Source organism: Shewanella sp. SM21, assembly GCF_025654335.1.
Classification (GTDB): Bacteria; Pseudomonadota; Gammaproteobacteria; order Enterobacterales; family Shewanellaceae; genus Shewanella; species Shewanella oncorhynchi.
The window spans coordinates 1-57671 of the sequence record NZ_JAKKRL010000020.1; the positions used below are offsets into that span (position 1 = coordinate 1).

A 57671-nucleotide genomic window follows, 5' to 3' on the forward strand; every position below is an offset into this window, starting at 1 on the left:
CCGTAGGGCGTATGCGGTATTAGCAGTCGTTTCCAACTGTTATCCCCCTCGACTGGGCAGATCCCTAGGCATTACTCACCCGTCCGCCGCTCGCCACCTCAGGAGTAAACTCCCTTGTGCTGCCGCTCGACTTGCATGTGTTAGGCCTGCCGCCAGCGTTCAATCTGAGCCATGATCAAACTCTTCAATTAAAGTTTTGTTGCTTCCGTCTTACGACTTCAGCGGCTCAATGAATTCTGATTTTTTGTTTCTCGCACTCCCTATAAAAGAAGGGCTGAAACAAACTGTACATATTACTATGAACACTCATTGTTACATTGATTTAAATTTTTGACTGCCAACCCGAAGGCTAAGCAGTTTCGATTAACTCAACACCTGTGAGTGTCCACACAGATTTCTTGTTTTATCTTGTTAAAGAGCAACTCAACCTCATAAGAGAACTTGAGTACCACACTGAGCGCCGAACGCTTCCAGTTGGCTAGGGCTGCGTATTCTACGCATTTCCCGTTTCGCGTCAAGGAGTTTTTTCAACTTCTTGACGCGCTTGAATTAAGTGCTTAAAAGCGCCTCAATTCAACCTAATTCGTCAGCTGGCTTTCGCTGTCTGCCGTGTCAGTGGATGCGCATTATAGGGAGATTGAGAAAGTCCGCAACCCCTATTTTTAAGATAATTGTCATTTTCTCACTGTTCGTTGGATATTTGACCTGACCCGCTAGTTTTTAACCTTTATAATGCTAAAAACCACTCAATTAGGGACTTTTCTATGTCAGGGCCACTCAGAACTTACCAAGGTATTCATCCTCAATTAGGCAATAACGTATATGTAGATGAAGCTTCGGTGCTTGTTGGCGATATTGCGTTAGATACTGATGCCAGTATTTGGCCTATGGTGGCGGCGCGTGGTGATGTTAACCATATTCGTATTGGTAAACGCTCGAACGTACAAGACGGTAGCATATTGCATGTAACGCGTAAGTCAGCTGCTCGTCCCGATGGTCATCCACTGATTATTGGTGATGATGTGACTATTGGTCACAAGGCTATGCTTCACGGTTGCAAAGTCGGTAACCGAGTATTAGTAGGCATGGGTGCGATTATTCTCGACGGTGCGATTTTAGAAGATGATGTGATCTTAGGTGCGGGTTCTTTAGTGCCACCGGGCAAGGTATTACAGAGTGGCTATTTATATGTAGGCAGCCCAGTTAAGCAGGCTCGCCCATTAACGCCTGCCGAAATTGCCTTTTTGCCAGAATCTGCCGACAACTATGTTAGACTGAAAAACGAATACTTAGTTGAGTTGCAAAACATCTAGTCACTTGTCGTTAGTCGCTTAGTGTCACTATAGCTATATAATAAAGGCGGTAGAGACTCATTGAGTCTCTACCGCCTTTTGCTATTCGCTGATTCAGAAAACTATCTAAGTTCGATAAGTTTAGCCTAAGTGTACTGCCCCAAACTCATCAAACTCTTCAGCTTCAATTAAGTCTTCCGCCATTTCTTCGGCATCAAATCTCACCGCATCAAACAATGCCAGCATAGCAGCGGCTTCATTGGCACTCGGCTGTTCAGAGAAATCATTCAGCTCGGCTAACTTATTCACACTGATATAGCACTTAATGTTCATCCCCTGTGACTGCGCGATAAAGCAGACTCGCTTGTGGGCGTCGTCCCAATATTGCAGTTCGGGAAAAAGAATACTTTGATTCATGCTTCCTACTTAGGCTCGGCCATTAGTTTATCCCTCAAAAGATTTAATACCACTTGAGTGTCGGGCTCAATACCTCGCCATAGGGTAAAACTCTTAGCCGCTTGTCCGACTAACATGCCGAGCCCATCAATAACCTTAGCTGCACCTTGAGATAGCGCCCATTGGTTAAACGCGGTGACCGAGGCGCCATACATCATGTCATAACAAACAGTTTGGGTGGTGATGATATGCGCAGGCAAAGTTGGCAACTCGCCCGCAAGACTCGCCGAAGTTGAATTGATGATGACATCGAACTCGCCCACAAGCTCATTCATTTCTACGGCGGTGACTCTATTTGCGAAAGCACCGTTATCCACCGAAGTAAAGATATCGACCAGAAGCTGTGCCTTAGTGTGAGTGCGATTACTGATGATCAGCTGCGCAATTCCCGCATTTAATAACGGCAGAATACAACCGCGCGCCGCACCACCAGCACCAATAAGTAACACGCGCTTATCTTGCAGGCTGCCTAAGTTAGCGATGAGATCAGCCACCAGCCCTAAACCATCGGTGTTATCACCGCGAATAGTGCCATCGGCCAATAAACTTAAGGTGTTTACCGCGCCAGCAAGCTTGGCCTCTGGGCTGAGACTGTCACACAGCGCAAAAGCTTGCTCCTTAAAAGGCACTGTCACATTCGCGCCCTTGCCGCCCGCATTGAAAAACGCCGTCAGTGAGGCTTCAAAACCATCGACCGGAGCAAGAATGGCTTCATAGATTAATAACTCTTGGGTGGGCGCGGCAAATTGTCCATGAATGAACGGCGATTTACTGTGGCTAATTGGATTGCCAAACACTGCGTATCTGTCTGTCATAGCGATATTAAATTTTAGGTTCAATGGCTTTGCAGTCTACCGCGCTTTTGAGCCTAGGCAAGACGAATTATGTTCAACTAAATTTCACGTTGGGTTTCACGCTATAATGCGCCATCGGCTCAATACTCTCTATTTTAGTGAACGACTATTCCAATGAACTGGCTTAAAAAGATTTTTAGCAAACACACTCCACCGCAGGATGATCGCGATCCGAGCCAATCTAACGCCTATGACTTAATCGGCGGCGAAAAGGTGATCCGCGCTATCACTAAATGTTTTTATCAGAAGATGGCAAGTTCGGCAGAAACGACAACACTGCTTGCCATTCATAGGGCGCCCATTGCGGAGTCTGAGCAGAAGCTATTCGAATTTTTAAGTGGCTGGCTCGGCGGACCACAGCTCTACCAGCAAAAATATGGTCATCCCGCATTGCGAGCACGACACATGCATGTCGATATTGATGAGGCGATGCGCGATCAATGGCTGTTTTGTATGAAGTTTGCGATTGAAGAGAACATTAAAAAGCCAGAGCATCGAGCCGCCATTTTTGAGGCGATTTCAACTCTGGCCGATCATATGCGTAATCAATAAAGTGGATGCTCTATCCACTTTATAAGATTACTGGCTAAACCCAGTCGCGGGGTTTGAGGTAATTATCGTACAAATCTGCCTCTGGGCTTCCCGCCTCTGGTGTATAAGCATATTGCCAACGCACTAATGGCGGCATCGACATTAAGATAGACTCGGTACGTCCACCTGTCTGTAGGCCAAACAAAGTGCCTCTGTCGTAGACTAAGTTGAACTCAACATAACGACCACGACGATAGAGTTGGAACTCGCGCTCACGCTCACCAAATTTAGTCTCTTTACGACGCTCGACAATCGGCGCATAGGCCGTTAAGAAGCCATTACCTACAGCTTGCATAAAGCTAAAGCTTTGCTCGAATCCTTCTTGATTCAAGTCATCGAAAAACAATCCACCCACGCCGCGGGTTTCATTACGATGCGGTAGGAAGAAATACTCATCGCACCATTTCTTATACTTGGGATAAACCTCATCCCCGAAAGGCGCGCAAATATCCTTAGAAGTCTGGTGCCACTCGCGCACATCTTCCTCGAAAGGATAATAAGGCGTTAAATCAAAGCCACCGCCAAACCACCACACGGGATCGGCGCCCTCTTTTTGAGCAATAAAGAAACGCACATTGGCATGAGTCGTTGGGATATAAGGATTATTAGGATGAATAACTAAAGAAACGCCCATAGCTTCAAAACTACGACCCGCTAACTCAGGGCGATGCGCCGTAGCCGACGCAGGCATAGCTGCGCCAGTCACATGGGAAAAGTTAACCCCTGCTTGCTCGAACACAGCACCTTGGGTTAATACTCGGCTAGTACCACCACCACCTTCGGCGCGAGTCCATGAATCGGCGGCGAACGTGGCTTGGCCATCCAGCGCCTGTAAACCAGCACAAATTCGGTTTTGTAGATCGATTAAAAACGCTTTTACCACTGCAACATCAGGCACACTCATCTTGTTATCCTTATTATTGGTTTGCTCATTGTCCATTTCGTAAAATCTTGCCGCTTCGCGCATCGATAATGGTCGAGGGCTGACGTTGTTCGCCGAGTTCACCTAATACGAGTGCATCAATTTTACCTGTAAAATCTGCGAGAATTTCATCGGCAGTTAATGCTGGATCTTCACCCGCAAGGTTAGCGCTAGTCGACACTAAAGGTTTATTGAGCGCGCGGCACAGGGCTTGCACCCCAGTATGGGCTGATACTCGCACTGCAATAGAGTCAAATTCACCACAGAGGTATTTTGAAACCTGCGCTTTGATTGGCATTACAAAGGTAAAAGGCCCCGGCCACTTGGAAAATGCAAACTCGAGCTGCTCAGCCGTTAATTGCGATTCATCAACATAAGCTAAAAGCTGCTGAAAATCACTGGCGACTAAGATCAGTCCTTTTTGCCATGGGCGCTGTTTTACCGCCAATAACTTTTGGATAGCGGTGTCATTATCTGGGTCGCAACCTAGGCCATAAACCGCCTCGGTTGGATAAGCGATAACACCACCGTTAAGCACAATATCTTTTATGTCAGATGGGTGCAGCTGCAACATCTTAGGATCACCTTTTGAGTATTGTCGATTTCAACAATCAAATTATTGGATAAATTCGAATACTGACCGCCCCATCAGCGGTCAGCCGAGGATTATACGCAAGCCACTTTCATCGGCCAAATATTAAGATGCAGGTCACACAATAAACTAAAGTGGTCTTTTGTATTTACAGCTTTTTTGCGGGCATTCTAAACGCATCCCAGCCGCACCTTTACGCTCGACTAAGATCCCAAAACCACAACTCGGGCAAGCTTCAGCAACCGGAGGATAATTCACAATAAACTTACACTTAGGGTAAGCACTGCAGGCATAAAAACTCTTTCCGAAGCGACTCGTTCTGTGCTCAAGCTTACCCGCTTTGCATTCAGGGCAAGGAATTTCAGGCTTATCACTCGCTTGATCCTGTTTTTCAATATGCGTGCAGCTAGGATATTGAGTACACCCAATAAAGATCCCAAAGCGCCCTGACTTTACTGCCAGTTCGTGACCGCATTCAGGGCATACAGAACCTTCAATCACTTGAGTTTCAATAGATTCGTGCTGCACTAAGGGTCGAGTGTAATTACAGCTAGGGTAATTATTACAGCCAATAAAACCGCCGTGCTTACTGTGTTTAACCGATAACTCGCTGCCACATTCGGGACAAAGTTCGTATTCTTTTTCCAGTGCGTGTTCGTGGGCACTAAATAATTGTTCATCAATCTTAGACATAATCATTCACCACCTGTCGTAGCGCATTAGGATATCAAGCGCAGTGCCATCAAGGAATTTATGGCATCAAAAAAGGAGGTCTTAGCCTCCTTTCTCTCATAATTCATCTTTCACAACAATTAAGAATGCAGTCGGCCTTCGGGCTGTTCGAAGATTAAATCTTCCATTTGCTCATAAGCGGACTCATGGCCAGGAGCATTAAACAGTACCATTAAGATAACCCATTTGAGATCTTCTAAAATCAGGGTTGGTTCATCCAACTCCATAACTCTATCGATCACCATTTCACGGGTTTCGACATTCAGCACTTTAACTTGCTCTAAAAACAACAAGAAACCGCGGGATTCTACATCCAGCTTGTCCATTTCGTCCTTCGTATAGATACGAAACGAATGCTGATCGTGATTACAAAGATAAGGTTTATCCCCTTCTTGTAATTCAGCTAAGCGCTCTAACCAAGTTAACGCTTTTAAAATCTCGGATTGATGAAATCCGGCACGAGTGAGTTCCTTGGTTAACTCGTCTTCATCAACTAGTAGTTCAACTTCACTGTGAACATAGTTTTCAAATAGATACATGAGGATATCAAACATGGCTAGCTCCTCTTTACTCTGACGTAACCACCGGGTACTGCTATTACCCAACCTTGCAACTCAAGTTCAAGCATTTGTTCTAACACCAGATCTATCGTTTTTCCACTATGTTCAACGACTGCATCAATTGATGTAGTTTCATAACCTACACTAGCTAACAGAGACGAAAATGGCAAATTACAAATCTCGCCTTGCTGTATATGGTGGCATAACTTCAATTCTTCAAGGTGGAAAGCGGTTAAACTTGCCAACTCTTCCACTATATCGGCAGCGGTTTCCACAAGCTTTGCTCCATCACGTAATAAATCATGACAGCCTTGATGGTAACCACCTAAGATTGAGCCCGGAACGGCAAACACCTCACGCCCTTGTTCCATCGCCAACCTAGCAGTGATTAAAGAGCCGCTTTTGCGACAGGCTTCAACCACAAGTGTCCCTAAAGATAGACCGCTAATAATGCGATTTCGTTTCGGAAAATTACCCGCAAAGGGACCAGTATCGGGCCAAAACTCGCTAAGTATACAGCCTTGCTGCTGAATATCATGATAAAGCTGTCGATGTTTTCGTGGATAAATGATCTCTATGCCCGTTCCTAGTACGGCAATAGTGCGCCCTTGATGGTCAACACAGGCTTTATGGGCCGCCCCATCAATCCCCATCGCCATACCACTACAGATACCAAATCCCATTGAGGACATCTCAGCAGCCAGTTGATAAGCGACCTGCAATCCGCCAGGAGAAGCATTACGACTGCCAACAATCGCAAGATAAGGAAGGGCTAACGCCTCTAAGCAACCTTTAACGAACAGGACGGCGGGCGGATCTGAGAGTTGTTTTAATAATGGGGGATAAAGCGGATCAGAGAAACAAAGCAGATGATGATCGGCGGCTTGCTGTTGCCATTCGAGGGCGACATCCACTTTTTGATAATCAATAACAAGGCTATAGAGCAGATGATCAGATAGAGGTAGCGCTTGTCTCTCATGCTCTAACCTTTGTCTGAGGTCGTCCACTTCCATGTGCGTTAATAATTGTTGGATCCGAGCGGGTCCTAGCCCAGATACAGCACAAACAACTAACCAATCGACCAAATTTTCAGAGATTATAGACCTCTTAAGGCTAAAGATTCTGGGGCGATTAACTTATCGTCGACACGAACAGGCCGCTCGGTGGAGACAATCAAACCTAAGCTCGCCTTATCAAACACTTTAAACACTAACAACTTACCATGATAAACATCCGGCATCTTAACTGCACGATCCGAAGAGACTGACGCCATTAGGTTATCATAGGCAGTACGTTCAATTGCAGGAACCGGCATACCATCATTGTTGATAACAATAACCTCACCATCACGGTAAATAGAAAATACCACCCCAGGCTCGACGCCATCCTGAGTACCTTTATCTAAGTACACGACATTCAACTTACCCGCTTCACGCAAATTTGATTCTGTCGCTAACACTAAAGCCGGTATCTTTAATTCCGCAGGTTTAGGAGTAAAGTAAGCTGACATCAAGGAATCACTTTCCATCGGCAATACTCTGAAGCCCGCTTTGGTTTCGCGAAAGCTCGTTAGCAACTTAATTTTTGAAACCTTACCAGACTCAATCACTTGCCCAGTAGACGACAAAATGGCTTCTTGTCCTAACGCTTCGCCTGACTCTTTATTGAAAAACTCGCGACCACGTTCGTAAATACCATATTTTTGGTTTATTGGCAGTTCAGCATCAATATAAATCACATCCCCCACAATATGGTGACGCGATGGACTTTCACCTGCCAGCACCATAGGTTGCTCAGTAAGCCAGTGAGTCTCAACGACCCGATTCTGCACTAAATATTGTTCAATCAAGGCTAAATCAACGGCTGGAATAGCATTACTCTTAGCAATGACACGTCCCTCGGGACTCTTTCTTACATGGGGTTTAGCACTATCGACAGTGGCACCATTACGCACAAGGCGGGGCTGACCATCAATAAATACTAGAGTGAGTTGATCGCCAGGGTAAATAAGGTGGGGGTTAGCAATCTGTGGGTTTACATCCCAAAGACTCGGCCATTTCCATGGGTCATTCAGAAACGCGGCGGAGATATCCCAAAGAGTATCGCCCTTTTTCACTACATATGACTCAGGATGCCCCGCCTTAAGCGTCAGGGTATCTGCGGCAACAAGCGTGCAATTGAATGTCATTAACGCGAGTAAAATTAACCGTTTCATGGGTATTTCCATGTTGTTTAACTCTTAGTTTGAGCTTTTACTGTTATTGGTAGGCACTAAAGATTAAAATTAACTCATTAGCATCAGTCAGTATAACTAACTGGCAGAGATTTGACAGACTTGTTAAGAGTTTATGTATGACACTATTAAAAGTATTACAATTCCCTGACGAAAGATTACGAACACAAGCCACACCCATCACAGAGTTTAATGCCGAGCTGCAGACTCAAATTGATGATATGTTCGAAACCATGTACCAAGAAAAAGGTATCGGTCTGGCCGCGACCCAAGTTGATTACCATAAACAACTTATTGTCATGGACTTACAGGATGAAGTCGAACGACCAAAAGTGTTTATCAACCCTGAAATTATCGCCAGTAGCGGTGACTTCTGCAATGAAGAAGGTTGCCTGTCGGTTCCGGGGATTTACGCCAAAGTCGATCGCGCCGAATTTGTCACGGTAAAAGCCTTAGACAGGCACGGTAACGAATTTATAGTTGAGGCCGATGAGCTATTTGCCATTTGTATTCAACACGAGATGGATCACCTCAAAGGCAAATTGTTTGTCGATTATTTGTCGCCGCTAAAACGTCAGCGGATCAAACAAAAACTTGAAAAAGCGGCCCGATTGGACGCCAAAGAAGCATAGGATCAGATTTGAAACCACTCAACATCATCTTTGCCGGAACACCGGATTTTGCCGCTCGCCACTTACAAGCACTGTTGAACTCACACCACAATGTGATTGGCGTTTACACTCAGCCCGATAGACCCGCTGGCCGCGGCAAGAAACTGACCGCCAGCCCAGTAAAAGAACTCGCTATCGCCAATAGTATTCCAGTGTTTCAACCCGGCTCATTACGTAAAGAACCCGCGCAACAAGAACTTGCCGCACTCAACGCCGATATCATGGTGGTCGTCGCCTACGGCCTGATCTTGCCAAAAGTCGTATTAGATACACCGCGTTTAGGTTGTATTAACGTTCATGGTTCTATTTTGCCACGCTGGCGCGGTGCCGCACCGATCCAACGCGCACTTTGGGCCGGCGACAAAGAAACTGGCGTAACCGTTATGCAGATGGATGTGGGTTTAGATACTGGTGACATGCTGCTTAAAACCTATCTGCCAATCGAAGATAACGACACGTCAGCCAGCCTTTATGAGAAACTGGCAGAACAAGGTCCCGTTGCCCTATTGCAAGCACTTGAAGGTTTGGAAAATGGCACCTTAGCCGCTGAAAAACAAGATGAAGCCTTAGCGAACTACGCAGAAAAACTCAGCAAAGAAGAAGCCAGACTCGACTGGAATAAATCCGCTAAACAGTTATGGCAAGAAGTCCGCGCCTTTAATCCTTGGCCTGTGAGTTACTTTGAGCACCAAGGTAACACTATTAAAGTGTGGCAAACCCAAGTCAGCGAAACCACCAGCACAGCTGCTCCAGGCACTATTATCAGCGCCAGCAAAAAAGGCATAGACGTTGCCACCGCTGATGGTGTGTTAACCCTGCGGAGTATGCAGCTTCCGGGGAAAAAACCACTCAATGTTGCCGATATTCTCAATGCTCGAAGTGAATGGTTTAGCCCGAATACTCGCCTCGCAAACGAGGCACAATAATCATGAACTTGCGCGCGCTTGCTGCGAAAGCCATCTTCGAAGTATTAGAAAAAGGCGTGTCACTGTCAGTGGCATTGCCAGATCAACAAAAGCATCTTGCCAGCGGCAAAGATAAAGCCCTACTTGCCGAGATCTGCTACGGCGTGATGCGCACTCTGCCGCAAATAGAAAAACGCATCAGTCAATGCCTAGAGAAACCACTTAAAGGCAAACAAAGGATTATCCACCAGCTACTGATCGTAGGTTGCTATCAACTGTACTTCACTCGTATTCCAAGCCACGCCGCAATTTCAGAAACTGCCGAAGCCTGTCGCCAATTAAAATTTGAAGGCATGGTCAAAGTGGTTAATGGTGTACTGCGCAATATTCAGCGCCAGCTATCGCCGCTAAGCACAGAATCAGATACCTTAAGCTATAACACACCCGCTTGGTTAATTAAGCGCTTAAAAGAAGCCTATCCCGAGCAGTGGCAAGACATCATTCAACAAAGCCATGAACGCCCGCCCATGTGGCTGCGTAACAATCGCTTATCCCAGAGCCGTGCCGAATACCTTGCTGCCCTAGCCGAAATCGACATTGAAGCGAGCGAAGGCAGCAGTGCCGATGCCATTCTCCTAGCGCATCCAAAGGATGTCGCCACTCTGCCACGCTTTCATGAAGGTGCTGCATCAGTGCAAGATGGCGCGGCACAATGGGCGGCGACCTTACTTGCCCCGCAAGCGAATGAATTAATACTCGATGCCTGCGCGGCACCCGGTGGCAAAAGTTGTCACTTACTCGAACTTGAGCCGAGTATCAAATTAGTCGCTGTTGATTTTGATGCTAAACGCCTTGAACGTGTGCAACAGAACCTTGACCGCTTATCATTAAAAGCGGAGCTTATCCATGGTGATGCGGCCAACATAGACTCATGGTGGCAAGGCGGACAATTTGATCGTATCTTACTGGACGCGCCATGCTCGGCCACGGGAGTGATCCGCCGCCATCCCGATATTAAATGGTTACGCAAAAACCATGACATCGAAGAACTGGCTGAACTACAACAGCAAATTCTCGATCATTGCTGGAAGTGGCTCAAACCCGGTGGCACGCTTCTTTATGCTACTTGCTCGATTTTACCGCAGGAAAACCGCGACCAGATCAGTGCGTTTTTAGAGAGAACGGCAGATGCTAAGCTAGACACACTCTCCCAGCAAAATTCGCCACAGGATATAGGTTGGCAAATCACGCCAGGACAAGACAATATGGATGGGTTCTATTACGCCCGTTTATTAAAAGCGACCGATTAGGAAATAAGCAAGGCCATGAAAATTATCATATTAGGTGCGGGTCAAGTCGGGGGAACCTTGGCCGAGAATTTGGTAGGTGAGAATAATGACATCACCATAGTCGATCATGACAAATCCAGACTACGCGCCCTGCAAGATAAATATGACCTTCGCGTTGTGGCGGGCCATGCAGCCCACCCTGATGTGCTCAGAGAAGCGGGCGCAGAAGATGCCGACATGCTGATCGCGGTAACCAATAGCGATGAATGCAACATGGCCGCCTGTCAGATTGCTTACACCCTTTTCGGCACGCCAACAAAAATTGCCCGTATTCGTTCAGAACCTTATCTGGCGATGCGCGATAAACTCTTTATCGACAGTGAAACCAAAAATAGCGACGGTCGCCCCCGCGGCGGCTTCGTGATCGATGAATTAATCGCCCCTGAACAGTTAGTGACCGCTTACATCCAGCGACTCGTAGAATATCCAGGCGCATTGCAAGTACTTGAATTTGCTGAAGGCCGGTTGAGCCTAGTGGCTGTTCGAGCCTATTACGGCGGCCCTCTGGTGGGGAATGCATTAGCGGCACTTCGCGAACACATGCCCAATATTGATACCCGGGTCGCGGCGATCTTCCGCCAAGGCCGCGCTATTATGCCTCGCGGAACGACCATTATCGAAGCCGATGATGAAGTCTTCTTCGTTGCAGACAGTCGCCATATTCGCGCTGTCATGAGCGAAATGCAAAAGCTCGATAACTCCTACCGCAACATTATGATCGCCGGTGGCGGTAACATAGGCCTAGGCTTAGCAAAACGCCTTGAGCGCACCCACTCGGTCAAACTGATTGAGCATAAATTAGAACGTGCAGAAGCCTTATCGGAGCAGCTGGAAAATACCACAGTGTTCTGCGGTGATGCCTCAGATCAAGAATTACTGCTCGAAGAACACATAGACCAAACCGACGTATTTATTGCGGTCACCAATGACGACGAAGCCAATATTATGTCCGCCCTGCTAGCAAAACGTATGGGCGCGAAAAAGGTCATGGTGCTTATTCAACGCGAAGCCTATGTGGATATAGTGCAAGAAGCCAACATCGATATTGCTATCTCACCACAACAAGCGACGATTTCGGCACTATTAACTCATATTCGTCAGGGTGATATCTGTAACGTTTACTCTCTACGTCGTGGGGCGGCCGAGGCAATTGAAGCCATTGCCCACGGAGATGCCAGTACTTCTAAAGTCGTTGGCAAAGCCATTGGTGATATTAAGTTGCCACCGGGGACAACGATTGGTGCCATTGTCCGCAATGATGAAGTGCTGATGGCCCACGACAAAACCGTGATAGAGCAAGGGGATCACGTGATCTTGTTCTTAGTGAATAAAAAGTTTGTCGGCGAAGTCGAGAAGCTTTTCCAACCAAGTGCTTTCTTCTTCTAAGAACCTTAGTAAGCCAACTTATGCTGAACTTTAGACCGCTATTGTTTATTTTAGGGCTGTTTTTGTCCATGCTGACAGCTTTCATGCTGATCCCACTGCTCCTCGCCGCATACAAAGGTGAGGAAACTGTGGGCTCTTTTATGGTGTCGGCATTAGTCACAGGCATTAGCTCAAGCCTGTGTTTACACAATGGCCAAAGCAAAAGCATTAACCTCAATATCCGCGATATGTTCCTGCTAACCAGCCTAACGTGGTTGATCGTAAGCCTATTCGCGGCCATGCCATTTACCCTTTATCACGGTATTGGTTATACCGACGCCTTCTTTGAAACCATGTCCGGCATCACGACCACAGGTTCTACTGTACTCTCAGGGTTGGATACTATGGATCACAGTATCTTAATCTGGCGCTCTTTATTGCAATGGCTAGGTGGGATTGGTTTTATCGTAATGGCGGTGGCGATTCTACCCTTCTTAAACGTCGGCGGGATGCGGCTATTCCGCACTGAATCATCCGATTGGAGCGATAAAGCAGTACCTCGCACCCAAAGTATGGCTAAGTATTTATTTTTTATATATATTTTACTAACGAGTATCTGCTGTGTTGCCTATCATCTGGCGGGAATGACTTGGTTTCAGGCCATCAATCATGCAATGACCACCCTCTCGACTGGTGGCTACTCGACCTCAGATAGCTCAATGGCGGCGTTCTCCAACTCTGCACACTGGGTTGGGATTTTCTTTATGGCAGCAGGTGGTTTGCCACTTCTCATGTTTGTACAAACCATACAGCAAAGGGATCTACGGATTTGGAACGATGCTCAGGTCAAAGGCTTCTTATTTTTCCTCACCTTTGTATCTTGTTCTATTGGCTTCTGGCTGTGGCAAACCCGCGACATTGAGCTTCTAGATGCACTGCGTTTATCCAGCTTTAACGTGGTATCGGTAGTCACCACTACAGGTTATGGCTTAACGGACTACGGTGCTTGGGGCGCCTTTGCCAATATCGCCTTCCTGTTTTTAATGTTTGTCGGTAGTTGCTCTGGCTCCACTTCGGGCGGGATTAAGATCTTCCGTTTTCAAATTGCTGGGGCCATTATGCGCGAGCAATTGAAACAGCAATGTCATCCAAACGGTATCTTTAGGGAACGTTACAACAACCGCATCATCAGTGATGATATCGTGCGCTCTCTGATCACTTTCGTACTGCTGTTTGTGATGGTGATTGTAGGCTTGTCAGTGATTTTAGTGCTCACGGGTCTCGATCCTATGACCAGTTTCACGGGCGCGATTACGGCAGTCACTAACGTTGGCCCTGGTTTAGGCCCGATTATTGGCCCTGTAGGTAACTTCTCAACGCTACCCGATGTCGCTAAATGGGCGTTGTCACTCGGCATGCTCCTCGGTCGTTTAGAAATCTTAACCGTGGCGGTGTTGTTCCACCCGAGTTTCTGGAAGTACTAATTCAGTAGAGATTGAATACTAAAAAGGCGCTTAACTTGTTAAGCGCCTTTTTTATTAAGCAGTTGCAGTAACGTCAGCTAATTCCAACAGATGATCAGCATAGACTTTCACATCTGCCCAGTCGGTATAATCGATAACTGACTTAGGATCAGTTGGGCCTTTAGTCATCTTCATAATCAACTGAATCGCCAATCTGTCATACCAAGGCCATGAAGGATAATCCACTTTGCCCGCAATAATTTTAAGATCAGCAGGCGTCCATGGAGATAACGCAATGAACTTTTGCAGATATTTATTATTTGCAGGGATACGTTTTTCAGGATTTCTCGCCACAACATTGACGCAGAAAAAACTGTTTGGCAATGCGCCCAGAGCCTGTGCATGCTGCTCAATAAATTGAAATACGCTCTTATCATAGGTGCCATAAAGCACGCAGGCACCTAAGGCAACGACATCATAATCAGGCCAATTAATACAAGTCGCAGCAGCACTGTTGATATCGATGAGGTCAACCTTAGCGTCACGAAATCTTAATTGCTCGGCAATTGCACTGGCAATCTTGGCCGTATGGCCACCACGGGTAAAATAAAGTACGAGGACGCGTGTCATAGGCAATTTCCGATCCACTGAGTAATACCACCATTGTGGCAAGGTTACGTTAAATAAACCTCTGATAGGATCACAAATCAGTCGTATCTCATATTCTGAGATGCAAAAATTGAGATCTGCATTGCCGAGCAGTATGATTGCGTAAACACATGTGTTCAATTAGAATTATCTAATCAAAAGCGATAAAGTGAGTGACCTTATGCAAAATGATATAGATGTAGATGCAATGGTAACTAATGCGGAAAGTGCGGCTAAATGGCTCAAGGCCATAGCGAACCCTTATCGCCTAATGATTTTATGTCTATTACTAGACAAAGAGTTGAGCGTAACCGAGCTCAACGCCACAGTGCCATTAAGCCAGTCGGCCCTATCCCAGCATTTAGCCGTATTACGCGCAGAAGATCTCGTGGATACCCGTAAGAGCTCGCAGATTGTTTACTATAAACTCAAGAACGAGCAAGTCACCCAAGTGATTTCAATTCTGCATAGCCGCTACTGCGCGGCCTAACACTGCAAAATTAGCCTAAATTTAAGCCCTAACCTCTTGCAAGTGATTAGGGCTTAATGGTTTTTAATGTTGGCTAAAACGGTGACCGAAGGCATCGACTTTTACCCAATCGGTAAACTCAAAAGTGCCAGTGATATCCGTTGGCCCTTTAGTCAACCACATGATAAAACGTATCATGGTCCGGTCGAAGAAACCGTATTTAGGGTAATCAATCTTGCCCGCAAACACTTCTAACAGCTGGGGTTGCCACAGTGAAAGCTTGAGAAACTTTTGCATATAAGGATTGGTTTCAGGCGTATTTTTTAAGGGTTTGCGCGCCACTACGTTAACGGTAAAAAAACCATTAATCTTAGTATCTAGCACAGCATGGTGGCGATTCACATACTGATAAAGCTCTGGTCTATGCTTACCATAGCGAATACTGGCACCAATCAGCACTTTATCAAAATCCACTAAGCTCAACGCTTCCGCCTGCTCTAATGTGGCGAGCGAAACCTGCTCTCCCGCCTGTTCAGAAATCGACTTCATTTTTTGGCAAATTGCCAATGTTTGGCCATCTATCGTCGAATAGATTATTAACGTCTGCATGATTAATTCTTCCAAAAAGTTGGCGTAAACAAAATCAGTAAGGTAAATACTTCGAGGCGACCAAACAGCATAGCCACGACCAATACCCACTTGGCTCCATCACCAATACTGGCATAATTGCTCGCTACCTCACCTAAACCTGGGCCTAAGTTGTTTAAGCATGCCGCCGTAGCACTAAAAGCCGTAATATCATCTAATCCCATCGCCATGAGTGCAAGCATACAAATCACAAACACCAGCGCATAGGCAGAAAAGAATCCCCAAACAGCATCAACCACACGGTCGGGTAAGGCTTTAGAGCCAATCCTAATCGAAAACATTGCCTTAGGGTGAACAAGTCGTTTCAATTCACGTGAACCCTGTAGCAGCAGTAAAATTACTCGAATGACCTTAATCCCACCCGCAGTTGAGCCACCACAACCACCGATAAAACTCGAAAACATTAATAGTATGGGTAAAAATAATGGCCACAGATGGAAGCTATCAGTGCCAAATCCAGCCGTAGTGGCAACTGAGACAGCCTGAAATAAAGCATGATCTAAGGTTTCTTCTGGCGAATCATAAATACCAGAACGATAAAGCGTGAAGAAACAAATCGCTGTGAGAATAAGTTGAATCGCCACCAGCATCTTAAATTCAGCATCTTTAAAATAGACTCTAACGTTAATCCCACGTCGTGAGAATGCCGCAAAATGCACGCTAAAGTTAACCGCAGAAACAATTAAAAAGAACACACAAATAAGATTAATAGTAGGACTATCGAAATAGCCCATACTGGCATCGTGGGTCGAAAAACCTCCGATGGCTATGGTCGAAAATGAATGACAAATGGCGTCAAAAATACTCATGCCCGCCCACCAATAAGCCGTCGCGCAGGAAATCGTTAGCAGTAAATAGATATACCACAGTGCTTTAGCGGTTTCGGCTATCCGCGGGGTCATCTTACTGTCTTTCACTGGCCCCGGAATTTCTGCGCGATAAAGCTGCATTCCTCCCACTCCGAGCACAGGTAAAATAGCCACAGCGAGCACAATAATCCCCATGCCGCCAAGCCATTGCAGCATATGGCGGTAAAACAAAATGGCCTTAGGTAAAAAATCGAGCCCGACAATGACAGTGGCTCCGGTGGTGGTTAACGCAGAAAAAGATTCAAAGAAGCTGTCTGTCCAGCTTAAGTCTGGCTGACTCGAAAAGATAAACGGCAAGGCACCAATAGAACCCAGTACAGTCCAGAACAGCACGACAATCAGGAAGCCCTCTCGCGTACGCAATTCTTCTTTGCAGTGGCGGTTCGGATACCAGAGCCAAAAACCAATAAATAGGCTAACAAAAAATGCCTGCATAAACGCCGTGCCGCCGCCATCGTTATACCAAACAGCGATCAGTGCTGGTGGCAGCATAGTGATTGAAAATAAACCAATCAGCAGGCCTATGATTCTAATTATGGTTTTATATTGCATTACGCGAGTTCAATTATTCCATTGGCTGTAAAGGTATTTTCAGCATTTGGGCTATTTTGGCATAATTTACGCAGGCATCACAGATCAAACTCGGGCCTCAAACTTCCTTGACTCAGTGTCGCCAGCGACTCACAAAGCCATACCTGTTGCTCTCGCCCTATCTCAAACACAATATCGACCGCTGCGGCAAATTGCTTATCGATGATCACGGCATCCACTTGCTGTAATAGATGCTCGACATCGCGCAGCTGCGCATAATCACAATGCAACTTGGCGGGATACCGTAACTGTTTGAGTCGCGTCGGTAATTGAATCAAGCCTTGCCTTAAGCCCGACGTATAAGCCCGAACGAGTCCACCTACGCCTAACTTAGTACCGCCATAGTAACGCACGACAACGGCGCCAACTTCGCCAATATGTGCCCCTTGCAACACAGCTAACATAGGGCGACCTGCACTGCCAGCAGGCTCACCGTCATCACTCGAACCAATCAAGACGCTATCATCCGGTGCGCCAGCAACAAAAGCTGAGCAATAGTGGCTTGCGCCGGGATAGTCACGCTTGATGTCAGTAAGTACTAACTTTAATTTATCGACACTATCGCAATGAAAGAGAAAAGAGATAAAGCGACTATGCTTTATCTCTTCTTCAATGACGATTTCATCACAGGGAACGTTATAACTTTCGAGCACGAATTCGCCCTAATCTATTTTCAAACATCAATCGGCTAAGCCGAGCTCACGGGTCATATTCTCGTTTCTATCTTGATGCACTATGACGTTATCTTCGATACGAATACCGCCAAAAGGCCTTAACTCATCAATCGTTTGCCAGTTAATCTGTTGGCCACGACTATCTTGTTTAAGCTCATTGAGCAAAGTATCTATGATGTATAATCCAGGTTCCATGGTCAGCACTTGGTTTGGCGCTAAAATGCGGGTGCAACGTAGGAATGGATGGGCCTCGGGTGCCGCGATATGGGTACCGCGCTCATCGTGGGAGAAGCCACCCACATCATGTACTTGTAAACCTAACATGTGGCCTAAACCATGGGGGAAGAAAGCACTGGTAATGCCTTGATCAACCAAACCTTGGGCATCACCCGTGGCTAAATCAAAATCCAATAGCATTTGCGCGACTTTAGCGTGAGTCGCTAAGTGTAAATCAGGATAACGAACGCCAGGGCGCATCATGTCGATAAGCTCCAGCTGCGCCTTATTCATCGCAGCGATCAACTCATCGAAACGATTCTTCTCAAATGCATAGGTTCTAGTGATATCAGACGCATAGCCAAAGTAACTCGCGCCCGCATCAATAAGAAAAGACAAACGTTTCGCAGGGCTTTGATGCTCAAGCGCGGTGTAATGCAAAATCGCCGCATTTTGATTAAGAGCGATAATATTGCCGTAGGGCACTTCATTTTCGCTCTGGCCCACGGCAGATAAATAATGCTGTTGGATCTCGAACTCACTCGCACCGTTATAAAACGCATTTTTAGCAGCCAAATGTCCCTGCACCGCAATTTGGTTGGCGCGGCGCATACATTCCAGCTCATATTCAGTTTTAGTGGTTCTGTGGTAATGCAAATAGCTCATCACAGCATCAGGATTGCGACTGGTAAAACCCAGCACTTCGGCTACATCTAAATGCTCGCCCAAATAAGCCCAATTAACAGTGTCTTTGGGCAACAGTTCAGCGACCTTATCGGCCTTAGTTAACAGCTTAATATCAAAATGCTCGGTCCAGAACATATCCGGCACATCGGATACTTTGTGCCAAAAATCCACAGGACGATAAAAAATCAGCTGCGGCTTATCGCGACCATTGACGACTAACCAGCAATTCGGATTATCCAACACTGGCAACCATGCCTTGAAGTGCGGGTTTGCTTTAAAGGGATAATTGATATCATCCAAAAACATCCGATGCGGCTGACCCGAATGGATCACTAAACCAGACAAGGCTTCTCGAGACAAAATCTCTGCGACTCGGCGGTTTAACTCGGCAATATGGGCACGATAGTGATGAGCCAACTGATCCATTTGTCATCTCCTGCAATGAATAAAAGTTAATATTATGAGCCAAATTTGCCCACATAATCTTAATCTGATCATGAACAACAGATTCAACAGTCACTCAATCTAAAATACATGGCTGCTGAATAAAGAACATTAAAGCGATAACATCATGATTATTTTTAATAATTCTATTCAACCCTAGCATGGCTACAGCGTTTAAACGTCTAAGGAAAACAGCCACAAAGACCTATTTATCCGCAAAGTGATTTAACGCACTCTAGGCGTTCTACACTCTGTGCAGTGTATCACAAAGGTGAAAAATCACTCTAGCCGACAAGAAATTAAACAGTCGTTTAAATTGGGTGTTGTAATTTATCGAATTTCGAAGCACACTGGCATACAACTGGTCAAATGATGGCCGAAGCTGCTGTGAGATAGAGAGTCGTACTAGCACCAACACATAATGGTGGGTATCACTTTTAAGCCAAAAGGAAGCAAGCAATGATCTACCAAAGTCCTACAATTCAAGTTGAGTTACTCGAGGATAATATTGCCAAGCTGTGCTTTAACGCACCCGGTTCGGTGAACAAATTCGACAGAGAAACCCTCGCTTCGCTCGATGCCGCATTAGACAGCATCAAGCAAAATTCCAATATCAAAGCGTTAGTGCTGACCTCAAGTAAAGATACCTTTATTGTGGGTGCCGACATTACCGAATTTTTAGGCCTATTCGCACAAGATGACGCCGTACTGCTCTCTTGGGTTAAACAAGCCAACGCTGTCTTCAACAAACTCGAAGACTTACCTTTCCCAACAGCATCTGCAATCAAAGGCTTTGCCTTAGGTGGCGGCTGTGAAACCATTCTGGCAACGGATTTTCGTATCGCAGATACCACAGCCAAAATCGGTTTACCTGAAACTAAACTCGGCATCATCCCAGGCTTTGGCGGCACAGTTCGTCTGCCACGTGTGATTGGTGCAGATAACGCACTTGAATGGATCACCACAGGTAACGACCAACGCGCTGAAGATGCACTGAAAGTCGGTGCTGTAGATGCCGTGGTTGCACCAGAAGCATTAGAAGCGGCTGCAATTCAAATGCTCAAAGATGCTGTTGCAGAAAAGTTGGATTGGCAAGCGCGTCGTGACCGCAAGCTGTCTGCCCTAACGCTGCCAAAACTCGAAGCTATGATGTCATTCACCACAGCTAAAGGCATGGTGTTTGCGGTTGCGGGTAAACACTACCCAGCACCAATGGCCGCAGTAAGCGTGATTGAGCAAGCATCGACTAAAGGCCGCACCGAAGCACTGCAAATCGAGCATCAAGCCTTTATCAAACTGGCTAAAACTGACGTTGCTAAAGCGCTTATCGGTATCTTCCTTAATGATCAATTCGTTAAAGGCAAAGCGAAAAAAGCGGGTAAATTAGCCAAAGAAGTGAAAAACGCTGCCGTATTAGGTGCTGGTATTATGGGCGGCGGTATCGCCTACCAAAGTGCCAGCAAAGGCACACCGATTGTCATGAAAGACATTGCCCAGCCAGCATTAGATTTAGGTCTCAATGAAGCCGCTAAACTGCTGTCTGCCCAAGTTGCTCGTGGCCGTTCAACGCCAGAAAAAATGGCCAAAGTGCTGAACAACATCACGCCTTCATTAGATTATGCCGCGATTAAACACAGCGATGTCGTCGTTGAAGCCGTTGTTGAACATCCAAAAATTAAAGCACAGGTTTTAGCCGAAGTTGAAGGTTATGTGAGTGAAGATGCGATTATCGCGTCAAACACCTCAACGATTTCAATTAACTTGCTCGCTAAGAGCATGAAGAAACCTGAGCGTTTCTGCGGTATGCACTTCTTCAACCCAGTGCACAAAATGCCGTTGGTCGAAGTTATCCGTGGCGAGCACAGCTCTGAAGAAACCATCGCCTCTGTTGTGGCTTACGCCAGCAAAATGGGCAAAACGCCAATCGTGGTAAACGATTGCCCAGGCTTCTTCGTTAACCGCGTACTCTTCCCTTACTTTGCAGGCTTTAACGGCTTACTTGCCGAAGGTGGCGACTTTGCTGCAATCGACAAGGTAATGGAAAAACAATTCGGTTGGCCAATGGGCCCTGCTTACCTGCTCGACGTAGTGGGTTTAGACACAGGTCATCACGCCCAAGCCGTTATGGCTGAAGGTTTCCCTGATCGAATGGGTAAATCAGGCACTGATGCGATTGATGTGATGTTTGAGAACAAACGTCTTGGCCAGAAAAATGGCAAAGGTTTCTATGTCTATTCAGTCGATAGCCGTGGTAAACCGAAGAAAGATGTCGATCCAACGAGCTACGGCCTATTGAAAGCTGCCTTTGGCGAATTAAAAGTCTTTGAAGCCGATGACATTATTGCCCGTACAATGATCCCTATGATCATCGAAACCGTGCGCTGTTTAGAAGAAGGTATTGTCGCATCACCAGCCGAAGCGGATATGGGCCTAGTTTATGGCTTAGGTTTCCCGCCATTCAGAGGCGGCGTGTTCCGTTATTTGGATACCATGGGTGTCGCAAACTTTGTGGCCTTAGCAGACAAATATGCTCACTTGGGCGGTCTGTATCAAGTCACAGATGCGATGCGTACATTAGCAGCCAATAACGGTAGCTACTACCAAGCCTAATTAGCGGGAAAGGAATTTAATCATGAAACAAGCTGTTATCGTAGACTGCATCCGTACTCCGATGGGCCGCTCAAAGGCTGGCGTATTTCGTAATGTGCGTGCAGAAACTCTGTCTGCCGAATTAATGAAAGGTCTGTTGCTGCGTAATCCGCAACTCGACCCAAACCTAATTGAAGACGTGATTTGGGGTTGTGTGCAACAAACCCTAGAGCAAGGCTTCAACATTGCCCGTAATGCTTCACTATTAGCCGGCATTCCAAAGACCGCTGGCGCTGTGACGGTTAACCGCCTATGTGGTTCGTCAATGGATGCTATCCATCAAGCTGCGCGGGCGATTATGACAGGCATGGGCGACACCTTTATTATTGGTGGCGTAGAACACATGGGCCATGTACCTATGAGCCATGGTGTCGACTTCCACCCAGGTCTTGCTAATAACGTGGCAAAAGCCTCTGGCATGATGGGGTTAACGGCTGAAATGCTGGGTAAACTGCACGGTATTACCCGTGAACAGCAAGATGCTTTTGCAGTACGTTCTCATCAACGTGCTTATGCTGCGACGATTGAAGGCCGTTTTGCCAAGGAAATCTATGGCATTGAAGGTCACGATGCTAACGGTGCCTTAATTAAAGTACTGCAAGACGAAGTCATTCGCCCAGAAACCACAATGGAATCTCTAGCAGCACTGCGTCCGGTATTTGATCCAGTCAACGGTACTGTCACTGCGGGTACTTCTTCTGCACTGTCTGATGGCGCTTCAGCCATGTTGATCATGGAAGAATCTAAAGCGCGCGCACTTGGCTTGCCGATTCGTGCACGTATTCGCTCTATGGCGGTTGCGGGTTGTGATGCGGCTATCATGGGTTACGGACCTGTGCCTGCCACGCAAAAAGCGCTGGCTCGTGCCGGTATCACAGTTGCCGATTTAGATGTGATTGAACTGAACGAAGCATTTGCAGCTCAGTCTTTACCTTGTGTGAAAGATTTAGGTTTAGCGGATGTGGTTGACGACAAAATCAACCTCAACGGCGGCGCAATTGCACTAGGTCACCCACTGGGTTGTTCAGGTGCGCGTATCTCTACGACGCTGATCAACTTGATGGAAGACAAAGACGCGACCTTAGGTTTAGCGACCATGTGTATTGGTTTAGGCCAAGGTATCGCCACCGTGTTCGAACGCGTTTAATTCGTTAATCAAATAATTATCAAAGCCGGAACTTGTTCCGGCTTTTTTATGCCAAATATTCTGCCATCGTAAATATTAATATTTCTCATTTCTTCTGCTGTTCATTTGAAAATCAGTCCGTTATCGACTTAACTACAAGGGCATTACTGGCTATTGTGGACGACAAGTGGCAGCAATCATCAGCCAAATCTAGGCAGTGTAGTGCAAGGATGCAATTCGTTGTTTTACCAGAGGAATGCCAGATGCTACAAACGGAACAGACCCTTTTCGAACAAATGCGGATCACTGAGCTGGAGATCGAGTCTCGTAAGGCGCTCTTCTCTTTTACAGGGGCAGACGTAAAGGCCCTGCAATCCTTTAAGCCCATCATTGAAGAAAACATCGATAAAATTGTCGATGACTTTTACGGCTTACAAACCAGTGTGTCAGAAATTGCGCTCTTGATTGGAGACTCAGACACCCTTGCCCGCCTACGTACCGCACAGAGAAGATATGTGCTTGATTTATTTAATGGTGTTTATGATCTTGAGTACGTAAACAATCGCCTGCGGATTGGTTTAGTCCATAAACGTATAGGTGTTGAGCCCAAACTTTACCTGTCTGCAGTACACACACTCAAGGAGTTGATCTATGCAGTGATCAACAGTTCAGTACAAGATGTACGTCAAGCCGAACGTATTCGAGCCGCAATTGATAAACTCGTGCTGTTTGATGTCACACTAGTATTCGATACTTATATTCGCAGCTTAGTCTCCGAGATTGAGAACGCTAAGGATAAAGCCGAAAAATATGCCCAAAGCATGGAAAGCAAAGTCAAAGAGCGAACACAGCAGTTAGAAGAACTCTCGCAAACCGATCCCTTAACAGGTTTACTCAACGTAAGGCACTTACAAGAAACCGCAACTCGCATACTCAGAGCAGCCCAAAGACGCGCCGAGCCCGTATGTGTCATCTACTTAGATGTAGATGATTTTAAATTATTTAATGACACTCAAGGCCATAGATCAGGTGATGAAGTACTTTGTGCCGTCGCAAAAGCGATTAAAGAAACCACTCGTGCTGAAGATCATTGCTTTCGATATGGTGGAGATGAATTCTGTATCATCATGCCTAACTGTCGTGAGGAACAAGCTCGAGAGAATTTCATAACTCGGTTTAATCAAAAAATAAAACTCAGTCTAAACAATATTTCCTTAAGCTTTGGCATTACAGATACTGGCCCCTATGAATATGAAGAAGCCAATAGCTTAATTCATAAAGCCGATCAAAAAATGTATAGCTACAAACGGGCGTCCAAATTGCAGCAACAAACTATGGCAGCTGCAAATGATTTAGCACCAGAGAATAGTACAGCTGTTATCCATCCAATCTCTCAATCTCAAAGCGCTGCAGATAAAGCCGTTGAGTAATGTTAATTACCATAAGCCATAAGTTTGTTCCACGTGGAACATTTTATCTCTAGCCTTGCTAACGACAAAAAGCACACCAATCAAACCACATCACAAATTGCGACCGCCAACTTGGTTTATCATGGGGGCTGGAGTAACATTAGCTAATTCTGCTTAACCGTTCAGTAGAGGTAATATGAACGACGCTTTCTCAACCGCACAGCATAGACTCGATGCACTTGGCTTACGTTGCCCTGAACCTGTAATGATGGTGCGTAAAACGGTAAGACAAATGGCTGCAGGCGAGACACTGCTGATCATTGCCGATGACCCTGCAACGACACGCGATATTCCAAGCTTCTGTGAGTTTATGGATCACACGCTTATCGCCAGCGAAACGGCTCAGACGCCATACCAATATTTGATCAAAAAAGGACTTTAAGTCGTATCGTTTTAGCGACTTAATCATTAAAAAGGATGTGAGGAACTATGCCAAAACTGCTGGCAATTGCCTATAAAACTGTAAAGCGCGGCCCAATGAATGAGGTTCTCTGTGCCAATGTCACCCAGTTAAATGGTGTAGAGAAAGATGTATTTGGTCGTCCTGGCAAACGCCAAGTCACTGTGCTTTCCAAACTACAATGGCAACAAGCCTGTCGTGCTATTGAGGCAGAATTGCCTTGGACGACTCGCAGAGTAAATCTGCTCGTTGATGGTCTGGTATTTAGCAGTGCAGATGTTGGTAAACATTTACAAATTGGTGAGTTACTACTTGAAATTACAGGTGAGACCGATCCCTGTAAAAAAATGGAAATTGCACATGTCGGTTTAGAAGCCGCACTCACCCCAGATTGGCGAGGAGGTGTTACATGCAGGGTATTAAATGATGCCATGATCCACCTAGGTGATGAGATAGCAATTTTCTTTCCTCGCTAATCCAATCACTTATCTCAGCTAGTTATCCATATTCCTCTATAAATAGAACCAAATAACTTGGTTCTATTTCTGTTGTCCCAATCCTAATATAAATATCAGCTTTCTAGCTCGAACATCAATTGAAACAGTATTTACGTTTTCCTTCCTATCTATTTATGCGATAACTACACCAAGTATTAACAAAACTTTATCTTGTGATTAATACCGCTCATGTAGCCCATAAGAACGATAACAGGAAGTGACATGTTGAACTCTAAACTTACCCCGCTTTATATTGCCCTCACTCTTGGGATGAATACCCTTGCAGTTAACGCCACAGAAACGAAAGAATCGACTTGGAATGTTAACGCTCCAGCGAATGCTCCCTTAGTGCAAGTCAAAGTTGATGTTAATGAAGGCACTTGGATGAACTTAAGTGTCAGTCCAGATGGCAAGTATATCGTCTTCGACTTACTCGGTGACATCTACCAAATTCCAGTAACAGGCGGTGAAGCTAAGCCATTAGCCCAAGGCATAGCTTGGCAGATGCAGCCCGTCTATAGCCCTGATGGCAAGCACATTGCTTTTACGTCCGATGGTGATGGTGGTGATAACATTTGGATTATGGATGCTGATGGCAACAACCCAAGAACAGTCACCCAAGAAACCTTCAGGCTACTAAACAGTCCAGCTTGGAGCCCAGACTCCCAGTATTTGGTTGCCCGTAAGCACTTTACCGCCAGTCGTAGTTTGGGTGCGGGCGAAGTGTGGCTATACCACGTTGCGGGTGGTGAAGGCGTCAAACTAACCGAACGTCCTAATGATGAGAAAGATTTAGGTGAACCCGCGTATTCACCCGATGGTCGCTATATCTACTTTAGTCAGGATGACACGCCGGGTAAAACATTCCATTACTCAAAGGATTCGGTCAACGGTATCTACAAAATAAAACGCTACGATACTCAAACTGGTGAGATTGAGGTATTAATCGAAGGCACGGGTGGAGCGATTCGGCCAACGCCGAGCCCAGACGGTACTAAGCTCGCCTATATTAAGCGCGATGATTTCCAGTCATCACTCTACCTACTCGACCTTAAGTCGGGAGAAACAACTAAGCTGTTTGGCGAACTTGACCGTGATATGCAGGAGACTTGGGCCATTCATGGCGTCTATCCAACAATGGCATGGACACAAGATAACAAGGATATTTTCTTCTGGGCTAAGGGAAAAATTAATCGTCTGAATGTTGCCAATAAAACACTCACAGATATCCCCTTTAGTGTAAAAACTGAGTTAGCCGTACAGCCCTCGGTGCGCTTTAAGCAAGATATCGATAAAGACGTTTTCGATGTAAAAATGCTACGTATGGCGCAGGTCTCACCGGATGGTAGCAAAGTCGCCTTCGAAGCACTGGGTAAAATTTGGTTAAAATCCTTACCCGATGGCAGAATGTCACGCTTGACTGAGCTAGACAAAAATATTGCAGAACTTTATCCCCAATGGTCGCGCGATGGTAAAAATATTGTTTTCACCACTTGGAATGACCAAGACCAAGGCACAGTGCAAGTGATCAGCGCCAAAGGTAGCAAACCTAAGCAGCTAACATCTGAGCCAGGAAAGTATGTCGAACCCACCTTTTCACCCAATGGTGAACTCGTAGTGTATCGTAAAACTCAAGGCGGTAACCTCACACCAAGAACTTGGTCGCAGGAACCTGGGCTATATAAAGTCGATATTAAAGGTAAACAAAATAGCAAGATCAGTGCCGATGGCTATCAAGCTCAATTCGGTGCTAATGCCGATCGCGTCTTTTTTATGAATAGCAGCGAAGATGAAACGCCGCAGTTATCATCCATCAACTTAGACGGCTTCGATAAACGGGTTCATTACAGCAGCAAACATGCAACTGAATTTAGGGTTTCACCCGATGGTGAGCAACTCGCCTTTGCTGAACGATTCAAGGTTTGGGTAACACCTTTTGCTAAACACAGCGAGACAGTTGAGATTGGCCCCAATGCCAGCAATCTACCCGTAAGCCAATTGAGTGCCCGTGCGGGTGAAAGTATCAGTTGGAACAGTAAAAGCGACCAACTATATTGGACTCTTGGCCCCGAGTTGTACCAAGCCAAGGTTGACACTCAATATCGCAACAAAGATGAAAAGGCACAACCAAGCATTATCGATTTAGGCTTTACCGAAAAGGCCGATGTTCCACGTGGAACAATCGCGTTTGTCGGTGGTAAAGTGATTACGATGGAAAATGACCAAGTGATTGATAATGGTGTGGTCATAGTCAAAGACAATCATATTGTCGCCGTAGGCGATGCCAATGTTGCGATTCCTAAGGATGCGCAGATCATCGACATCAAAGGCAAATCCATTATGCCAGGACTATTCGATGCCCACGCCCATGGACCGCAAGCGGATGATGAAATCGTGCCACAACAGAACTGGGCGCTCTACTCTGGATTATCTTTAGGCGTGACTACGATTCACGATCCATCGAATGACACCACAGAAATCTTTGCCGCATCTGAGCAACAAAAAGCAGGTAATATTGTTGGCCCACGAATATTCTCCACCGGCACCATACTTTATGGTGCCAATGCGCCTGGCTACACATCGCACATAGACTCACTAGATGATGCCAAATTCCATCTTGAACGCCTGAAAAAAGTTGGAGCCTTTAGCGTAAAAAGCTATAACCAACCGCGCCGCAATCAGAGACAGCAAGTCATAGCCGCAGCACGTGAACTCGAAATGATGGTCGTGCCTGAAGGTGGCAGCTTGCTGCAACATAATTTAAGCATGGTCGCCGATGGACATACTACGATTGAGCACTCACTCCCCGTTGGTTCAATCTATAACGATATCAAACAGTTTTGGAGCCAGACTCAAGTTGGTTACACGCCAACCTTAGTGGTTGCCTATGGTGGTATTTCTGGTGAAAACTACTGGTATGATAAAACCGATGTGTGGGCACATCCACGCCTATCCATGTATGTGCCAGCCGATATTTTACAAGCAAGATCAATGCGACGCCCCCATGCACCAGAGAGCCACTACAATCATTTCAATGTTGCTAAGGTTGCTAACGAGCTCAATAAGTTAGGGGTTCACCCAAATATTGGCGCCCACGGTCAACGTGAAGGTTTAGCGGCACATTGGGAAATGTGGATGTTTGCCCAAGGCGGCATGAGCAATATGGAAGTGTTGAAAACGGCCACCATTAATCCAGCGACGACCTTTAGCATGGAGCAGCAACTCGGTTCTATCAAAGAAGGTAAGCTCGCAGACTTGATCGTTATTGATGGTGATCCATTAGCCGACATTCGCGTCACCGACAGAGTCACTCATACTATGGTCAATGGTAAGTTATTTGATGCAGAGACTATGAAGGAACTTAATGGGGATAAAGAACAGCGTAAGCCGTTTTTCTTTGAGAAACTCTAAGGGCAACTTTCAAGTCTAGGAGAATAGCTTTCCTGTTGAGACCGTTTAAGTTTAACAAGATGAGTTCCAGCGAAGCTCAAAAAGCATGTTCCACGTGGAACATGCTTTTTTGTATTTGGATACTCTACAAGAGTTTTCTTTAATATCAGTCAGCCCAACGATTAATGATTCTAGTGGCTATGCTCAGCACAGGAATCGACACAGGCCTGATAAGCAACACACTCGACAAGATGATCGTTCACCATACCCACCGCCTGCATAAAGGCATAACAAATGGTTGGGCCGACAAAATTGAATCCGAGTTTCTTCAACGCTTTTGACATGGCTTCAGATTCTGGTGTTTGTGCCGAAACCTGCGACATTGCCCTAATCTGATTAACTATGGGTTTACCGCCCACAAAACTCCATAAAAATGCAGAGAAATCCTTCCCATCGGCAGTATAGGCTAAATAACCTTTGGCATTCTTGATGATAGAATTCACCTTCAAGCGGTTGCGCACTATACCGGGATTCAACATGAGCTCCTCCACTTTCGCCTCATCAAAAGTCGCAATAATCTCAGGTTCAAAATTAGCAAAGGCCTGTTCATAATTTTGTTGCTTCTTCAGGATAGTTATCCAAGATAATCCGGCCTGTTGACCATCTAAACACAACTTAGCAAACAGCTCCTTTGGATCATAAACAGGTCGCCCCCACACTTTGTCGTGATACTCACGATACAAGGGATCATCACTTACCCAGCCACAGCGGATCTCTTCCATGGTATATAACCTTATTGTTTTAATTAAGAAGGTAAAAAATAACCTACATAAGCAGATATCTACAAGGTATAATCGAACCCATTTTCTATTCAGGCTGACGGCAGTAGACAAGTAGACATGACGACAAAACACGACGTAAAAACATTTCAGGGTTTCATTCTCACCCTGCAGGAATATTGGGCACAGCAAGGCTGTGCAATTGTTCAACCTTTAGATATGGAAGTCGGCGCGGGTACATTCCACCCACAAACTTTCCTACGTTCTTTAGGGCCTGAACCTATGAGCAGTGCCTATGTGCAGCCATCGCGCCGCCCTACGGATGGTCGTTACGGTGAAAACCCTAACCGTCTGCAGCACTACTACCAATTCCAAGTCGTGTTGAAGCCTTCTCCTGACAATATTCAAGAGCTGTATTTAGGCTCACTGCAAGCACTGGGTATTGATACTCAAATCCACGATATCCGCTTTGTGGAAGATAACTGGGAATCACCAACACTAGGTGCTTGGGGCTTAGGCTGGGAAGTTTGGCTTAATGGTATGGAAGTGACTCAGTTTACGTACTTCCAACAGGTTGGCGGCATCGAATGCAGCCCAGTCACAGGTGAAATCACCTATGGCCTAGAGCGTCTGGCCATGTATATCCAAGGCGTAGATAGTGTTTATGATCTCGTATGGACCGATGGTCCACTGGGCCGCATCACCTATGGTGATGTGTTCCATCAAAATGAAGTCGAGCAATCGACCTATAACTTCGAGCACGCCGATGTGGACTTTATGTTCACCCTGTTCGATCAGTGCGAAAAAATGTGTCAGCATTTATTGTCGCTAGAAAAACCTTTACCTCTGCCCGCATACGAGCAAGTGATGAAAGCCTCACACGCCTTCAACCTGCTCGATGCCCGCCATGCCATTTCAGTTACCGAGCGCCAACGCTACATCTTACGCGTTCGTACTATGGCGAAAGCGGTCGCTGAATCTTATTATCAGGCACGCGAAGCGCTTGGCTTCCCAATGTGTAAGTAGAGGTAAAAACATGAATTTTGAAAACTTACTCATAGAGTTAGGCACGGAAGAATTACCACCTAAGTCACTACGTAAACTGGCTGAATCCTTTTTAGCTAACTTTACTGAAGAACTCACCAAAGCCGATTTAGCGTTCAGCTCAGCCGTTTGGTACGCAGCGCCACGTCGTCTGGCAATTAACGTCACTGAACTTGCCCTTGCACAAGCTGACAAAGTGGTTGAAAAACGCGGCCCCGCCGTGAGTTCAGCATTTGATGCTGAAGGCAAACCGACGAAAGCCGCTGAAGGTTGGGCACGTGGTAATGGTATTACTGTTGAACAAGCCGAACGTTTAGTTACAGATAAAGGCGAATGGTTAGTCCATAACGCCAAAGTTGAAGGCGTCGAAACCAAAAGTTTGATCGCTGCTATAGCTCAACGTGCACTCGATAAATTGCCCATTCCTAAGCCAATGCGCTGGGGCAATAATAAAACCCAATTTATTCGCCCTGTGCACACCGCGACTATGTTGTTAGGCAGTGAGTTGATTGAAGGTGAATTGCTGGGTATCAAATCGGCACGCACTGTTCGCGGTCACCGCTTTATGGGACTCAAGCAGTTTGAATTAGCCCATGCAGATCACTACCTTGCCGACCTAAAAGAAAAAGGCAAAGTCATCGCCGATTACGAAAGCCGTAAAGCGTTAATTAAAGCCGATGCCGAAAAAGCTGCCGCTAAGATTGGTGGCACAGCCGATATCGAAGATAGCCTGCTTGAAGAGGTCACCTCTTTGGTTGAATGGCCTGTGGTATTGACCGCTAGCTTCGAAGAAAAATTCTTAAGTGTACCGTCTGAAGCTTTGGTCTATACCATGAAAGGCGACCAAAAATACTTCCCAGTCTTTGATAATGCAGGCAAGTTACTGCCAAACTTTATCTTTGTGGCCAATATAGAATCTAAAGATCCCGCGCAAATTATCTCAGGTAACGAGAAAGTCGTTCGCCCACGTCTTGCCGACGCCGAGTTCTTTTTTAATACCGATAAAAAACACACGCTGGAATCGCGTTTACCTAGCCTAGAAACCGTCCTGTTCCAACAGCAGCTCGGTACCTTAAAAGACAAAGTGAATCGTATTTCTGCCCTAGCCGCCTTTATTGCCGGACAAACTGGCGCGAATGCGGTTGATGCAGCCCGTGCAGGTTTGTTATCTAAAACCGATTTGATGACCAATATGGTGATGGAGTTTACCGACACTCAAGGCACTATGGGCATGCACTACGCCCGCCTCGATGGTGAAACCGAAGCGGTTGCGGTTGCAATGGAAGAGCAATATAAGCCTAAGTTCTCAGGCGATACAGTGCCTAGTGCTGGCGTATCTTGCGCAGTCGCATTAGCAGACAAGCTCGATACTTTAGTCGGCATCTTTGGTATTGGCCAAGCACCAAAAGGCGCTGCCGATCCCTTTGCCCTACGCCGTGCCGCAATCGGTGTGCTGCGTATTATCGTTGAGAACAAACTGCCACTGGATTTAGTAACGCTGATTGCTAAAGCTCAGGAGCTCCACGGTACTAACTTAAGCAACGCAAACGCTGCAGAGGAAGTACTTGAATTCTTAATGGCTCGTTTCCGTGCTTGGTATCAAGATAAAGGCATTGGTGTTGATGTGATCTTAGCCGTGCTAGCACGTCGCCCAACACGCCCAGCTGATTTTGATAGTCGTATCAATGCGGTATCACACTTTAGAAGCCTAGAAGCTTCTGGCGCACTTGCAGCAGCGAACAAACGGGTATCCAACATTCTGGCTAAGGTTGAAGGCGCTTTACCGACAACCATCAATGCAAGTTTGTTGACCGAAGCCGCAGAGCAAGCATTGGCGGCCAAGTTGAACGAGCTGCAACCACAGTTGGCACCTTTGTTTGCCAATGCAGATTACCAACAGGCCTTAACTTTGTTAGCTGCCCTACGTGAAAGCGTGGATCAGTTCTTCGAAGATGTAATGGTTATGGCGGATGATGAAGCTTTGAAAAACAATCGTTTAGCATTGTTGAATAATCTACGCGAGCAGTTCCTGCACGTAGCGGATATATCACTACTGCAATAACGATACTAAGGTTTTTTAAATTATCGCTTTATAAAAAAACGCGCTCAATAGCGCGTTTTTTATTGTCCTGATTTCTTATACCAAACGTATTAAATTGCCCAATCAGAACTGCAGCAGTTTTTGATGTAAGCTATCAAATTGAGTTTGATCTAAGTTAACTTGCTGCAGTAAATTCGCCAGTATCTCAGGGGATAATTGCCCTGCTTGATGCAGCATAGAAATCTCGCTAATCACATTCGCCCGCCATACCACTGCGGCGAGCCCCGCTTGCGGGCGCGAGTTCACACTGGCAAGCTTGTCTAATTCTGTTTCAAAGGTATTGGGTAACTGCCAATGCTTAGCAAGCAATGAACTCAAGGTTAACGATTTCGTCGTCATCACTTGTCTAAATAATCCAGAATTAGGCTGTTCTCCCGGCTCTGCCTGTACAAATGCATCGAGGAGCATTTTAAAAATGGCCAACTTGCCGACATCGTGTAATAGGCCCAATAAAAAAGCCGTATCTTGATCTTCATCGCTTAACTCACTGGCAAGAAAAGCAACCTGCATCGAATGGCGCCAAATTTCAGCCCCAAAACGACGGAAATAGATTGGTTTGATATCCAACATTTCACGCACTAAACAAGTGGTGACAAATTTTCTCAGCTGTTCACGACCAAGCTGTACCAAAGCCTGCTGTAAACTGGTGATATCCCTATCGCTACGTTTAAACGCGGGAGAATTACACAGCTTAAGCACCTCAATACTCAGTAAAGGATCTCGCTCAATAAGCGCTAATAGATCCTTAATATCAAACTGAGGATCGGCCAGCTTACGATCTAATTCCAATACCTTTGACGGCAGCTTTAACACTTTCTCGGCGATCACTTGTGGCGATGCCAAGGCCTGCTCTATCTCCGCCATTACCCGACGTTCAAGATTATTCGCTACACCACCAGTGTCCTTAACCCGTGTCGGAAATAACAAACTATAAAAGAGTGCAGATAAATCGACAGATACCACGCTAATGTCTTCGAGAGGTTTAGCAGGCTTTCGCGCAGGTTCAAGCGACTTACCTAAGTCCGTCGTTGAAAAACTTTTGGGTCTCTCAACGGTCGCCGTATCGCGAATATTAAAGAGTTTATTAAAAAGTGATTTAATCAAGAAGCATCAACCTGTCATTATAAATAATTGTTAAAAAATCAGTTAAATATTGCCCATCATAAATCCATTTTGATCAGCTCAAGCCATGCATTAAGACATTGTAGAGAGGCTAATACTTAGCTTAAGTGTAACATATTCAATTCATTTCGGACTTCTTCTATCCCACCATTACTGCTTTTACAAAGACAATCTTGGTTACAAGTTGAAACCTCAAAAAACTTACATTTCAGCATCATTTAACTGACAATATGCCTACCATTCATAAAGGGATACGTATTTTGTCTCCCTTTAATTGATTAACAATCTACTCGCGAGCTAACAACGGAAAATTTGATGATCGAGGTAATAAAAGCGGGTGCACTAACCACAGTTCAAGATATCGGACGCATGGGATATCGACATTTAGGCGTAACCCAAGCAGGTGCCTTAGATAGACCTGCACTGTGTTTAGCAAACCGCCTACTCTCAAACCCAGACAATACACCCGTACTGGAATTGACCTTTGGACAATCGATTTTTTTGTTTAAACGTGATGCTTGGATTGCCTTAACCGGTGCCGATTTCGATGCGCGCATAGATAATAAACCCATAGTTTGCGGCTGGCGTTACTCTATTAAGGCAGGACAAAAACTCAGTCTTAGAGGGGGAAATAAAGGCATGCGTGCCTATGTTGCGGTTGACGGTGGCGTTAAAGTGCCGTTAGTGATGGATTCTGCTGCAACTGATTTAACCTCAGGTATCGGTGGATTTCATGGCCGCGCATTAGAAGCTGGCGATAACCTGACCTTAGGTTCCGCTCATCCACTAAGAAGGCAAGTTGGCGCAATTCAAAAAAGTTGGAATGGGCATATTCGCGCACTCGCAACAAAGCACACCCAAGCCTTCTCGTTGAAATCTCAGCAAATATTCTGGCAAACACAGTGGCAACTTTCAGCTGAAAGTGATCGTGCGAGTGCAATACTCAAAGGTGATACGTTAACATTGGCGAAGCCATTCCCTGTACAATCACACACAGTCACCCCCGGAGTGGTTCAAGTCTCCGCTTCAGGGCAACCACTCGTGTTACTTGCCGATGCGCAGACCACCAGCAGTCATCCGCAAATAGCCGTAATTATTGAAGCCGATCTTTGGAAGCTTGCCCAAACTCGCCCAGGGCAGACAGTTAAATTCGAATTGGTTGACGATGAACAAGCGGCAACGGCGCAAGCGGAATGGCATGACTACTTCTACCGACTACAACGTAGCCTAGGTTAACGAACCACTGCATAATCAAATCTACAAAATATCACCCCGTATTCCCTACTAAACCCTATATCGGTTTAATTCAAATAACACACTATGCTCGTGCTAATTCGCACTTAGGTTCGGTGTAACTTGCTGGCTATAAAACAGCGCCACATCTTGTAATTGCTCAGAGCTTAACGCGCTGACTTGTGATTGCATCAAAGGTTCGAGTCGTAAACCGGTTTTAAAATCGACGAGCTGTTTATTAAGATAAGCTAATTTTTGTCCCTTTAAGTTTGGGAATTGCTTGGCCATAGCGATCACCGCATTGCCATGGCATGACTCACACTGTGCTGTAGCCAATGCCTGACCTCGCTCTATATCTGCTTGATAAACCTCTCCATTAACCTCTGTGGATAAGCCACATAGCGCAATCAAACTTATGATAATCGCTTTCATTTTGGTTCCTTAGGGAAAGGGTTAACTAGCACAGGCTGCAGGTTCGGTTCTAAAGGTAGACGTCTGAAGATCGTCATATCCATTTCAGCCTGCCCATAATGAGTGCTTAGATAACTCAAGGTGGGCTCCCAAGTATCCGACAAGTCCCATAAACCCTGAGTGTCTATCATCCACTGCAAAGTCTCTTTCCAAAAGGCTTTATCGCCGTGGTTTTGCACGACTATCATACTGGTATGGCAGGCATTACATTGATAGTTCACTAACTCCCAGCCAGGAGCCATGATCAAACCCGATTTAGGGTCCACTGGATACTCAGCGGCTAGCGAAATACTGGATGCCACTAGCCCAAGCAATATCAGTTTATTGATATGCGACTTCATCACACCACCCTAACGGCAATACGGTGGCAGCCGTTAAACATATATCCCTTAGGATTCCATTGCGGTTGTACGACAGGCTGACTATCACCTTCACTATCGGTCGCTTTGGCCCAGATTTCATAATAACCCTGCGACGGTAATTGCAATTCAATCTTCCATTGCTGCCATGCTGTTATGTTTTTAGGTTTTTCTAATTCAGCGGCAAACCAACGGGTGCCATAATCGTAACTGACTTCCACCTTAACCACTTCCCGCAATCCCGCCCAAGCATGACCTGCGATAGTCATCTTTTGACCCACAGCTAATTCGGTTCCAGATTGGGGTTGAGTGATCAATGACTTCACTATCATTTCTTCAATGATTTTATAGTCTTTATCATCAACAGACTCACCTGGCGCTATCGGATATTTAGGGAGTTGATACGCTGGTGCTTCCATTTTATGTCCATCATGAACTTTATTACGCACACTGATCCCCGTCGCCGCTTTTTGCGAAACGGAGCCCGGCCGTCCACCAAACACAATACGTAAGGGATATCCATGTAGATAAGGAATGTCCTCACCATTCATCGACCATGCAATAAGCCCAAGCTCTTCAAGCGCCGCCTTTATTGGTACGCCGCGTGAAATCGCCTCACCTTTGCCGCTCAAATGCCGATCAACACCGTGATGGCCTGTGTAAACAGCATCAGATTTAATACCGCAATCCTTAAGCACATCACTCACTAAGACACCTGTCCACTCGGAGCAAAATACGCCGGCATTATTCCACTGATTACCCTTAGTACTAGGAAAAAAGCCAGAGCGACTATTACCGCCACATTCAATCAGCAACTGCAATGTGTAATGCTTAAAGCGACGCTTAAGTTCATCAATTGTGTAGGTTTTTGGGGTGATTACAGACTCACCATCCACTTGAAAAGTCCAAGTTTTAGCATCTAACGCCTTAAAGTCAGGCACTATGCCATTCCAACGGATAAACGAGGCATCTGCAGGCGTCACGGCAGGAGCGAGCTTATGCTCCGGCGGAAACGCATTCAGTGGATGAGTGTTTAACACTTTGAAATAACTCGGTAAGTCATCTGCCTTAGTCCAAGTTAATGCTGATATATCCAGAGGAGTGACGGCTGCGGGAAGCTGTTCGGCAAATACCCACTTAACGGGTAAAGCTGATAACACAGACGTCGCTACCGCACCTTTAATAAAAACCCGACGATTAAGATCCATGTTATTTATCCTTTCCGAGGTAAAAGTAATCCGCCATCAGCTGCATATCAGCCTCAGTCAAGAGTTGGGCGACTTTAGTCATAGTGGGATCTTGGCGATTCCCCGCCTTAAAGGCTCGCAGTTGCTTCAATAGGTATTCTGAGTTTTGCCATCCGATATTAGGAATATGCTCAAAACGACTCACACCGGACTCGCCATGACAGGCCTTACACATATTCAATAACTTATTTGCCTCATCGGCGTTTGCCACCGCCGATAGCATAAAAATCAGTGCACTTACGGGGTAAATCACTCGCTGCCACATCCATTTATCTCGCCAATTAGCCTTTATCTCGACAGAATCCATCGAGCAAAGTAATTAAGATATGGTTAAATTATCTCAATGCTGTGGGTCGTTTAAATTCAATAAAAGTGACTCGTAAGCTCAAGAGAAATGACGCGTATTAGCGGATGTAGAAAGGGTAAAATATTCATTAGTCATAGGTGAAATGAGTCCATATAGTAGCTTTGCAGAAACACTCGGCATTTCACTCAAGGACAAACAATGGATCTTTATATTGGCAATAAAAACTACTCTAGCTGGTCACTGCGGGCTTGGTTTATGGCCGCAAAATCTGGCGTGCAGTTCAACGAAGTATTACTGCAACTCGATACCGACAGCTTCTATCAGCAACTCAAAGCCATTTCGCCGACTTTAAAAGTACCGACATTAGTCGATGGTGACATTACGGTATGGGATTCACTTTCGATTTGCGAATATCTCAACGACACCTATCTTGCAGGTAGCGCATGGCCGCAAGATCCTAAACAAAAAGCCAAGGCCAGATCGATTGCCAGTGAAATGCATTCAGGCTTTAATGCCGTGCGTAACGCTCTACCAATGAACATACGCGCGAGGCGCTATGTTGAGCTCACTGATGCGGTCCGCAAAGACATTGAGCGCATCGATGCGATTTGGTCAGCACAAATGGCCGAGTTTGCCCCATCACATGCGGAAGGTACTTGGTTATTTGGCCAATGGTCGATTGCCGACATGATGTTTGCCCCTGTGGTTATGCGTTTTCTTACCTACGATATTGAAGTCTCGCAGGCAAGCCGTGCCTATATGCAGCATGTGATCAGCTGTCCGGAAATGCAGGCGTGGATTAATGCGGCTAAAGCAGAGACTGAAATTGTTGCAGCGGATGAAGCGGGTATTGATCGATAAAGAGATAAATCATAGAGATAAAAAAGGGAAAGCCTTGGCTTTCCCTTAATCATTCAAGTACTAACGCGAGTCTTAACACGCATTACACGTCTAATATTATACATCTAGCATTAAACGTCTAAGTTAGCCACGTTCAATGCGTTCGCTTCGATGAACTCACGACGAGGTTCAACTTGATCACCCATCAAACAAGTGAACAACTGATCGGCACCCACAGCATCATCGATCGTGACTTGCAACATACGGCGTGATTCAGGATCCATTGTAGTTTCCCACAATTGCTCAGGGTTCATCTCACCCAATCCTTTATAACGTTGAATGTATAAGCCGCGTTTGGCTTCAGAAATCGTCCAATCTAGCGCTTCGAGGAAGCTGCCGACTTCTTTAACACGATCGCCGCGTTGTACATAGCCGCCTTCTTCAATCATGCCATCTAACGCCGCACCTAACTTACCGATACGTTGATAATCGCTTGATTGGAAGAAGTCATAAGTAAACAGATAGTTAGTATCGATACCGTGCTTACGAATGGTGATCTTAGGCAGATACACTTTACGCTCAGGATCGAGAATCGGCTCAGCAGAATACAGTACACCGCTGTTTTCCATTTCCACCAGCTCATGGATAAAGGCATCGATCCACTCTTTCATCTTGCCTTCATCGGCCAACATATCGTTGGTGATCATTGGGTGGTAAAGCATACGGTTAGTAATGTGCGTTGGATAGCGCTGCTCTAAACGGGCCACAATGGCTTCCACTTCACGATACTGAGTCACTAAACGCTCTAACGGCTCACCTGACATACCAATCGCACCTTGCGTTGGATACACAACAGTGCCATCCAATGCTTGAGTCGTGAGGTATTGAGTCAATGCTGGCTCATCTTTCAAATACTGTTCTTGCTTGCCCTTTTTCACTTTAAATAAAGGCGGTTGAGCAATATACACATAACCACGTTCAATCAATTCAGGCATTTGACGGAAGAAGAAGGTCAACAGCAAAGTACGAATGTGCGAGCCGTCGACGTCAGCATCCGTCATGATGATGATGTTGTGATAACGGGTTTTATCTGGGTTATATTCGTCGCGACCAATACCACAGCCAAGTGCCGTGATCAGTGTGGCCACTTCTTGAGAAGACAACATCTTATCGAAGCGGGCCTTCTCAACGTTTAGAATTTTACCTTTCAGTGGCAAAATCGCTTGGTTCTTACGGTTACGTCCCTGCTTAGCACTACCGCCAGCAGAGTCACCTTCCACTATGTAAATTTCTGAAAGACCAGGATCTTTTTCTTGGCAATCGGCCAGCTTACCTGGCAAACCACCTAAATCGAGTGCGCCTTTACGACGGGTCATTTCACGAGCTTTACGCGCCGCTTCACGGGCACGGGCAGCATCGACAATCTTACCGACGATCAACTTCGCATCAGCTGGGTTTTCCAGCAGATAATCGTTCAGCTTCTCACCCATGGTTTGTTCAACCGCGGTTTTCACTTCACTAGAAACCAGTTTGTCTTTGGTTTGCGAGCTGAACTTTGGATCTGGCACTTTAACAGAGATAACGGCAGTCAAGCCTTCGCGGGCATCGTCGCCAGTCGCGCTGGTTTTGCCTTTCTTGTTATAACCTTCGTTTTCCATGTAGCTGTTGAGGTTACGTGTCAACGCACTACGGAAACCGACTAAGTGAGTACCACCATCACGCTGTGGGATGTTGTTGGTAAAACAGAAAATATTTTCCTGATAACCGTCATTCCACTGCATAGCCACTTCAACGGTAATGCCATCTTCACGTTCTTGCATAAAGTGGAATACATCTTTGTTGACTGGCGTTTTATTACGGTTCAGGTAATCGACGAATGCGCTAATCCCGCCTTCGTATTTGAAAAATTCATTTTTATTGTCGCGTTCATCAACCAGACGAATACCCACGCCTGAGTTAAGGAAAGACAGTTCACGCACACGCTTTGCCAGAATTTCAAAGTGAAACTCAACATCGCTGAAGGTATCTTCACTTGGCCAAAAACGGATTTCAGTACCGGTTTTGGTTGCATCACCAATCTCTTTGATCGGCGCATCAGGCACACCGTGAGTATAAAACTGCTCGTATACTTTGCCAGCACGACGAATGGTCATTTGCAGCTTTTTAGATAAAGCGTTTACAACCGATACACCCACGCCGTGGAGACCGCCAGACACTTTATAGGAGTTATCGTCGAACTTACCGCCGGCATGCAATACCGTCATAATAACTTCTGCCGCCGATACGCCTTCTTCCTCATGGATAGAGACCGGAATACCACGGCCGTCATCCTTAACAGAAACCGAACCATCTACATGGATAGTAATCGTAATATCGCTACAGTGGCCGGCTAAGGCTTCATCGATAGAGTTATCGACTACTTCGAACACCATATGATGTAGACCCGTACCGTCGTCGGTGTCACCAATATACATCCCAGGTCTCTTACGTACTGCATCAAGGCCCTTAAGGACCTTAATACTCGAAGAATCGTAACTATTCTCTGACATATTATTCTCTCAATGGTTATTCAATTACCGTTACACGTCCCTGTTCCACATGAAACATCCTACTGGGAGGCGTGTGTAACGAATCGACTATTGCAGCAGGATCAATGGCGGTCACAAAAACTTGTGCTCCGGTATCCGTTAACTGCTTAAGCAATAGCTGCCTATGCTGTGCATCCAACTCGGACGGAAGATCGTCCACAAGATAAATACTGTTTTTATCTATTTGTTGTTTGAGCAACTTTCCCTGTGCAATACGCAGTGCACAGACTAATAATTTCAATTGACCACGGGACAGGGCATCCTGCGCCGGCAAAGTGCCTACACGAAGTCTAAGGTCAGCTTTATGGGGACCGCTGACGGTATGACCTGTGGCCAAATCTCTGGAATATTGGTTTTCGAGTAGTTCTGCAAAATCCGTTTTACTATCCCAGCCGCGCGTAAATGAAACCTTCACATCTACACTCGGTAAAAACTCCCCGATTATACCCTTAAGTAGCTCATTTAACGAGTCTACATAATGGTTTCGTATTTCGGTGACCTGCTCGGCATAGCGCACAAACTCTTGATCCCAAAATTGAATATGACTGTAAGCCGAACCGTTTCTAAGCAATTGATTTCTTTGTTTAAGAACGCGACGAACATTCGTCCAAGCGCCATAAAACTGTGGGTCAGCATGAAATGCGCCCCAATCGATAAATTGTCGACGGGATTTTGGGCCTTCAAACAGTAAAGAAAAGCTTTCAGGTGTGATCACTTGAATAGGTAAAGCTTCGGCTAAGGTCGACAGACGTTTGACTTTTTCGCCGTCGATTTTCACTTCCGTCTCACCATTGCGAAATCGGCGTAAACCAATTTTACTGTCACCGCGCGCTAAATTTAAAGTCGCAAAGAGCGTTAATTTATCGTCATCGTGATTAATCACTCGTTGGGATAAATGACTGCGAAACGAGCGCCCCATACCGAGGAAATAAATGGCTTCTAAAATACTGGTTTTTCCGCTGCCATTTTGACCATAAATCACGTTAATCCCAGATGCTGGGATTAACTGTGCGGACTGAATGTTGCGAAACGCTTCGATATTGAGACGGGTCAGGCTCATGCATTACTCATTAAGCCGCGTAAACGGCGTAGGCAAGGATTCATAGCACTTAACGAGCAACTCAATCGCTGCCACAGGCTAAGACTATCAGTAAATGAGTGAAGGAATGGCCAATGCTGTGCATTAAACACTGTGCCGCCGTTAAGCGGCATAGACATCAAAGACAGAGGTACAGACACGGGTAACGTAAAAATCGATGGTTTATAAGCGCATCGGCATAACCACATACATGGAATCTTCTTCCAAATGGTTTTCGATTAGGGCGCTGGAGTTACCATCAATGAGCGTGATACGCACATCATCGGACTTAAGGTTGTTGAGCACGTCCAGTAAGTAACTGACGTTAAAACCAATTTCTAAGGCCTGATTGTTGTATTCCACATCGATGATTTCTTCCGCTTCTTCCTGTTCAGGGTTATTAGCGGTGATCTTGAGCAGACCATTTTCGAGTTGAATACGCACACCACGGAATTTTTCATTGGATAAAATAGAAGCCCGCGTCAGCGCTTGCTTCAGGTGATTACGACTCGCAATCACAATTTTATCACCGCCCTTTGGCAATACACGGCGATAATCAGGGAAGCGACCATCGACTAATTTACTGGTAAATACTGTGTTAGCCGTGGTGGCACGAATAGCATTATCACCAATAGCAATGGTGATATCGAGATCGTCAGACTCCAATAAGCGCGCCATTTCAATTACGCCTTTACGAGGCACAATGACTTGTTTTTCCGGTAATTGTGCTTCAATCGTACGATGACTTAAGGCTAAACGATGGCCGTCGGTCGCTATCGCACGCAACACATTACCTTCAGTTTCAAACAATAAACCGTTGAGGTAATAGCGTACATCTTGGTTAGCCATTGAAAACTGCGTCGAGTCGATAATTGACTTCAACACGCCCTGCTTCAAGCTAAATTCAATCTCAGCTTGGAAGGCTTCAACGTTGGGGTATTCTTCTGCGGGCAAAGTCGCTAAGGAAAAACGGCTACGACCTGAACGCAGCAACCATTTATTATCTTGTTGTTCGACTTTCAGTTCGCTTTGTTCTGGCAAAGACTTAACAATATCGAGCAGTTTCTTCGCCGGAACCGTAGTACGACCTTCTTCGATATCACCGTGAACCACTGCTTGGCCCACGAGTTCGACTTCTAAATCTGTACCAGTCAGCTTAAGTGAGTGACCACTTACTTCTACAAGGAGGTTAGACAAAATGGGCAAGTTATGGCGTCTTTCTACCGCACCACACACCAATTGCAACGGCTTTAATAGGGCATCCCTATCAATTGAGAATTTCATCGTGTCCAAATTCCTTGTTTTAAGAAGATAAGGTTCTAATCAAATTAGCATAATCTTCTTTAATGTCGTGGCTCTCTTCCCGTAGCTGAGCAATCTTACGACAGGCATGCAACACTGTGGTGTGATCTCGACCACCAAAAGCATCACCAATTTCCGGCAAGCTTTGGTTAGTTAATTCTTTGGATAACGCCATTGCAACTTGCCTTGGGCGCGCGACACTGCGTGAACGACGCTTAGACAACATATCAGCCATCTTGATCTTGTAGTATTCAGCTACGGTTTTCTGAATATTGTCTATAGTGACTAATTTTTCTTGAAGTGCCAAGAGGTCACGTAAGGCTTCACGAACAAAATCAATAGTAATTGGCCGACCCGTGAAGTTAGCGTTGGCGATAACGCGGTTTAATGCCCCTTCTAGCTCGCGTACGTTTGAACGTAAACGCTTAGCAATAAAGAAAGCCACTTCATCGGGCAAGTTAATGCCGCTCTCTTGAGCTTTACGCATCAAAATCGCTACGCGGGTTTCTAACTCTGGTGGCTCAATTGCCACAGTTAAACCCCAACCGAAACGCGATTTCAATCTGTCTTCAACACCGTCGATCTCTTTTGGATAACGATCTGAAGTCAAAATAATTTGGTGATTTCCTTCAAGCAACGCATTGAAGGTATGGAAGAATTCTTCTTGGGATCTGTCTTTATTGGCAAAAAATTGAATATCATCGATAAACAAGGCATCGACGCTACGGTAATAACGTTTAAATTCTTCGATCGCGTTGTTTTGCAGCGCTTTAACCATGTCCTGGACAAAACGCTCGGAATGCATGTAAACCACTTTGGCATTAGGATTATTTTTAATGATCCCGTTACCGACAGCGTGCAACAAGTGAGTCTTACCTAGACCTGTTCCGCCATATAAAAATAGTGGGTTATAAGCACCACCCGGATTTTCAGCCACTTGTAACGCCGCAGCCTTACCTAATTGGTTAGACTTACCTTCTACGAAGTTATCAAACTGGTAGCTCGGATTAATGTTACTGCGGTGATTCGCGTTCGCCATAGGCTCGGCTTGGACATTAAACGTCGTGCCTACCGTCGCTTTAGTTTGGGTATTCGCTACACGAGTTGGCGCAATCGGTGCTGGAACACTAGGCTTTTTCGCCGAAGGACGACTACCTATATCGAAACGCAATTTAGGCGCGTCGCTACCCATTTGCTCAGTAAAGAACTGATTAATGATATTGATGTACTTATCTCTGACCCAATCAAGCACGAAGCGGTTGGGCGCATAAAGCACCAGAGTATCTCCATCCATTTCGGCTTGTAACGGTCTGATCCACATACTGAACTGCTGAGCAGAAAGCTCATCTTGCAGTCGTCCGATACATTGTTGCCAAAGTGAAACAGCCACTTAGTTATCCCCAAAAGATCATCAAAAAAGAGATGTATTCTATAGCGAGATCTCAAGGATCGCTATCCTTAAAAAATATTTATCCCCAGCGAGATCATTCTATGTGGATATCCTCGATCATCAAAGATCCAAAACGATCCTTTTATTCAGCACTAACCGCAAATCCTGCTTTATTAAGCGATCCACATTGATCTATAATGGCGCCCCTTCGATCGGCTCGAAGATCCCCTGCACTACTACATGTAGTGTCCGTACACAGAGTTATCCACATCTTATGGTGTATTCTGGGGGTTGATCTAAGGATACGCTGGCAGAAATAAAGCACTTACTTACTTTCGTTGTTGACGTGACTAAGTATTGTGATTACAATTCGGCCTCTTTTTTGCCCTTACCTCTATCCTAGAGATAAGGATATGTTCACTAATAACAAAGACGGATTGCCATCATGAGTAAACGTACTTTTCAACCTAGCAACCTGAAGCGCAAGCGTTCTCACGGCTTCCGCGCTCGTATGGCTACTGTAGGCGGCCGTAAGGTGCTTGCACGTCGTCGTGCGAAAGGTCGCGCTCGTTTATCTGCTTAATAAGTGGGTAACTAGTTGACTAGCTATACCTTTTCGCGGGAGTTACGTTTGTTAACTCCCGCGCAATTTAAATCTGTATTTTCCAATCCCATCAAAGCATCTTCTGCTGAAATTACCTTGCTCGCTATTCCTAACACGGAACAACATCCGCGTATGGGCCTTACTGTTGCTAAACGCTATGTAAAACGCGCCAATCAACGTAACCGTATTAAGCGCGTGATCAGAGATAGTTTTCGCTTGAATCAACACGACATTCCTCATCTTGATATTGTTGTGCTTGTCAGAAATGGCGTGATGGAAATGGAAAACGCTGAAATCAACAAATTGATAGAAAAGCTATGGCGCAAACTCAGTCGCCGCTACAATGGCTAGCGACCACGTTAATTCGTGGCTATCAAGTATTCATAAGCCCTATACTGGGCCCTCGATGCCGTTTCAATCCCACCTGCTCTCACTACGCTATTGAAGCAATAAAAGTGCATGGAACCGCGAAAGGTTGTTGGTTTGCATTGAAACGCATATTAAAATGTCACCCTTTACATCCCGGCGGTAGTGATCCCGTCCCCCCTAAAAATGATAGGTGTAATAAATAGGCTATGGAATCTCAACGCAATATATTGCTCATAGGACTACTGTTTGTCAGCTTTTTGCTGTGGCAACAGTGGCAAGCAGACAAAGCTCCTAAACCCGTTGCAACCGAATCGTCCTTAGTGGCGAACGCGGCAAGCTCGCACAGTGCCGATGTTCCAGAAGCTGATACAGGTGTTCCTGCTGCAGCAGTTACTGCAAACAGCAAACTGATTACGGTAAAAACAGATCAGTTAGACATTCAGATCAATCCAGTGGGTGGTGACATCGTTTTTGCTGCGTTAGTTTCGCACAAAAAAGAACTAGAGAAAGATCAACCATTCGTATTGCTTGAGCAAACGAATGATTTCACTTATATCGCTCAAAGTGGCCTAATTGGTCGCGATGGTATTGATAGCAGCGCAAAAGGCCGTGCCGCATTTAGCACAACGGCAACTGAATATACCTTAGCCGAAGGCCAAGATACCTTAGAAGTACCGTTAACTTATATCGCTGACAATGGTGTGACTTACACTAAAGTGTTCGTATTCCATCGCGGTAAGTTCAACATAGATGTTGACTATAAAATCAACAACACTTCAGCAGCACCACTGCAAGTTCAGATGTATGGTCAGATTAAACAAACGATCAAGCCATCTGAAAGCAGCATGATGATGCCTACCTATCGTGGTGGTGCGTTCTCAACGAATGATGTGCGCTATGAAAAATACAACTTTGACGACATGGCCAAAAGTAACCTGAACCAAGCCACTTTAGGCGGTTGGGCAGCCATGTTACAACACTATTTCGTTTCAGCTTGGGTGCCACCCGCAACTGACAGCAACACCATTTTTTCTAGTGTCAGTGCTGGCGGTTTAGCTAATATTGGTTTCCGCGGCGCGGTATACGATATTGCACCTGGTGCCAGCCAAGAAATTAGCTCACAGTTCTATGTTGGTCCTAAGGATCAAGCAGCACTGTCAGCGATTTCTGAAACCTTAAATCTAGTGGTTGATTACGGTTTCTTATGGTGGTTAGCGGTTCCTATTCACTGGCTATTGATGTTCTATCAATCATTCGTCGGTAACTGGGGTGTGGCAATTATTCTGATAACATTAACCGTTCGTGGTTTACTGTTCCCGCTGACAAAGGCGCAGTACACCTCAATGGCGAAGATGCGTAATCTGCAACCTAAGCTAACAGATTTGAAAGAACGCTTTGGTGATGACCGTCAAAAGATGGGTCAAGCCATGATGGAACTGTATAAGAAAGAAAAAGTTAACCCTATGGGTGGCTGTTTACCTATTATTTTACAGATGCCAATCTTCATTGCCTTATACTGGGTATTGCTAGAAAGCTTCGAATTACGTCATGCACCATTTATGCTGTGGATCCACGATTTATCGGTACAAGATCCTTACTACATACTGCCGCTGCTGATGGGCGTCTCTATGTTTGTAATGCAGAAGATGCAACCAATTGCGCCGACAATGGATCCAATGCAAGTGAAAATGATGCAATGGATGCCAGTAATCTTTACCGTATTCTTCCTGTGGTTCCCATCAGGTCTAGTACTGTACTGGTTAGTAGGTAACATAGTTGCCATCACGCAGCAGAAGATTATTTATGCAGGTCTTGAGAAAAAAGGCTTAAAATAAGCCCTACCTTTAGCAAAGCATAAAGTGAAAATAATACTAAAGGCGGCTTAATTAGCCGCCTTTTCCTTTACATGATTTGATAGATATTAGTTTGGTGGGTATTTCCGTGACAACTGACACTATCGTGGCTCAAGCCACCGCGCCCGGACGTGGCGGCGTTGGCATCATCCGAATTTCAGGCAACAAGGCCAGTGATGTCGCTATGGCCGTATTGGGTCATCTTCCTAAAACGAGATATGCCGATTATTGCGACTTTAAAAGTGCAACAGGCCAAGTAATCGACCAAGGCATAGCGCTGTTTTTTAAAGGCCCCAATTCCTTTACTGGCGAAGATGTATTAGAGCTTCAAGGCCACGGCGGCCAAATCGTTCTAGACATGCTGATCAAACGTGTAATGGAAGTCGGTGGTATTCGAATAGCCAAACCCGGTGAGTTCAGCGAACAAGCCTTTATGAACGACAAGCTAGACTTAACCCAAGCCGAAGCGATTGCCGATCTTATCGATGCCACCAGTGAGCAAGCGGCTAAAAGCGCGCTGCAATCACTCCAGGGTGAATTTTCTAAGGAAGTCCATGAGCTGGTGGATCAAGTCACTAACCTACGTTTATATGTAGAAGCTGCGATTGATTTCCCCGATGAAGAAGTCGACTTTTTAAGTGATGGCAAAATTGCCAATGCACTCTACAAAATCATCGACAAACTTGACCTAGTGCAAGCCAGTGCTAAACAAGGTTCTATCATCCGCGAAGGCATGAAAGTCGTGATCGCGGGTCGTCCTAACGCCGGAAAATCCAGCTTATTAAACGCCTTAGCCGGTAAAGAATCGGCTATTGTTACCGAAATTGCTGGTACAACACGGGATGTATTACGTGAGCACATCCACTTAGATGGCATGCCGCTGCACATTATAGATACCGCAGGCCTACGTGATACGACAGATACCGTTGAACAAATTGGTATAGAACGCGCGTGGAATGAAATAAACAGTGCCGATCGGGTGTTATTTATGGTGGATGGCACCACCACTGCCGCCGTTAATCCCCATGATATTTGGCCTGACTTTATCGATCGCCTGCCCTCAAATTTAGGTGTAACAGTGATCCGCAATAAAGCCGATCTTACTGGCGAAGACTTAATGATGACAGAGGAACAAGGTTATAGTGTTTACCGGATCTCGGCTAAAACGGGCTTAGGTGTTGAACAGTTAAAGCAGCATTTAAAATCACTCATGGGCTACCAGAGTAACCTCGAAGGTGGCTTTATCGCCCGGCGTCGTCACTTAGAAGCCCTAGAACTCGCCGCAAGCCATCTGCAATTGGGTAAAGAACAATTAGAAGTTTATCTAGCAGGAGAGCTGCTGGCAGAAGAGTTACGCATGTGCCAATTAGCACTATCAGAAATCACTGGCCGCTTCACCTCAGATGATCTCTTAGGCAAAATTTTTAGCTCTTTCTGTATCGGAAAATAACTAACCTTAATATTATTTCCAGATAAATCAGCCCATACAATATGGGCTGATTTTTTATCTACAACCGAATATTTCCACTCATCGACTAACTCATGATTCGACGTGGCGGTAATGATCTTGCATTTGATAGGATCTTGCATAAAGCGCAAACATCAATGCCGCCAAGATGGCAAAACCAGCAAAGAAAAACATCTGAAATGCGGTAATACTGATCCCCGTCTGGGCAATTTGCTCAGTCACAGCCGGACTTTTCACACTGACGTTCGCCAGTAACACCCATAAGTTACCGACGGTCACCGATAAGGTCCAAAAACTCATGATAGTGCCTTTCATGGCTTTAGGCGCTTGGCTATAAGCAAACTCTAGCCCAGTGGCAGAGACTAATACTTCACCAAAGGTGAGCAAAGCATAAGGCACAATCTGCCAAAATATTGATAATGCCGAGCCGCCATCCATCACCAATTGAATGCTACCAACGACTATCCAACTCACGCCCGTGATGGCAATCCCAGCCCCCATTTTACGCAAGGCAGTTAACTTTATACCCATACGCTCAATCGCCGGATATAACACAAAGTTATTAAATGGGATCAGTAACATAACTAATAATGGGTTTAAAGCTTGCATCATGGCGGGTTCAAACCATTCCGGTTTAGACATGTCATTGGCTTGCAGTATCCAAGTGGACGCTTTCTGATCGAACAAAGACCAAAAGGGAGTCACTAACGCAAATAAGATTAAGATCCGTAGCACCGAACGCACCCCATCAACGGCGATATCCGGATGGATCCCCCTAGCGCGTTCGAGTTGCAATGAAGCCCCTGCGCCAACAAATCCCATTACTAGCACTAACGCACAACACAAACCAGCAACGATACCTAAGGTTGGAATATTCACTAAAGCATACGCTGCAGAAATTATCCCAGCTAAAGCTAACACTAAACCTATGTTGGCTTGACCAGCGATTTTAGTGAGCAATGCGGTACGAATAACGGGTAAAAAACCATGGGGATTTTTCGGTTCAGGTGGCATATGTACATAACGTTTGCGGCCTAACCAGAAGAACACAGTTGCAATAAACATTAAGATACCAGGGATCCCAAATGCGACCGCAGCACCATAATATTTCAATAGTAATGGCATCGATAACGAGGCGAAGAAGGAGCCAAAGTTAATCGTAAAATAAAACAGATCAAACGCTTTCTGCGCCAATGTTTTATTGGTTTGATCAAATTGATCACCCATAAAGGAAGAAACCAAGGGCTTAATCCCACCCGATCCGAGCGCAATTAAAAATAATCCCGTATAAAACCCTTGAATACTGTGTTCAAAAATAGCGAGAAACGCATGACCAACACAATAAATTAAACTTAACCATAAGATAGTATTGTATTTACCGAAAAAACGATCGGCAATCCAACCACCGAGTAACGGGAAAAAGTACACTCCAATGACAAAGGAATGGAACACATCCTTAGCCATAGTTCCGCGCAGTTCTTCTGGAATAGACAACAAAAGTGCTGTCATCAAGAATGGGGTAAGAATATTCCGCATACCGTAAAAGCTAAAACGTTCACAAGCTTCACTGGCTATGATGTAAGGAATTTGCCGTGGCCACTGGGGCGCATTTACGGGTGTTGTCATGGATCATCCTATTATAATTATTTGATTTTAAATGAAATTAACTTTTTAAATATATTAATTATGTATCAAGAAGCTAAAGGTAACATGTAAGCGAAGCCAACCTTATATAAAGGATGCAAAAACTGCAAAAATCACATATTGCTTCTGTGGTCCTATCCACATTTCCTTTATGATGAACATAATAATAGCCATTCAGCTATCTATTTAATTAAAATTAGTTTTAAAAACAACAACACACTGAGAAATCATAATGGCAAAGATTGAAGTAATCGTTGGTACAACATTGGGCAGTGCAGAGTATGTTGCCGACGAAATGATGGCCCAATTAACGGAGCAAGGACACCAAGTTCAAGTTCATTTAACCCCAACATTGTGCGAAATAGACACCCATGCACTGTGGATTATCGTGTCATCAACTCATGGAGCAGGTGATCTTCCAGATAATATTCAGCCTTTTTTCAACGAAATTACCGAGCAAAAACCGGATCTCAGCCAAGTAAACTTTGCCTTATGTGCAATTGGTGACTCAAGTTACGATACCTTTTGCCAAGGCCCAGAAAAATTAATTTCGGCCATTCAAGACTGCGATGCAAAAGCCTTTGTGGATAAGATCCAGATCGATGTACAGCTTGATCCTGTGCCGGAAGACCCAGCCCTTGCATGGTTAGCACAATGGCAACAGGACATTTAAGATCGCTTATTGGATAAGGTCCCGATCTATGTACAGTTTAGATCCTATTTATCCACAATTTACTTATTTAAAGTATAAACATGTGGATAAGCTATTATTTAGATCTGATCAACCTCTGTACTATTCACAGTCCGATCTGCTTAATGATCCGCCTTGTGGATAAGTAGGCGATCTATCCCCATGTTTAATGACATTAGATCGCGATCAGATCACAGGATCAAGATCGCGCTAATTAATGATTTATATAATGAATTTGGGTTATGCACAGAAAAACGCGATCCTAATAGTAAACATAATAAGAAGATCTATATAAAGATCTTAAGATCTATTAGTCCGGATCATCTCGATCGAACAGCGTAAAATGATCATTCACCTAAGACGAAGCAAATGCTAAAATGCTCGGCTCGTACTGAGTCTCTTAGCAATTGAAGGTAGTGGCATGCATTTTCATGAACGGTTTGATGTTATTGTTGTTGGTGGTGGTCATGCCGGAACTGAAGCCGCGTTGGCAGCAGCAAGAATGGGATCAAAAACATTATTACTAACGCACAATATCGATACGTTAGGACAAATGTCATGTAATCCAGCGATCGGTGGCATAGGCAAAGGCCATTTAGTGAAAGAAATTGACGCCTTAGGTGGTGCAATGGCAATCGCAACCGATTATGCAGGGATCCAATTTAGAACCTTAAATTCAAGTAAAGGCCCAGCAGTACGAGCAACACGAGCACAAGCTGACCGTGCACTGTATCGTCAAAAAATCCAAAATATATTACAAAACCAACCTAACTTACGTATTTTCCAACAAGCCGTAGATGACTTAATTGTTGAAAATCATCAAGTAGTTGGTGTAGTTACCCAAATGGGTTTAGCTTTTGAATCTCCAGCTGTTGTATTAACAACAGGTACATTCTTAAGCGGCAAAATTCATATAGGCTTAGAAAACTACAGCGGTGGTCGTGCAGGCGATCCACCAGCGATTGCTTTAGCAAATCGATTACGTGAATTACCGATCCGAGTCGGACGTTTAAAAACAGGTACACCGCCACGTATCGATGCAAACACGATCGATTTTTCTCTAATGGCTGAACAGAAAGGCGATTCTCCGTTACCTGTCATGTCATTTATGGGGGATGTCAGTCATCATCCAAAACAAATATCTTGCTGGATCACTCACACAAATGAAAAAACCCATGAAATTATTCGTGGTGGTTTAGACAGAAGCCCTATGTATTCAGGCGTCATCGAAGGTATTGGTCCACGTTATTGTCCATCGATTGAAGACAAGATCCACCGCTTTGCGGATAAATCTTCGCATCAGATCTTCATCGAACCAGAAGGTTTAAATACCAATGAGATCTATCCTAACGGGATCTCTACTAGCTTACCTTTTGATGTACAGTTGAATTTAGTACGTTCGATCAAAGGCATGGAAAACGCAGAAATCATGCGTCCAGGTTATGCGATCGAATATGATTATTTCGATCCGAGAGATCTGAAAAACTCATTAGAAACCAAAGCGATCAACGGTTTATTCTTCGCAGGCCAAATAAACGGCACTACAGGTTATGAAGAAGCTGGTGCTCAAGGTTTATTAGCAGGCATGAATGCCTCACTGCAAGTACAAGGCAAAGAAGCCTGGTGTCCACGCCGTGACGAAGCATATCTTGGAGTACTAGTTGACGATTTATCAACTCTGGGTACCAAAGAACCATATCGCATGTTTACTAGCCGTGCCGAATACCGTTTGTTACTCCGTGAAGATAATGCTGATATTCGCTTAACGGCAAAAGGTCGCGAATTAGGTTTAGTTGACGATACTCGCTGGGCGGCATTTAGTGAGAAGTTAGAATCGATCGAACTTGAGTTACAACGTTTGCGCGCCCAATGGGTGCATCCAAATTCACCTTTGATCCATGCGTTAAATCCACACTTGAATACGCCGATCTCTCGCGAAGCATCATTTGAAGAATTACTGCGTCGTCCAGAAATGGATTACAGCAAGTTGATGCAGATCGAAGGTTTTGGTCCTGGGCTTGAAGATCCACAGGCGGCTGAGCAAGTTCAGATCCAAGTTAAATATTCTGGTTATATTCAACGTCAGCAGGAAGAGATCAACAAAGCTGTGCGTAATGAGAACACTGGTTTACCTTTGACGCTCGATTACAAAGAAGTACCGGGCTTATCGAACGAGGTGATTGCTAAGTTAAATAACCATAAACCAGAAACCATAGGCCAAGCCTCACGGATCTCTGGTATTACGCCTGCGGCTATTTCAATTTTGTTGGTTCACCTCAAAAAGCGTGGCTTATTACGTAAGAGTGCGTAAAAGCTAGCTTAATCGCTGCTTAGGTCATAGAAGGGAAGCATTCAGGCTTCCCTTCATCGTTTTCGGGCTTCATAATAGCCTTCGCGTTCATAATCGTATCTTTGTTGAGGTTGCTCAGTGTTATCTGCCCAGTTAGAGGCTTATTTAGCCGAAATTAATTTGCCCGCAACCGTCGAGCAGAAAAAACAACTAATTGATTTTGTTGGTATGCTCAACAAATGGAATAAAGCCTATAACCTGACATCGGTGAGAGATCCCGAAGCTATGCTGATCCGTCATATCATGGACAGTTTAGTGGTTTCAAAACATCTGCAAGGTGAACGTTTTATCGATGTAGGCACTGGACCAGGTTTACCAGGGATCCCGTTAGCCATTATGAATCCCGATAAACAATTTGTGTTATTGGACAGCTTAGGTAAACGTATTCGTTTTCAAAAACAAGTGTCCTTTGAATTAGGCATACATAACATCAGTTCAGTTGAAAGCCGTGTAGAAGCGTATCAACCGGAGGATAAATTCGACGGTGTATTAAGTCGTGCATTTGCCTCAATCCAAGATATGCTGACTTGGTGCCATCATCTCCCCGCCGAACATGGACAGTTTTATGCACTTAAAGGCCAGTTGAATGATGAAGAGATGCAACATATTCCAAGTGGATTTGTGGTGAAAGAAGTTATCGAGCTTAAGGTGCCTAAACTCGATGAAAAAAGACATTTATTGAAGATAATCAAAGAATAACAGGCTTAAAAGTGATAAATAAATCATTTATAAGCAAGGGCAATAAACCAGCATTTACATACAGGGTGATATTGTGGGTAAAGTGATTGCCGTGGCTAACCAGAAAGGTGGCGTAGGAAAAACAACTACTTGCGTTAACCTCGCCGCTTCGTTAGCAGCAACAAAACGTAAAGTATTATTGATCGATCTCGATCCTCAAGGTAATGCCACCATGGGGAGCGGTGTCGATAAGTATGACGTAGCTAATACAGCCTATGAATTATTGGTTGAAGAAAAATCCTTCGACGAGATCGTCATTAAAAACACTGCGGGTAAGTATGATTTGATCGCCAGTAATGGCGATGTCACTGCGGCAGAAATCAAATTGATGGAGTTTTTTGCCCGAGAGATCCGTTTGCGTAACGCGCTCGCACCGATCAAAGATCAATACGATTATATCTTTATCGACTGCCCTCCTTCATTGAACATGTTGACCGTAAACGCTATGTCAGCGGCCGACTCTGTACTCGTGCCTATGCAGTGTGAATATTACGCCCTCGAAGGCTTAACAGCGCTGATTGATACCATCACTAAGCTTGCTGCTATGGTTAATCCTGGACTTGGCATCGAAGGCATTTTACGTACTATGTATGATCCGCGTAATCGTTTGTCTAATGATGTGTCCGATCAGCTAAAACAACATTTTGGTGACAAAGTCTATCGTACCGTTATCCCACGTAATGTGAGACTAGCAGAAGCACCAAGTTTTGGAGCGCCTGCTATGTATTACGATAAATCGAGTGCTGGCGCTAAGGCGTATCTAGCGCTTGCGGGTGAAATGATCCGTCGTTCAGAACAACAAACTCAGGCTAAGCAAGCGTAAAGGATCACCATGACGTTGAAAAAAAGAGGATTAGGCAAAGGGTTAGATGCCCTACTGAGTAACAGTCATGCCGCCAGTAAAAAACACACTGACGAAGCTGATGTTATCGATAAAAAAGAAGAGCTTATCCATCTCGATTTAGACTTATTACAGCCAGGTAAGTATCAACCTCGTAAAGACATGTCCCCCGAAGCGTTGGAAGAACTGGCACACTCTATCCGCAATCAAGGCATTATTCAGCCTATCGTTGTGAGACAAGTGACGAATAACATGTATGAGATCATTGCGGGTGAACGTCGTTGGCGTGCTGCGCAACTTGCTGGCTTGAATAAAATCCCCTGCATTGTAAAGCAAGTAGCTGATGAAGCCGCTGTTGCTATTGCTTTGATTGAAAACATCCAGCGTGAAGACTTAAATGCCATGGAAGAAGCCATTGCATTGCAACGTTTAATGCAAGAGTTTGAACTGACTCACCAACAGGTTGCCGATGTTGTGGGAAAATCCAGAGCGAGTGTATCTAACTTGTTACGTTTAAACGGCTTAAATGAGCCAGTTAAGCGTCTACTCGAGTATGGCGACATTGATATGGGTCATGCTCGCGCTTTGTTGGCAATTGAGGGAGAAGAACAAACAAATCTTGCGAGATTAGTGGCCGCTAAGGAATTAACCGTTCGCGAAACTGAACGATTAATTAATCAAACCTTAAATCCGCCTAAACAAGCCGAAACTACGACTAAAGATCAAGATGTTTGTCGTTTAGAGCAGCAGTTAATTGAAAGATTAGGTGCCAAGGTTTCGATCGCTCATAGCAGTAAGGGCACGGGTAAAATTGTAATTAACTATCAGAATCTGGCTGAATTAGACGGAATTCTTAGTAAAATTCATTAATGTCTGTAGATTAACAGTTTTTAATGTAAATTTGTGACAGATGCTAATCTTACATTTTAACTCGTTTGGCGCGAGATCACGTTAAAAGTGTTGTTTTTCCTTATCTCAAAGTTGCAATGAAGGCGTGAAAAGGTATACTTTCGCAAGCTTTTTGTGCATCGACATAAATACGGGTATTTGTCATCCGGTCATCGAAACAAAAAGTATGAATGCGGAGAGGATGAATTGAGTAAGGTTTTAGCGCGTCGTGGCCGGTGGTCAGCCTATAAATTGGTGATGATGCAGGCGGCGGTCGCTGGGGGTGCTTCAATTCTCTTTTTCGCCGTGTGGGGAGTTCAGTTTGGCTATTCTGCATTAGCAGGTGGTTCAATCGCTGTGCTCCCTAATTTTGTATTCGCAACCCTCGCTTTCTCCCACACGGGAGCAAGTTCAGCTGCAAAAGTCATAAAGACTTTTTACTGGGGGGAAGCGGTAAAGTTGCTGTTAACCATCGCAATGTTTTCGTTTGTGTTTATCAATCTTAAGGTCGCTTTTATGCCGCTTTTTGTTTGTTATGTGCTGACGCTAATCGTGCATTGGACAGCTCCTTTATACTTCAAGCAAAGTTAAGTGGGATGAATCATGGCTGCAACTGGTGAAGCGTTAACACCGCAGGGCTATATCCAACATCACCTTACCAACTTAAGTGTTGGTGAAGGCTTTTGGACATGGCACATTGATTCGTTGTTCTTTTCGGTTGGTCTTGGTGTTCTGTTCCTGTGGATTTTCCGCAGCGTTGGTAAAAAAGCGACTTCCGGTGTTCCTGGCAAACTGCAATGTTTTGTTGAGATTATCGTCGAGTTCGTAAATAACAGCGTGAAAGAAAGTTTTCATGGTCGCAATGCTCTGATCGCGCCTTTAGCTCTGACCATTTTTGTATGGGTATTCATGATGAACTTCATGGATATGATCCCTGTAGATTGGCTGCCTCACGCAGCAAGTTTAATGGGTATTCCCTATCTAAAAGCGGTTCCGACGACTGACGTTAACATTACCTTTAGCTTAGCTATTGGTGTGTTCGTGCTGATTATTTTTTACAGCATTAAGGTCAAAGGTGTGTCTGGGTTTGTTAAAGAATTGACACTACAGCCCTTTAACCATAAGGCAATGATACCCGTCAACCTCCTATTAGAGACTGTTACTTTGATTGCTAAGCCAATTTCATTGGCATTGCGACTCTTTGGTAACTTGTACGCAGGTGAGTTGATCTTCATCCTTATTGCGCTGATGTATGGTACCAACTTGTTATTATCTACCCTAGGTGTGACTCTGCAACTGGGCTGGTTAATATTCCACATTTTGGTTATCACGCTGCAGGCGTTTATCTTCATGATGTTGACCATTGTTTATTTAAGCATGGCGCATGAAGATCATTAAGGATTGCTGAAGAAATTTTAAACTAAATCATCAACTAATATAGATTTAGATACTGGAGATACAGATGGAAACGATTTTAGGCATGACAGCTATCGCTGTTGCTCTGCTGATTGGTATGGGTGCTCTTGGTACTGCAATCGGTTTCGGCTTATTAGGCGGTAAGTTCTTGGAAGGCGCTGCGCGTCAACCAGAAATGGCTCCTAT

Annotated in this window: 56 protein-coding genes and 1 rRNA gene (1 of these 57 running past the window's edge); 31 read left to right on the forward strand and 26 right to left on the reverse strand. The window is 45.1% G+C overall.

Annotated elements, in window-relative coordinates:
• Positions 1 to 191: ribosomal RNA gene (locus tag L5L94_RS20125) — 16S ribosomal RNA — on the reverse strand; the annotation flags it as partial.
• Between the two features lie 573 nt (positions 192 to 764).
• Here L5L94_RS20125 and L5L94_RS20130 point away from each other — a divergent pair.
• Positions 765 to 1313: a gamma carbonic anhydrase family protein gene (locus L5L94_RS20130; RefSeq protein ID WP_168827558.1), complete on the forward strand. Its 549-nt coding sequence runs from the start codon at positions 765 to 767 to the stop codon at positions 1311 to 1313.
• Between the two features lie 120 nt (positions 1314 to 1433).
• On the opposite strand, the gene L5L94_RS20135 is transcribed toward L5L94_RS20130, so the two are convergent.
• Both L5L94_RS20135 and aroE read right to left on the reverse strand, forming a co-directional pair.
• Positions 1434 to 1709: a DUF1488 domain-containing protein gene (locus L5L94_RS20135; RefSeq protein WP_113941387.1), complete on the reverse strand. Its 276-nt coding sequence runs from the start codon at positions 1707 to 1709 to the stop codon at positions 1434 to 1436.
• 5 nt (positions 1710 to 1714) lie between these two features.
• Entirely contained in the window at positions 1715 to 2563 is an 849-nt protein-coding gene (gene aroE / locus L5L94_RS20140) for a shikimate dehydrogenase (protein ID WP_263164835.1), read from the reverse strand.
• Positions 2564 to 2716: 153 nt separating this feature from the next.
• Between aroE and L5L94_RS20145 the strand changes: the two genes are divergently transcribed.
• Positions 2717 to 3154, forward strand: coding sequence for a group II truncated hemoglobin (locus L5L94_RS20145; protein WP_006083789.1), 438 nt, complete (start codon positions 2717 to 2719; stop codon positions 3152 to 3154).
• A gap of 34 nt (positions 3155 to 3188) precedes the next feature.
• Here L5L94_RS20145 and hemF read toward each other — a convergent pair whose 3' ends face one another.
• The 6 genes from hemF to L5L94_RS20175 all read right to left on the reverse strand — a co-directional run bounded on the left by hemF (position 3189) and on the right by L5L94_RS20175 (position 8226).
• Complete coding sequence (gene hemF / locus L5L94_RS20150; protein ID WP_219252087.1) at positions 3189 to 4097, reverse strand: oxygen-dependent coproporphyrinogen oxidase; 909 nt, start codon at positions 4095 to 4097, stop codon at positions 3189 to 3191.
• A gap of 25 nt (positions 4098 to 4122) precedes the next feature.
• Positions 4123 to 4689, reverse strand: coding sequence for an L-threonylcarbamoyladenylate synthase (locus L5L94_RS20155; RefSeq protein WP_105250832.1), 567 nt, complete (start codon positions 4687 to 4689; stop codon positions 4123 to 4125).
• Positions 4690 to 4836: 147 nt separating this feature from the next.
• Positions 4837 to 5400, reverse strand: a complete 564-nt coding sequence (locus tag L5L94_RS20160) for a type I DNA topoisomerase (protein ID WP_173248520.1) — start codon at positions 5398 to 5400, stop codon at positions 4837 to 4839.
• 119 nt (positions 5401 to 5519) lie between these two features.
• Positions 5520 to 5993 carry a DUF494 family protein gene (locus tag L5L94_RS20165; RefSeq protein WP_006083793.1) on the reverse strand — a complete coding sequence of 158 codons (474 nt, stop codon included), beginning with the start codon at positions 5991 to 5993 and terminating at the stop codon, positions 5520 to 5522.
• Positions 5994 to 5995: 2 nt separating this feature from the next.
• Positions 5996 to 7012 carry a DNA-processing protein DprA gene (dprA, locus tag L5L94_RS20170; RefSeq protein WP_263164793.1) on the reverse strand — a complete coding sequence of 339 codons (1017 nt, stop codon included), beginning with the start codon at positions 7010 to 7012 and terminating at the stop codon, positions 5996 to 5998.
• 83 nt (positions 7013 to 7095) lie between these two features.
• Entirely contained in the window at positions 7096 to 8226 is a 1131-nt protein-coding gene (locus tag L5L94_RS20175) for a LysM peptidoglycan-binding domain-containing protein (protein ID WP_263164794.1), read from the reverse strand.
• 125 nt (positions 8227 to 8351) lie between these two features.
• Here L5L94_RS20175 and def point away from each other — a divergent pair, with 125 nt between their 5' ends.
• Genes def through L5L94_RS20200 form a run of 5 tightly spaced genes read left to right on the forward strand, consistent with a single transcriptional unit; the run spans position 8352 to position 14006 of the window.
• Positions 8352 to 8864 (forward strand): peptide deformylase, encoded by a 513-nt coding sequence (def, locus tag L5L94_RS20180; RefSeq protein ID WP_206766142.1) that lies wholly within the window; start codon positions 8352 to 8354, stop codon positions 8862 to 8864.
• Positions 8865 to 8872: 8 nt separating this feature from the next.
• Complete coding sequence (gene fmt, locus L5L94_RS20185) at positions 8873 to 9829, forward strand: methionyl-tRNA formyltransferase (RefSeq protein ID WP_263164796.1); 957 nt, start codon at positions 8873 to 8875, stop codon at positions 9827 to 9829.
• 2 nt (positions 9830 to 9831) lie between these two features.
• Positions 9832 to 11118, forward strand: a complete 1287-nt coding sequence (gene rsmB, locus L5L94_RS20190; RefSeq protein WP_263164798.1) for a 16S rRNA (cytosine(967)-C(5))-methyltransferase RsmB — start codon at positions 9832 to 9834, stop codon at positions 11116 to 11118.
• A 15-nt stretch (positions 11119 to 11133) separates the two neighbouring features.
• Complete coding sequence (gene trkA, locus L5L94_RS20195) at positions 11134 to 12543, forward strand: Trk system potassium transporter TrkA (protein WP_263164800.1); 1410 nt, start codon at positions 11134 to 11136, stop codon at positions 12541 to 12543.
• 20 nt (positions 12544 to 12563) lie between these two features.
• The gene (locus tag L5L94_RS20200; protein ID WP_113941395.1) at positions 12564 to 14006 is read left to right on the forward strand and encodes a TrkH family potassium uptake protein; all 1443 of its coding nucleotides are present in this window, start codon (positions 12564 to 12566) and stop codon (positions 14004 to 14006) included.
• Positions 14007 to 14060: 54 nt separating this feature from the next.
• Here L5L94_RS20200 and hemG (L5L94_RS20205) read toward each other — a convergent pair whose 3' ends face one another.
• Positions 14061 to 14615, reverse strand: coding sequence for a menaquinone-dependent protoporphyrinogen IX dehydrogenase (gene hemG / locus L5L94_RS20205; protein ID WP_105250824.1), 555 nt, complete (start codon positions 14613 to 14615; stop codon positions 14061 to 14063).
• Between the two features lie 199 nt (positions 14616 to 14814).
• On the opposite strand from hemG (L5L94_RS20205), the gene L5L94_RS20210 reads away from it, so the two are divergent.
• A complete protein-coding gene (locus L5L94_RS20210) occupies positions 14815 to 15123 on the forward strand; it encodes an ArsR/SmtB family transcription factor (RefSeq protein WP_105250823.1) in 309 nt (102 codons plus the stop codon).
• Between the two features lie 63 nt (positions 15124 to 15186).
• On the opposite strand, the gene hemG (L5L94_RS20215) is transcribed toward L5L94_RS20210, so the two are convergent.
• From hemG (L5L94_RS20215) to pepQ, 4 genes are all read right to left on the reverse strand, one after another.
• Entirely contained in the window at positions 15187 to 15711 is a 525-nt protein-coding gene (gene hemG / locus L5L94_RS20215) for a menaquinone-dependent protoporphyrinogen IX dehydrogenase (RefSeq protein ID WP_263164802.1), read from the reverse strand.
• 2 nt (positions 15712 to 15713) lie between these two features.
• Complete coding sequence (locus tag L5L94_RS20220) at positions 15714 to 17171, reverse strand: TrkH family potassium uptake protein (protein ID WP_105250821.1); 1458 nt, start codon at positions 17169 to 17171, stop codon at positions 15714 to 15716.
• A gap of 77 nt (positions 17172 to 17248) precedes the next feature.
• Entirely contained in the window at positions 17249 to 17863 is a 615-nt protein-coding gene (locus L5L94_RS20225) for a YigZ family protein (protein WP_263164804.1), read from the reverse strand.
• Between the two features lie 27 nt (positions 17864 to 17890).
• Positions 17891 to 19213 (reverse strand): Xaa-Pro dipeptidase, encoded by a 1323-nt coding sequence (pepQ, locus tag L5L94_RS20230; RefSeq protein WP_131524504.1) that lies wholly within the window; start codon positions 19211 to 19213, stop codon positions 17891 to 17893.
• A gap of 477 nt (positions 19214 to 19690) precedes the next feature.
• On the opposite strand from pepQ, the gene fadB reads away from it, so the two are divergent.
• The 6 genes from fadB (at position 19691) to L5L94_RS20260 (ending at position 28783) form a co-directional block, all read left to right on the forward strand.
• The gene (gene fadB / locus L5L94_RS20235) at positions 19691 to 21841 is read left to right on the forward strand and encodes a fatty acid oxidation complex subunit alpha FadB (protein ID WP_263164806.1); all 2151 of its coding nucleotides are present in this window, start codon (positions 19691 to 19693) and stop codon (positions 21839 to 21841) included.
• Between the two features lie 22 nt (positions 21842 to 21863).
• Positions 21864 to 23027 carry an acetyl-CoA C-acyltransferase FadA gene (fadA, locus tag L5L94_RS20240; RefSeq protein WP_014609502.1) on the forward strand — a complete coding sequence of 388 codons (1164 nt, stop codon included), beginning with the start codon at positions 21864 to 21866 and terminating at the stop codon, positions 23025 to 23027.
• 242 nt (positions 23028 to 23269) lie between these two features.
• A complete protein-coding gene (locus L5L94_RS20245; RefSeq protein WP_131524506.1) occupies positions 23270 to 24436 on the forward strand; it encodes a diguanylate cyclase domain-containing protein in 1167 nt (388 codons plus the stop codon).
• A gap of 175 nt (positions 24437 to 24611) precedes the next feature.
• On the forward strand, positions 24612 to 24857 hold the full coding sequence (tusA, locus tag L5L94_RS20250) for a sulfurtransferase TusA (RefSeq protein WP_105250817.1): 246 nt from the start codon (positions 24612 to 24614) through the stop codon (positions 24855 to 24857).
• Between the two features lie 47 nt (positions 24858 to 24904).
• Positions 24905 to 25351: an MOSC domain-containing protein gene (locus L5L94_RS20255; RefSeq protein ID WP_263164807.1), complete on the forward strand. Its 447-nt coding sequence runs from the start codon at positions 24905 to 24907 to the stop codon at positions 25349 to 25351.
• Between the two features lie 243 nt (positions 25352 to 25594).
• Entirely contained in the window at positions 25595 to 28783 is a 3189-nt protein-coding gene (locus tag L5L94_RS20260) for an amidohydrolase family protein (RefSeq protein WP_263164808.1), read from the forward strand.
• A gap of 170 nt (positions 28784 to 28953) precedes the next feature.
• Here L5L94_RS20260 and L5L94_RS20265 read toward each other — a convergent pair whose 3' ends face one another.
• Positions 28954 to 29544: a DNA-3-methyladenine glycosylase I gene (locus tag L5L94_RS20265; RefSeq protein ID WP_263164809.1), complete on the reverse strand. Its 591-nt coding sequence runs from the start codon at positions 29542 to 29544 to the stop codon at positions 28954 to 28956.
• A 117-nt stretch (positions 29545 to 29661) separates the two neighbouring features.
• On the opposite strand from L5L94_RS20265, the gene glyQ reads away from it, so the two are divergent.
• Both glyQ and glyS read left to right on the forward strand, forming a co-directional pair.
• On the forward strand, positions 29662 to 30567 hold the full coding sequence (gene glyQ / locus L5L94_RS20270) for a glycine--tRNA ligase subunit alpha (protein WP_219235734.1): 906 nt from the start codon (positions 29662 to 29664) through the stop codon (positions 30565 to 30567).
• Between the two features lie 10 nt (positions 30568 to 30577).
• Positions 30578 to 32647 carry a glycine--tRNA ligase subunit beta gene (gene glyS / locus L5L94_RS20275; RefSeq protein WP_263164811.1) on the forward strand — a complete coding sequence of 690 codons (2070 nt, stop codon included), beginning with the start codon at positions 30578 to 30580 and terminating at the stop codon, positions 32645 to 32647.
• A 102-nt stretch (positions 32648 to 32749) separates the two neighbouring features.
• Here the strand turns inward: glyS and L5L94_RS20280 are convergent, their stop codons facing one another.
• Positions 32750 to 33790 carry an HDOD domain-containing protein gene (locus L5L94_RS20280; RefSeq protein WP_263164812.1) on the reverse strand — a complete coding sequence of 347 codons (1041 nt, stop codon included), beginning with the start codon at positions 33788 to 33790 and terminating at the stop codon, positions 32750 to 32752.
• 333 nt (positions 33791 to 34123) lie between these two features.
• Between L5L94_RS20280 and L5L94_RS20285 the strand changes: the two genes are divergently transcribed.
• A complete protein-coding gene (locus tag L5L94_RS20285; RefSeq protein WP_263164813.1) occupies positions 34124 to 35044 on the forward strand; it encodes a biotin-dependent carboxyltransferase family protein in 921 nt (306 codons plus the stop codon).
• A gap of 93 nt (positions 35045 to 35137) precedes the next feature.
• Here L5L94_RS20285 and L5L94_RS20290 read toward each other — a convergent pair whose 3' ends face one another.
• The 4 genes from L5L94_RS20290 to L5L94_RS20305 are packed head-to-tail and all read right to left on the reverse strand — an operon-like array spanning position 35138 to position 37383.
• Positions 35138 to 35473 (reverse strand): c-type cytochrome, encoded by a 336-nt coding sequence (locus L5L94_RS20290; protein WP_263164815.1) that lies wholly within the window; start codon positions 35471 to 35473, stop codon positions 35138 to 35140.
• Positions 35470 to 35853 carry a cytochrome C gene (locus tag L5L94_RS20295; protein ID WP_263148671.1) on the reverse strand — a complete coding sequence of 128 codons (384 nt, stop codon included), beginning with the start codon at positions 35851 to 35853 and terminating at the stop codon, positions 35470 to 35472. The genes L5L94_RS20290 and L5L94_RS20295 overlap by 4 nt, the downstream gene beginning before the upstream one ends.
• Complete coding sequence (locus tag L5L94_RS20300; protein WP_263164817.1) at positions 35853 to 37079, reverse strand: sulfite oxidase; 1227 nt, start codon at positions 37077 to 37079, stop codon at positions 35853 to 35855. Before L5L94_RS20300 ends, L5L94_RS20295 begins: the two co-directional genes overlap by 1 nt.
• 1 nt (position 37080) lies before the next feature.
• The gene (locus tag L5L94_RS20305; RefSeq protein WP_006083821.1) at positions 37081 to 37383 is read right to left on the reverse strand and encodes a c-type cytochrome; all 303 of its coding nucleotides are present in this window, start codon (positions 37381 to 37383) and stop codon (positions 37081 to 37083) included.
• A gap of 240 nt (positions 37384 to 37623) precedes the next feature.
• Here L5L94_RS20305 and L5L94_RS20310 point away from each other — a divergent pair, with 240 nt between their 5' ends.
• Positions 37624 to 38286 carry a glutathione S-transferase family protein gene (locus tag L5L94_RS20310; RefSeq protein WP_105250806.1) on the forward strand — a complete coding sequence of 221 codons (663 nt, stop codon included), beginning with the start codon at positions 37624 to 37626 and terminating at the stop codon, positions 38284 to 38286.
• A gap of 110 nt (positions 38287 to 38396) precedes the next feature.
• On the opposite strand, the gene gyrB is transcribed toward L5L94_RS20310, so the two are convergent.
• Genes gyrB through dnaA form a run of 5 tightly spaced genes read right to left on the reverse strand, consistent with a single transcriptional unit; the run spans position 38397 to position 44623 of the window.
• Entirely contained in the window at positions 38397 to 40814 is a 2418-nt protein-coding gene (gyrB, locus tag L5L94_RS20315) for a DNA topoisomerase (ATP-hydrolyzing) subunit B (RefSeq protein WP_105250805.1), read from the reverse strand.
• A gap of 16 nt (positions 40815 to 40830) precedes the next feature.
• On the reverse strand, positions 40831 to 41913 hold the full coding sequence (gene recF / locus L5L94_RS20320; RefSeq protein ID WP_219255772.1) for a DNA replication/repair protein RecF: 1083 nt from the start codon (positions 41911 to 41913) through the stop codon (positions 40831 to 40833).
• Entirely contained in the window at positions 41910 to 42140 is a 231-nt protein-coding gene (locus tag L5L94_RS20325) for a hypothetical protein (RefSeq protein ID WP_147250508.1), read from the reverse strand. Before L5L94_RS20325 ends, recF begins: the two co-directional genes overlap by 4 nt.
• Entirely contained in the window at positions 42115 to 43215 is a 1101-nt protein-coding gene (dnaN, locus tag L5L94_RS20330; protein ID WP_105250803.1) for a DNA polymerase III subunit beta, read from the reverse strand. The genes L5L94_RS20325 and dnaN overlap by 26 nt, the downstream gene beginning before the upstream one ends.
• A gap of 19 nt (positions 43216 to 43234) precedes the next feature.
• Entirely contained in the window at positions 43235 to 44623 is a 1389-nt protein-coding gene (dnaA, locus tag L5L94_RS20335) for a chromosomal replication initiator protein DnaA (protein WP_006083826.1), read from the reverse strand.
• Positions 44624 to 45068: 445 nt separating this feature from the next.
• Between dnaA and rpmH the strand changes: the two genes are divergently transcribed.
• The 5 genes from rpmH to mnmE all read left to right on the forward strand — a co-directional run bounded on the left by rpmH (position 45069) and on the right by mnmE (position 48899).
• Positions 45069 to 45206, forward strand: a complete 138-nt coding sequence (gene rpmH / locus L5L94_RS20340; protein WP_006083827.1) for a 50S ribosomal protein L34 — start codon at positions 45069 to 45071, stop codon at positions 45204 to 45206.
• A gap of 15 nt (positions 45207 to 45221) precedes the next feature.
• A complete protein-coding gene (gene rnpA / locus L5L94_RS20345; RefSeq protein ID WP_105250802.1) occupies positions 45222 to 45578 on the forward strand; it encodes a ribonuclease P protein component in 357 nt (118 codons plus the stop codon).
• The gene (yidD, locus tag L5L94_RS20350) at positions 45545 to 45799 is read left to right on the forward strand and encodes a membrane protein insertion efficiency factor YidD (RefSeq protein ID WP_006083829.1); all 255 of its coding nucleotides are present in this window, start codon (positions 45545 to 45547) and stop codon (positions 45797 to 45799) included. Before rnpA ends, yidD begins: the two co-directional genes overlap by 34 nt.
• 3 nt (positions 45800 to 45802) lie before the next feature.
• Positions 45803 to 47431: a membrane protein insertase YidC gene (yidC, locus tag L5L94_RS20355; RefSeq protein ID WP_105250801.1), complete on the forward strand. Its 1629-nt coding sequence runs from the start codon at positions 45803 to 45805 to the stop codon at positions 47429 to 47431.
• Positions 47432 to 47537: 106 nt separating this feature from the next.
• Entirely contained in the window at positions 47538 to 48899 is a 1362-nt protein-coding gene (gene mnmE / locus L5L94_RS20360) for a tRNA uridine-5-carboxymethylaminomethyl(34) synthesis GTPase MnmE (protein WP_263164821.1), read from the forward strand.
• 90 nt (positions 48900 to 48989) lie between these two features.
• On the opposite strand, the gene L5L94_RS20365 is transcribed toward mnmE, so the two are convergent.
• Positions 48990 to 50543, reverse strand: coding sequence for an oligopeptide:H+ symporter (locus tag L5L94_RS20365; RefSeq protein WP_263164823.1), 1554 nt, complete (start codon positions 50541 to 50543; stop codon positions 48990 to 48992).
• A gap of 250 nt (positions 50544 to 50793) precedes the next feature.
• Between L5L94_RS20365 and mioC the strand changes: the two genes are divergently transcribed.
• The 8 genes from mioC to atpE all read left to right on the forward strand — a co-directional run.
• Entirely contained in the window at positions 50794 to 51234 is a 441-nt protein-coding gene (gene mioC, locus L5L94_RS20370; RefSeq protein ID WP_105250799.1) for an FMN-binding protein MioC, read from the forward strand.
• A gap of 439 nt (positions 51235 to 51673) precedes the next feature.
• A complete protein-coding gene (mnmG, locus tag L5L94_RS20375; protein WP_263142889.1) occupies positions 51674 to 53563 on the forward strand; it encodes a tRNA uridine-5-carboxymethylaminomethyl(34) synthesis enzyme MnmG in 1890 nt (629 codons plus the stop codon).
• A gap of 117 nt (positions 53564 to 53680) precedes the next feature.
• Positions 53681 to 54301: a 16S rRNA (guanine(527)-N(7))-methyltransferase RsmG gene (gene rsmG, locus L5L94_RS20380; RefSeq protein WP_131524521.1), complete on the forward strand. Its 621-nt coding sequence runs from the start codon at positions 53681 to 53683 to the stop codon at positions 54299 to 54301.
• Between the two features lie 73 nt (positions 54302 to 54374).
• The gene (locus L5L94_RS20385) at positions 54375 to 55163 is read left to right on the forward strand and encodes a ParA family protein (protein ID WP_105250796.1); all 789 of its coding nucleotides are present in this window, start codon (positions 54375 to 54377) and stop codon (positions 55161 to 55163) included.
• Positions 55164 to 55172: 9 nt separating this feature from the next.
• Entirely contained in the window at positions 55173 to 56051 is an 879-nt protein-coding gene (locus L5L94_RS20390; protein ID WP_263164825.1) for a ParB/RepB/Spo0J family partition protein, read from the forward strand.
• 225 nt (positions 56052 to 56276) lie between these two features.
• A complete protein-coding gene (locus tag L5L94_RS20395; RefSeq protein WP_105250794.1) occupies positions 56277 to 56660 on the forward strand; it encodes an ATP synthase subunit I in 384 nt (127 codons plus the stop codon).
• 12 nt (positions 56661 to 56672) lie between these two features.
• Positions 56673 to 57467 (forward strand): F0F1 ATP synthase subunit A, encoded by a 795-nt coding sequence (gene atpB, locus L5L94_RS20400; RefSeq protein ID WP_105250793.1) that lies wholly within the window; start codon positions 56673 to 56675, stop codon positions 57465 to 57467.
• Between the two features lie 64 nt (positions 57468 to 57531).
• Positions 57532 to 57671, forward strand: partial view of a F0F1 ATP synthase subunit C gene (gene atpE / locus L5L94_RS20405; protein ID WP_006083840.1) — the 5' portion only. It continues 112 nt past the right edge of the window; 140 of the gene's 252 nt are visible here — the first part of the coding sequence; it begins with the start codon at positions 57532 to 57534; its stop codon lies off the right edge, out of view.

Coding starts and splice junctions, on each gene's coding strand:
- L5L94_RS20130 (WP_168827558.1), top strand. CDS start 765: ATGTCAGGGCCACTCAGAACTTACCAAGGTATTCATCCTCAATTAGGC.
- L5L94_RS20135 (WP_113941387.1), bottom strand. CDS start 1,709: ATGAATCAAAGTATTCTTTTTCCCGAACTGCAATATTGGGACGACGCC.
- aroE (WP_263164835.1), bottom strand. CDS start 2,563: ATGACAGACAGATACGCAGTGTTTGGCAATCCAATTAGCCACAGTAAA.
- L5L94_RS20145 (WP_006083789.1), top strand. CDS start 2,717: ATGAACTGGCTTAAAAAGATTTTTAGCAAACACACTCCACCGCAGGAT.
- hemF (WP_219252087.1), bottom strand. CDS start 4,097: ATGAGTGTGCCTGATGTTGCAGTGGTAAAAGCGTTTTTAATCGATCTA.
- L5L94_RS20155 (WP_105250832.1), bottom strand. CDS start 4,689: ATGTTGCAGCTGCACCCATCTGACATAAAAGATATTGTGCTTAACGGT.
- L5L94_RS20160 (WP_173248520.1), bottom strand. CDS start 5,400: ATGTCTAAGATTGATGAACAATTATTTAGTGCCCACGAACACGCACTG.
- L5L94_RS20165 (WP_006083793.1), bottom strand. CDS start 5,993: ATGTTTGATATCCTCATGTATCTATTTGAAAACTATGTTCACAGTGAA.
- dprA (WP_263164793.1), bottom strand. CDS start 7,012: ATGGAAGTGGACGACCTCAGACAAAGGTTAGAGCATGAGAGACAAGCG.
- L5L94_RS20175 (WP_263164794.1), bottom strand. CDS start 8,226: ATGGAAATACCCATGAAACGGTTAATTTTACTCGCGTTAATGACATTC.
- def (WP_206766142.1), top strand. CDS start 8,352: ATGACACTATTAAAAGTATTACAATTCCCTGACGAAAGATTACGAACA.
- rsmB (WP_263164798.1), top strand. CDS start 9,832: ATGAACTTGCGCGCGCTTGCTGCGAAAGCCATCTTCGAAGTATTAGAA.
- trkA (WP_263164800.1), top strand. CDS start 11,134: ATGAAAATTATCATATTAGGTGCGGGTCAAGTCGGGGGAACCTTGGCC.
- L5L94_RS20200 (WP_113941395.1), top strand. CDS start 12,564: ATGCTGAACTTTAGACCGCTATTGTTTATTTTAGGGCTGTTTTTGTCC.
- hemG (WP_105250824.1), bottom strand. CDS start 14,615: ATGACACGCGTCCTCGTACTTTATTTTACCCGTGGTGGCCATACGGCC.
- L5L94_RS20210 (WP_105250823.1), top strand. CDS start 14,815: ATGCAAAATGATATAGATGTAGATGCAATGGTAACTAATGCGGAAAGT.
- hemG (WP_263164802.1), bottom strand. CDS start 15,711: ATGCAGACGTTAATAATCTATTCGACGATAGATGGCCAAACATTGGCA.
- L5L94_RS20220 (WP_105250821.1), bottom strand. CDS start 17,171: ATGCAATATAAAACCATAATTAGAATCATAGGCCTGCTGATTGGTTTA.
- pepQ (WP_131524504.1), bottom strand. CDS start 19,213: ATGGATCAGTTGGCTCATCACTATCGTGCCCATATTGCCGAGTTAAAC.
- fadB (WP_263164806.1), top strand. CDS start 19,691: ATGATCTACCAAAGTCCTACAATTCAAGTTGAGTTACTCGAGGATAAT.
- fadA (WP_014609502.1), top strand. CDS start 21,864: ATGAAACAAGCTGTTATCGTAGACTGCATCCGTACTCCGATGGGCCGC.
- L5L94_RS20245 (WP_131524506.1), top strand. CDS start 23,270: ATGCTACAAACGGAACAGACCCTTTTCGAACAAATGCGGATCACTGAG.
- tusA (WP_105250817.1), top strand. CDS start 24,612: ATGAACGACGCTTTCTCAACCGCACAGCATAGACTCGATGCACTTGGC.
- L5L94_RS20255 (WP_263164807.1), top strand. CDS start 24,905: ATGCCAAAACTGCTGGCAATTGCCTATAAAACTGTAAAGCGCGGCCCA.
- L5L94_RS20260 (WP_263164808.1), top strand. CDS start 25,595: ATGTTGAACTCTAAACTTACCCCGCTTTATATTGCCCTCACTCTTGGG.
- L5L94_RS20265 (WP_263164809.1), bottom strand. CDS start 29,544: ATGGAAGAGATCCGCTGTGGCTGGGTAAGTGATGATCCCTTGTATCGT.
- glyQ (WP_219235734.1), top strand. CDS start 29,662: ATGACGACAAAACACGACGTAAAAACATTTCAGGGTTTCATTCTCACC.
- glyS (WP_263164811.1), top strand. CDS start 30,578: ATGAATTTTGAAAACTTACTCATAGAGTTAGGCACGGAAGAATTACCA.
- L5L94_RS20285 (WP_263164813.1), top strand. CDS start 34,124: ATGATCGAGGTAATAAAAGCGGGTGCACTAACCACAGTTCAAGATATC.
- L5L94_RS20290 (WP_263164815.1), bottom strand. CDS start 35,473: ATGAAAGCGATTATCATAAGTTTGATTGCGCTATGTGGCTTATCCACA.
- L5L94_RS20295 (WP_263148671.1), bottom strand. CDS start 35,853: ATGAAGTCGCATATCAATAAACTGATATTGCTTGGGCTAGTGGCATCC.
- L5L94_RS20300 (WP_263164817.1), bottom strand. CDS start 37,079: ATGGATCTTAATCGTCGGGTTTTTATTAAAGGTGCGGTAGCGACGTCT.
- L5L94_RS20305 (WP_006083821.1), bottom strand. CDS start 37,383: ATGTGGCAGCGAGTGATTTACCCCGTAAGTGCACTGATTTTTATGCTA.
- L5L94_RS20310 (WP_105250806.1), top strand. CDS start 37,624: ATGGATCTTTATATTGGCAATAAAAACTACTCTAGCTGGTCACTGCGG.
- gyrB (WP_105250805.1), bottom strand. CDS start 40,814: ATGTCAGAGAATAGTTACGATTCTTCGAGTATTAAGGTCCTTAAGGGC.
- recF (WP_219255772.1), bottom strand. CDS start 41,913: ATGAGCCTGACCCGTCTCAATATCGAAGCGTTTCGCAACATTCAGTCC.
- L5L94_RS20325 (WP_147250508.1), bottom strand. CDS start 42,140: ATGTGGTTATGCCGATGCGCTTATAAACCATCGATTTTTACGTTACCC.
- dnaN (WP_105250803.1), bottom strand. CDS start 43,215: ATGAAATTCTCAATTGATAGGGATGCCCTATTAAAGCCGTTGCAATTG.
- rpmH (WP_006083827.1), top strand. CDS start 45,069: ATGAGTAAACGTACTTTTCAACCTAGCAACCTGAAGCGCAAGCGTTCT.
- yidD (WP_006083829.1), top strand. CDS start 45,545: ATGGCGCAAACTCAGTCGCCGCTACAATGGCTAGCGACCACGTTAATT.
- yidC (WP_105250801.1), top strand. CDS start 45,803: ATGGAATCTCAACGCAATATATTGCTCATAGGACTACTGTTTGTCAGC.
- L5L94_RS20365 (WP_263164823.1), bottom strand. CDS start 50,543: ATGACAACACCCGTAAATGCGCCCCAGTGGCCACGGCAAATTCCTTAC.
- mioC (WP_105250799.1), top strand. CDS start 50,794: ATGGCAAAGATTGAAGTAATCGTTGGTACAACATTGGGCAGTGCAGAG.
- mnmG (WP_263142889.1), top strand. CDS start 51,674: ATGCATTTTCATGAACGGTTTGATGTTATTGTTGTTGGTGGTGGTCAT.
- L5L94_RS20390 (WP_263164825.1), top strand. CDS start 55,173: ATGACGTTGAAAAAAAGAGGATTAGGCAAAGGGTTAGATGCCCTACTG.
- atpB (WP_105250793.1), top strand. CDS start 56,673: ATGGCTGCAACTGGTGAAGCGTTAACACCGCAGGGCTATATCCAACAT.